General features: G+C 50.7%; 51 protein-coding genes, 1 tRNA gene, 2 pseudogenes and 1 riboswitch (1 of these 55 running past the window's edge). Of the genes and pseudogenes, 38 read left to right on the top strand and 16 right to left on the bottom strand.

Annotated elements, in window-relative coordinates; translation table 11 throughout:
• Window positions 1-2,220: marine proteobacterial sortase target protein (locus A918_RS0110660; RefSeq protein ID WP_022711051.1), on the bottom strand; the 2,220-nt coding region annotated here is incomplete at its 3' end.
• A 167-nt stretch (window positions 2,221-2,387) separates the two neighbouring features.
• On the opposite strand from A918_RS0110660, the gene A918_RS0110665 reads away from it, so the two are divergent.
• The 18 genes and pseudogenes from A918_RS0110665 to A918_RS0110755 all read left to right on the top strand — a co-directional run bounded on the left by A918_RS0110665 (window position 2,388) and on the right by A918_RS0110755 (window position 20,370).
• Window positions 2,388-3,155: a helix-turn-helix transcriptional regulator gene (locus A918_RS0110665; protein WP_022711052.1), complete on the top strand. Its 768-nt coding sequence runs from the start codon at window positions 2,388-2,390 to the stop codon at window positions 3,153-3,155.
• Window positions 3,156-3,456: 301 nt separating this feature from the next.
• Window positions 3,457-3,672, top strand: a riboswitch (cobalamin riboswitch).
• 99 nt (window positions 3,673-3,771) lie between these two features.
• The gene (locus tag A918_RS0110670) at window positions 3,772-4,743 is read left to right on the top strand and encodes a DUF1852 domain-containing protein (protein WP_022711053.1); all 972 of its coding nucleotides are present in this window, start codon (window positions 3,772-3,774) and stop codon (window positions 4,741-4,743) included.
• Between the two features lie 26 nt (window positions 4,744-4,769).
• Window positions 4,770-5,798, top strand: a complete 1,029-nt coding sequence (locus tag A918_RS0110675; RefSeq protein ID WP_028233664.1) for a methionine synthase — start codon at window positions 4,770-4,772, stop codon at window positions 5,796-5,798.
• Between the two features lie 322 nt (window positions 5,799-6,120).
• On the top strand, window positions 6,121-6,621 hold the full coding sequence (locus A918_RS20145) for a flavin reductase (RefSeq protein WP_022711055.1): 501 nt from the start codon (window positions 6,121-6,123) through the stop codon (window positions 6,619-6,621).
• A 222-nt stretch (window positions 6,622-6,843) separates the two neighbouring features.
• On the top strand, window positions 6,844-7,377 hold the full coding sequence (locus A918_RS20150; protein ID WP_245257316.1) for an RNA polymerase sigma factor: 534 nt from the start codon (window positions 6,844-6,846) through the stop codon (window positions 7,375-7,377).
• Window positions 7,378-7,491: 114 nt separating this feature from the next.
• Window positions 7,492-7,746 (top strand): DUF4880 domain-containing protein, encoded by a 255-nt coding sequence (locus tag A918_RS21335; protein WP_051139031.1) that lies wholly within the window; start codon window positions 7,492-7,494, stop codon window positions 7,744-7,746.
• A 57-nt stretch (window positions 7,747-7,803) separates the two neighbouring features.
• Window positions 7,804-8,406 (top strand): annotated as a pseudogene (locus tag A918_RS21165) (FecR family protein); the annotation flags it as partial.
• Window positions 8,407-8,513: 107 nt separating this feature from the next.
• On the top strand, window positions 8,514-12,011 hold the full coding sequence (locus tag A918_RS20160; RefSeq protein ID WP_022711058.1) for a TonB-dependent receptor domain-containing protein: 3,498 nt from the start codon (window positions 8,514-8,516) through the stop codon (window positions 12,009-12,011).
• Between the two features lie 460 nt (window positions 12,012-12,471).
• Window positions 12,472-12,969 (top strand): DUF1801 domain-containing protein, encoded by a 498-nt coding sequence (locus A918_RS0110710; protein WP_022711060.1) that lies wholly within the window; start codon window positions 12,472-12,474, stop codon window positions 12,967-12,969.
• Between the two features lie 392 nt (window positions 12,970-13,361).
• Window positions 13,362-14,555: a site-specific integrase gene (locus A918_RS0110715; RefSeq protein WP_022711061.1), complete on the top strand. Its 1,194-nt coding sequence runs from the start codon at window positions 13,362-13,364 to the stop codon at window positions 14,553-14,555.
• 2 nt (window positions 14,556-14,557) lie between these two features.
• The gene (locus A918_RS0110720; protein ID WP_022711062.1) at window positions 14,558-15,445 is read left to right on the top strand and encodes a hypothetical protein; all 888 of its coding nucleotides are present in this window, start codon (window positions 14,558-14,560) and stop codon (window positions 15,443-15,445) included.
• 160 nt (window positions 15,446-15,605) lie between these two features.
• The gene (locus tag A918_RS0110725; protein WP_022711063.1) at window positions 15,606-15,800 is read left to right on the top strand and encodes an AlpA family transcriptional regulator; all 195 of its coding nucleotides are present in this window, start codon (window positions 15,606-15,608) and stop codon (window positions 15,798-15,800) included.
• 94 nt (window positions 15,801-15,894) lie between these two features.
• Window positions 15,895-16,209: a hypothetical protein gene (locus A918_RS0110730; RefSeq protein WP_022711064.1), complete on the top strand. Its 315-nt coding sequence runs from the start codon at window positions 15,895-15,897 to the stop codon at window positions 16,207-16,209.
• Window positions 16,206-17,093: a toprim domain-containing protein gene (locus tag A918_RS0110735; protein ID WP_022711065.1), complete on the top strand. Its 888-nt coding sequence runs from the start codon at window positions 16,206-16,208 to the stop codon at window positions 17,091-17,093. The genes A918_RS0110730 and A918_RS0110735 overlap by 4 nt, the downstream gene beginning before the upstream one ends.
• Before the next feature lie 47 nt (window positions 17,094-17,140).
• On the top strand, window positions 17,141-18,598 hold the full coding sequence (locus tag A918_RS0110740) for a YfjI family protein (protein ID WP_245257318.1): 1,458 nt from the start codon (window positions 17,141-17,143) through the stop codon (window positions 18,596-18,598).
• A gap of 154 nt (window positions 18,599-18,752) precedes the next feature.
• A complete protein-coding gene (locus A918_RS22050) occupies window positions 18,753-19,067 on the top strand; it encodes a hypothetical protein (RefSeq protein WP_198013293.1) in 315 nt (104 codons plus the stop codon).
• Window positions 19,064-20,059, top strand: coding sequence for a hypothetical protein (locus A918_RS21810; protein ID WP_022711068.1), 996 nt, complete (start codon window positions 19,064-19,066; stop codon window positions 20,057-20,059). Before A918_RS22050 ends, A918_RS21810 begins: the two co-directional genes overlap by 4 nt.
• An 11-nt stretch (window positions 20,060-20,070) precedes the next feature.
• On the top strand, window positions 20,071-20,370 hold the full coding sequence (locus A918_RS0110755) for a hypothetical protein (protein ID WP_022711069.1): 300 nt from the start codon (window positions 20,071-20,073) through the stop codon (window positions 20,368-20,370).
• 370 nt (window positions 20,371-20,740) lie between these two features.
• Here the strand turns inward: A918_RS0110755 and A918_RS21815 are convergent, their stop codons facing one another.
• Entirely contained in the window at window positions 20,741-20,986 is a 246-nt protein-coding gene (locus tag A918_RS21815; protein ID WP_156831425.1) for a hypothetical protein, read from the bottom strand.
• A 217-nt stretch (window positions 20,987-21,203) separates the two neighbouring features.
• On the opposite strand from A918_RS21815, the gene A918_RS22055 reads away from it, so the two are divergent.
• From A918_RS22055 to A918_RS0110780, 4 genes are read left to right on the top strand one after another with little or no spacing between them, the layout of a single operon-like run.
• Window positions 21,204-21,362 carry a hypothetical protein gene (locus A918_RS22055; protein ID WP_022711071.1) on the top strand — a complete coding sequence of 53 codons (159 nt, stop codon included), beginning with the start codon at window positions 21,204-21,206 and terminating at the stop codon, window positions 21,360-21,362.
• Window positions 21,359-21,646, top strand: a complete 288-nt coding sequence (locus A918_RS0110770) for a hypothetical protein (protein ID WP_022711072.1) — start codon at window positions 21,359-21,361, stop codon at window positions 21,644-21,646. The genes A918_RS22055 and A918_RS0110770 overlap by 4 nt, the downstream gene beginning before the upstream one ends.
• Window positions 21,647-21,660: 14 nt before the next feature.
• A complete protein-coding gene (locus tag A918_RS0110775) occupies window positions 21,661-23,082 on the top strand; it encodes a hypothetical protein (RefSeq protein ID WP_022711073.1) in 1,422 nt (473 codons plus the stop codon).
• On the top strand, window positions 23,070-25,130 hold the full coding sequence (locus A918_RS0110780; RefSeq protein ID WP_022711074.1) for a hypothetical protein: 2,061 nt from the start codon (window positions 23,070-23,072) through the stop codon (window positions 25,128-25,130). Before A918_RS0110775 ends, A918_RS0110780 begins: the two co-directional genes overlap by 13 nt.
• On the opposite strand, the gene A918_RS22390 is transcribed toward A918_RS0110780, so the two are convergent.
• Window positions 25,124-25,258: a hypothetical protein gene (locus A918_RS22390; protein ID WP_256377855.1), complete on the bottom strand. Its 135-nt coding sequence runs from the start codon at window positions 25,256-25,258 to the stop codon at window positions 25,124-25,126. The genes A918_RS0110780 and A918_RS22390 overlap by 7 nt on opposite strands.
• Window positions 25,259-25,724: 466 nt before the next feature.
• On the opposite strand from A918_RS22390, the gene A918_RS0110790 reads away from it, so the two are divergent.
• Both A918_RS0110790 and A918_RS0110795 read left to right on the top strand, forming a co-directional pair.
• A complete protein-coding gene (locus tag A918_RS0110790; protein ID WP_022711076.1) occupies window positions 25,725-26,117 on the top strand; it encodes a hypothetical protein in 393 nt (130 codons plus the stop codon).
• Between the two features lies 1 nt (window position 26,118).
• On the top strand, window positions 26,119-27,282 hold the full coding sequence (locus tag A918_RS0110795; protein WP_022711077.1) for a hypothetical protein: 1,164 nt from the start codon (window positions 26,119-26,121) through the stop codon (window positions 27,280-27,282).
• Between the two features lie 201 nt (window positions 27,283-27,483).
• Here the strand turns inward: A918_RS0110795 and A918_RS0110800 are convergent, their stop codons facing one another.
• The 3 genes from A918_RS0110800 to A918_RS0110810 all read right to left on the bottom strand — a co-directional run bounded on the left by A918_RS0110800 (window position 27,484) and on the right by A918_RS0110810 (window position 29,019).
• On the bottom strand, window positions 27,484-27,999 hold the full coding sequence (locus tag A918_RS0110800) for a hypothetical protein (RefSeq protein WP_022711078.1): 516 nt from the start codon (window positions 27,997-27,999) through the stop codon (window positions 27,484-27,486).
• An 88-nt stretch (window positions 28,000-28,087) separates the two neighbouring features.
• Window positions 28,088-28,777: a hypothetical protein gene (locus tag A918_RS0110805; protein ID WP_022711079.1), complete on the bottom strand. Its 690-nt coding sequence runs from the start codon at window positions 28,775-28,777 to the stop codon at window positions 28,088-28,090.
• Window positions 28,774-29,019: a helix-turn-helix transcriptional regulator gene (locus A918_RS0110810; RefSeq protein ID WP_022711080.1), complete on the bottom strand. Its 246-nt coding sequence runs from the start codon at window positions 29,017-29,019 to the stop codon at window positions 28,774-28,776. The genes A918_RS0110805 and A918_RS0110810 overlap by 4 nt, the downstream gene beginning before the upstream one ends.
• 113 nt (window positions 29,020-29,132) lie before the next feature.
• Between A918_RS0110810 and A918_RS0110815 the strand changes: the two genes are divergently transcribed.
• From A918_RS0110815 to A918_RS20170, 4 genes are all read left to right on the top strand, one after another.
• Window positions 29,133-29,342, top strand: a complete 210-nt coding sequence (locus tag A918_RS0110815) for a hypothetical protein (RefSeq protein WP_022711081.1) — start codon at window positions 29,133-29,135, stop codon at window positions 29,340-29,342.
• On the top strand, window positions 29,339-29,584 hold the full coding sequence (locus A918_RS0110820; RefSeq protein ID WP_022711082.1) for a hypothetical protein: 246 nt from the start codon (window positions 29,339-29,341) through the stop codon (window positions 29,582-29,584). Before A918_RS0110815 ends, A918_RS0110820 begins: the two co-directional genes overlap by 4 nt.
• Window positions 29,581-29,784: a hypothetical protein gene (locus A918_RS0110825; RefSeq protein ID WP_022711083.1), complete on the top strand. Its 204-nt coding sequence runs from the start codon at window positions 29,581-29,583 to the stop codon at window positions 29,782-29,784. The genes A918_RS0110820 and A918_RS0110825 overlap by 4 nt, the downstream gene beginning before the upstream one ends.
• Window positions 29,785-29,874: 90 nt before the next feature.
• On the top strand, window positions 29,875-30,057 hold the full coding sequence (locus tag A918_RS20170) for a hypothetical protein (protein ID WP_022711084.1): 183 nt from the start codon (window positions 29,875-29,877) through the stop codon (window positions 30,055-30,057).
• A gap of 420 nt (window positions 30,058-30,477) precedes the next feature.
• Here the strand turns inward: A918_RS20170 and A918_RS0110835 are convergent.
• Both A918_RS0110835 and A918_RS0110840 read right to left on the bottom strand, forming a co-directional pair.
• Window positions 30,478-30,553: transfer RNA gene (locus A918_RS0110835), tRNA-Thr, on the bottom strand.
• A 221-nt stretch (window positions 30,554-30,774) separates the two neighbouring features.
• Window positions 30,775-31,740 carry a nitronate monooxygenase family protein gene (locus tag A918_RS0110840; RefSeq protein ID WP_022711085.1) on the bottom strand — a complete coding sequence of 322 codons (966 nt, stop codon included), beginning with the start codon at window positions 31,738-31,740 and terminating at the stop codon, window positions 30,775-30,777.
• Between the two features lie 397 nt (window positions 31,741-32,137).
• On the opposite strand from A918_RS0110840, the gene A918_RS0110845 reads away from it, so the two are divergent.
• Window positions 32,138-33,154, top strand: a complete 1,017-nt coding sequence (locus A918_RS0110845; RefSeq protein ID WP_022711086.1) for a hypothetical protein — start codon at window positions 32,138-32,140, stop codon at window positions 33,152-33,154.
• On the opposite strand, the gene A918_RS0110850 is transcribed toward A918_RS0110845, so the two are convergent.
• Both A918_RS0110850 and A918_RS0110855 read right to left on the bottom strand, forming a co-directional pair.
• Window positions 33,155-34,777 carry a cisplatin damage response ATP-dependent DNA ligase gene (locus tag A918_RS0110850; protein WP_022711087.1) on the bottom strand — a complete coding sequence of 541 codons (1,623 nt, stop codon included), beginning with the start codon at window positions 34,775-34,777 and terminating at the stop codon, window positions 33,155-33,157.
• Complete coding sequence (locus A918_RS0110855) at window positions 34,774-35,790, bottom strand: ligase-associated DNA damage response exonuclease (protein ID WP_028233667.1); 1,017 nt, start codon at window positions 35,788-35,790, stop codon at window positions 34,774-34,776. Before A918_RS0110855 ends, A918_RS0110850 begins: the two co-directional genes overlap by 4 nt.
• 192 nt (window positions 35,791-35,982) lie before the next feature.
• Between A918_RS0110855 and A918_RS0110860 the strand changes: the two genes are divergently transcribed.
• The 3 genes from A918_RS0110860 to pdeM all read left to right on the top strand — a co-directional run bounded on the left by A918_RS0110860 (window position 35,983) and on the right by pdeM (window position 40,292).
• Complete coding sequence (locus A918_RS0110860; protein ID WP_022711089.1) at window positions 35,983-36,951, top strand: methyltransferase; 969 nt, start codon at window positions 35,983-35,985, stop codon at window positions 36,949-36,951.
• Window positions 36,952-37,056: 105 nt separating this feature from the next.
• The gene (locus A918_RS0110865) at window positions 37,057-39,585 is read left to right on the top strand and encodes a ligase-associated DNA damage response DEXH box helicase (protein ID WP_022711090.1); all 2,529 of its coding nucleotides are present in this window, start codon (window positions 37,057-37,059) and stop codon (window positions 39,583-39,585) included.
• Window positions 39,582-40,292: a ligase-associated DNA damage response endonuclease PdeM gene (gene pdeM, locus A918_RS0110870; RefSeq protein ID WP_022711091.1), complete on the top strand. Its 711-nt coding sequence runs from the start codon at window positions 39,582-39,584 to the stop codon at window positions 40,290-40,292. Before A918_RS0110865 ends, pdeM begins: the two co-directional genes overlap by 4 nt.
• Window positions 40,293-40,397: 105 nt before the next feature.
• On the opposite strand, the gene A918_RS0110875 is transcribed toward pdeM, so the two are convergent.
• From A918_RS0110875 to A918_RS20180, 4 genes are all read right to left on the bottom strand, one after another.
• Window positions 40,398-41,252 (bottom strand): TIGR02186 family protein, encoded by an 855-nt coding sequence (locus A918_RS0110875; RefSeq protein ID WP_022711092.1) that lies wholly within the window; start codon window positions 41,250-41,252, stop codon window positions 40,398-40,400.
• A gap of 1 nt (window position 41,253) precedes the next feature.
• On the bottom strand, window positions 41,254-42,174 hold the full coding sequence (locus A918_RS0110880; RefSeq protein WP_022711093.1) for a sulfite exporter TauE/SafE family protein: 921 nt from the start codon (window positions 42,172-42,174) through the stop codon (window positions 41,254-41,256).
• Between the two features lie 485 nt (window positions 42,175-42,659).
• A complete protein-coding gene (locus A918_RS20175) occupies window positions 42,660-46,133 on the bottom strand; it encodes a peptidoglycan-binding protein (RefSeq protein ID WP_022711094.1) in 3,474 nt (1,157 codons plus the stop codon).
• 414 nt (window positions 46,134-46,547) lie between these two features.
• The gene (locus A918_RS20180; RefSeq protein ID WP_084664765.1) at window positions 46,548-47,228 is read right to left on the bottom strand and encodes an outer membrane protein; all 681 of its coding nucleotides are present in this window, start codon (window positions 47,226-47,228) and stop codon (window positions 46,548-46,550) included.
• Window positions 47,229-48,029: 801 nt separating this feature from the next.
• Between A918_RS20180 and A918_RS0110895 the strand changes: the two genes are divergently transcribed.
• The 5 genes and pseudogenes from A918_RS0110895 (at window position 48,030) to A918_RS20185 (ending at window position 54,851) form a co-directional block, all read left to right on the top strand.
• Window positions 48,030-49,823, top strand: a complete 1,794-nt coding sequence (locus A918_RS0110895; RefSeq protein ID WP_022711096.1) for an acyl-CoA dehydrogenase C-terminal domain-containing protein — start codon at window positions 48,030-48,032, stop codon at window positions 49,821-49,823.
• A 191-nt stretch (window positions 49,824-50,014) separates the two neighbouring features.
• Entirely contained in the window at window positions 50,015-51,223 is a 1,209-nt protein-coding gene (locus tag A918_RS0110900; RefSeq protein ID WP_022711097.1) for an acetyl-CoA C-acetyltransferase, read from the top strand.
• A 14-nt stretch (window positions 51,224-51,237) separates the two neighbouring features.
• On the top strand, window positions 51,238-53,454 hold the full coding sequence (locus tag A918_RS0110905) for an FAD-dependent oxidoreductase (protein ID WP_022711098.1): 2,217 nt from the start codon (window positions 51,238-51,240) through the stop codon (window positions 53,452-53,454).
• A gap of 174 nt (window positions 53,455-53,628) precedes the next feature.
• Window positions 53,629-53,868: pseudogene (locus tag A918_RS0110910) on the top strand (helix-turn-helix transcriptional regulator); the annotation flags it as partial.
• A 41-nt stretch (window positions 53,869-53,909) separates the two neighbouring features.
• Complete coding sequence (locus A918_RS20185) at window positions 53,910-54,851, top strand: thermonuclease family protein (protein WP_022711100.1); 942 nt, start codon at window positions 53,910-53,912, stop codon at window positions 54,849-54,851.
• 57 nt (window positions 54,852-54,908) lie between these two features.
• Here the strand turns inward: A918_RS20185 and A918_RS0110920 are convergent, their stop codons facing one another.
• On the bottom strand, window positions 54,909-56,558 hold the full coding sequence (locus A918_RS0110920; protein ID WP_022711101.1) for a lysine--tRNA ligase: 1,650 nt from the start codon (window positions 56,556-56,558) through the stop codon (window positions 54,909-54,911).
• 281 nt (window positions 56,559-56,839) lie between these two features.
• Here A918_RS0110920 and A918_RS0110925 point away from each other — a divergent pair, with 281 nt between their 5' ends.
• Window positions 56,840-57,247 carry a tellurite resistance TerB family protein gene (locus A918_RS0110925; protein WP_028233671.1) on the top strand — a complete coding sequence of 136 codons (408 nt, stop codon included), beginning with the start codon at window positions 56,840-56,842 and terminating at the stop codon, window positions 57,245-57,247.
• Window positions 57,248-57,289: 42 nt separating this feature from the next.
• Here the strand turns inward: A918_RS0110925 and A918_RS0110930 are convergent, their stop codons facing one another.
• A protein-coding gene (locus A918_RS0110930) for a transporter substrate-binding domain-containing protein (RefSeq protein WP_022711103.1) crosses the window boundary here: on the bottom strand, window positions 57,290-57,671 show its 3' portion. It continues 515 nt past the right edge of the window; 382 of the gene's 897 nt are visible here — the last part of the coding sequence; its start codon lies beyond the right edge, outside the window; its stop codon occupies window positions 57,290-57,292.

A 57,671-nucleotide genomic window follows, 5' to 3' on the forward strand; every position in this document is an offset into this window, starting at 1 on the left:
CCAGAAGATGAGAAACCCGATAAACATAATGCCTAATCCTTGAAGCATATTCAGCATTGCCGGAGTTGCGGTTTGCGGCAGTGACATGGCGGGTGCCGGAATATTCGGTGCGGCAGTACGGTTCTTGCCTCGAGCCAATATCTGCTCTTTGCCTGCATCGGCATGATCAAGCACGCTACGGTCTGCACGAGCACCGAACAGTGTCTCAAAGTCCCAACCGGCAGGAAGCTGCAAAGGAATGTCGGCGCGGGTGAGTGGGGTATTTGCTGGGCGGCTCGGTGTCTGATCGACGGCAACAAGACTTGTGAGACGTGTTACCAAATGATGCTCTAATGCGAGGCTGAGGATACGCGTATCGGCTGCCAGCTCAGTGATCTTGCCGAGCTTCATGTCCACTTCAGCATCGTCGATCTTGCGACGTGCCCAGATCTTGGAAATACCTTCCGCCGGACTGGCTGCATCAAGCGGCAGGGTCACTGTCCATGGACGGCTTCCGACTGTGCCTTCAACCGTCATTGTGCCGCTGACCTGTTTGGTACGTGCAGCGAGCACCAATGGTTCACCCTGATAAAGATCAGGAAGCAGACCCGGTGTCAGGCTGATGCCCTCCTGTGAGAAACTGGTTTTTACATTGGTGACAACCGGACTTTCGAGTTTATCAAACAGTTCGCGCATGCGCTGGTCGACTTCTTCCACCGCGCCGATATGTGTGAAGGTGCCACGGCCAAGTTCAGATGCTTTGTTCATCAGATAGGTGTTGGGTGCCGAGCCGATGCCAACCATAAAGAGACGGGAGCGGTCGCGGCGGGATGCGATGACATCAAGCATTTGTCGTTCATTGCTGATCTCGCCATCGGTCAGAAACACGATCTGGCGCAAGCCATCCTTTTGGTGGCTGTCATCAAGTGCCGCGTGCAAAGCAGGCAGCATTTCTGTGCCGCCAACCGCTTCAAGTGCAGAGACATAGTCGCGTGCATTGGTAATATTGAGCGCTGTGGCAGGAACAGAGTCATCGAAAAACTTGGTCAGCGTGTCATCAAAACGAATGACGTTGAAACGATCAGTAGGTTTCAGGCGGGAGAGGGCATAATCGAGACTGGCTTTGGCTTGCTTGATCGAAGTGCCACCCATCGAACCGGAATTGTCGATAACAAAGATGATTTCCCGTGTTTCATTCACAGGGCTTTTGATGCGCGGCGGGGTTATGTAGGCCAGCAGATAATTGTCATTGCCAACATGTTCACGAAACAAGCCGACAGTAGGCATTTCGGATTCAGCAGCCTGCCATTCGAGAACGAAATCACGATCGGCCGTGGCCTTGCCATCCAGAGTAATTGTTGAGGCCAGTTCGCCTTGCTGATCGATTTTGACAGGGTGATACAGGCTCTTAATATTGGCAGCGGGGAAACCGGCTTTGAGATTGATAGTGATTGTCACCGGATTAATGCGGTCTTCATTTGGCATAATCAGGGGTGTTTCAATGGCTCTGTTGTCTGAACCTTGCGCTGGTTTTGCTTTCTGCTGCCCCCAGCCGCCCTGCATATCTGCGGTTTCAACAATCGGGTCGCTGCTTTCAGGATTATAGCGCGGTGCAACAACAAGCGGCACACGCAGAGAAAAGCGATTATCGCTCAGGCGAACGGCCTGCTGATATTCGATCTGAATGACAAGTTTTTCATTCGGACCAAGATTGGCAACCGCATTGGTGAAGATGTTGGGGCGCTGTTGTTCGATAAGAGCAGCCTTCTTGCCTTCACTTTTCGCCTTCTTATAGATTTCGCGTGCTGCCTGTTTTTCCTTGATGTCGGCAACGATAACCCTGTCGCCGACAATCATCTTCAGGGAGTAGACAGCACTGTCTTCAGGCAGAGGAAAGACATAAAGCCCTTCAACCCAGCCATTGGTCGGATTTTCAAAAACCTGACTGAGACGGGCGCGGGCGGTGGGGCCGCTGACATCAATGTTGAAATCACTGGCAAGTCGTGGTGCTTCGATATATTGGCCGGCTTCACCGCTCTGAAGCAGCAGGCTACCGCTTTGCACCGCATTCGGTGTTACATAGGCTGGCTGTTCAGCACGGGCGGAAGCTACGTTGAGAAGCGAAAGGACAACGGCCAGGATTGGCAGTAACAGCATATTCACAAACCAGATGAATTTGCAGAACTGAGACAGGCTGATTGCCCTTGCGTTGTTGTGGGACTGTCTGATGGCAGGCGACATTATAAGCTCCTGTATCTGTCGGATAACTGGAGACAATTTGCGCCGGAGTGCTGTTTCCTCACCAGCGTAAGCTTTGCCAAGTTTTGTCCGTACTTTGCCGCAAGCCACCTTGCAGGCTCCGCCTATGTGTGGAATTGTGAAAGAAAGTACGGATTCAGGAAGTTCTCATGTCTCAGCACGATGCGGTTTTGTCCGATCAATTGAATCTCCGCGTTGCTGAACGTGTGCGTGAGGAGATCGCGCGTCGCAGGATTTCGCGCCAGCATCTGGCGGATGAGGCACGTATCAGTCTCTCGACACTTGAAAAAGCGCTCTCAGGGCATCGGCCTTTCACGCTTGCGACGATTATCCGGCTTGAGCAGGCGATGGGATTTGAACTGCGCGATCAGACGGAAACAGAAAAGCCAAAGCCAGCCGCTGCCAACGGACATGCGGCGGAAGAACTTGGTGCCTATTCACGCGCTGCCGTTTCCTGGCTTGAGGGAACATTCCTCACGCTTCGTCCTTCTTTTGGTAATAGCAGCGATATTTTTGCTTATTGCACGGATATCGTCTGGGATGCCGGAAGCACACATCTGAAATTTGAAGAACGTGAGCGCACCGACGCGTCATTTTCGCAGCACGGATGTGTCTCAGTTCCGCATCTTTCAGGTCATGTCTATCTTGTGACCAATACATACGGACAATACCGCATGGCGGTGCTTTCGCGTCCGAGTATCGCAGGTGAAATGTATGGTATTCTCACGACATTGCGTGCAGGGCAGGGCGCACAATTGACACCGGTATCCGTGCCTTTAGCACTCATCCCGATAAGGGTTTTTGAAGCGCCTGTTTTTGGGCGAATAACGGCCGCAGATCAGGTCTATGATCAATATGTGCGTTTCCTTAACAAGACGCTTGGCGATGGCTATGCAAGTTTTGTGATGCCGTCATAATTGAGGCGAAGGATAATCTATCCCTCTCATTCTGTACGACCAAATCAATCGCAGCAGAAATCGATATTACAGCAAGAGAACCTGAGTCATTGCATCGGGTGAATAGCGGCTGCGGCGGATCATAAGGCATAGCCAATCTGGTGCTGCTTATGTGCGCGCTGTCTGCTTTTCTTTTGATGTCGCTTTTGGCTTGCACTGATCCTGTCTTGAATTTTCTTCACTCGCGCAGGTGTGTCCACACTTTGAGACTTGGAGATATAAAAATATCTTTATATGCGCTTGACACTTCGTTGCGATTGCAGCTAGGTAGAGATGCCTAGGTTCTCCGGTCGTTGCCTGCAGCGTACCGGAGCTAAGAGGGAAGCCGGTGCTCCGTATTATGCGGAAAAGCCGGCGCTGCCCCCGCAACTGTAAGCGGCGAGCTGACGTCCAGCATGTCACTGGGATTTAACCCGGGAAGACGGACGGAAGCGATGACCCGTGAGCCAGGAGACCTGCCTTGGCGAAAGAACGTCCACGGGCGGGGTGTCCCAGTGTGCCGTAGCGGAGGCCGCATCGCGGCCTGCACTGCTATGTGTCCGCAGACCCATGCCCCCCAACTCCATTGGGGCAGAATATGTCGCAGAACTTCAATTTCGCTATCAAGAGCATTCCGTTTAACGAGGATTATCTTCCCTCGGAAAACACGCGCATCACCACCAATTTTGCCAATCTGGCCAGAGGCGATCGTCGTCGTGAGAACCTCTGCAACACCTTGCGGATGATCGACAACCGGTTCAATGCCTTGGCGCATTGGGATAACCCCCAAGGTGATCGCTATTCGGTCGAGCTGGACATTATTTCCGTCACGTTGGGGATTGCTGGCGATGAATTCCCGCTGATTGAAATCCTCAAGACAACCATTGTCGACCAGAAAACCAATGAGCGCATCGACGGTATCGTTGGAAACAACTTCTCGTCCTATGTGCGTGATTACGACTTCAGTATTGTTCTTCCCGAGCACAATCAGAACCAGCCTATATTCAGCATTCCGGCCAATTTCGGCGATCTGCATGGAAAACTTTTCAAATCTTTCCTGCGCTCAGAGACATATGCATCCCACTTCGGCAAGGCGCCCGTCATCTGCATCAGTGCTTCGACTAGCAAGACCTATCATCGCACTGACAATCATCATCCCATAATGGGCACCGAATACCGGCAGAATGAATCCTCGTCGACAGATCAGTATTTCGCAAAAATGGGGATGCAGGTTCGCTATTTCATGCCGGCAGGCAGCGTTGCGCCTTTGGCTTTCTATTTTATCGGCGACCTGCTTGGCGATTATTCCAATCTCGAGCTGATCAGCACCATCAGTACGATGGAGACGTTTCAGAGAATTTATCGGCCTGAAATCTACAATGCCAACGCTGCTGCAGGCGCGGTTTACCGGCCGAATTTGAAACACGGGGATTATTCGCTGACACGCATTGTTTACGATCGTGAAGAGCGCAGCCGGTTGGCTGTGGAGCAGGGCAAATTCACCGAGGAAAATTTCATCAAGCCATACCGGACCGTTCTCGACCAATGGTCCGCTTACGACGTCGCCTGACTGCAACGAAACAGAGGTCACCTATCTTGAAAACACTTCTCCCTACATCGACCGCAGGCAGCCTGCCTAAACCCTCTTGGCTCGCCCAGCCTGAAAAACTCTGGTCGCCCTGGAAACTGCAGAATGAGGAATTACTGGAAGGCAAGCAGGACGCCTTGCGGCTGTCACTGGCCGACCAGCAACATGCAGGTATTGATATCGTCAGCGATGGCGAACAGACACGTCAGCATTTCGTGACGACTTTCATCGAACATCTCGAAGGCGTGGATTTTGAGAAGCGCGAGACCGTGCGAATCCGCAACCGTTACGATGCGAGCGTACCGACTGTCGTCGGGGCTGTGTCACGCCAGAAACCGGTTTTCGTCGAGGACGCCAGATTTTTGCGTCAGCATACCACGCAGCCGATCAAATGGGCCCTGCCGGGTCCCATGACCATGATCGATACTCTCTATGATGCCCACTACAAGAGTCGCGAAAAGCTGGCTTGGGAATTCGCCAAAATCCTTAATGAGGAAGCCAGAGAGCTGGAGGCTGCTGGTGTCGACATCATCCAGTTCGACGAGCCTGCCTTCAATGTCTTCTTTGATGAGGTGAATGATTGGGGTGTCGCCACGCTGGAGCGCGCAATCGAAGGTCTCAAATGTGAGACTGCCGTGCATATTTGCTACGGCTACGGCATTAAAGCCAATACGGATTGGAAGAGCACGCTTGGGTCAGAGTGGCGGCAATACGAGGAATCATTCCCCAAGCTGCAGCAATCCAGCATCGGTATGATCTCTCTGGAATGTAAGAACTCCCACGTCCCGATGGATCTGATCGAGCTTATCCGCGGCAAGAAGGTGATGGTCGGCGCCATCGACGTGGCATCCAACACCATTGAGACGCCTGAGGAAGTTGCTCAAACGCTTCGAAAAGCGCTTCAATTTGTTGATGCTGACAAGCTTTATCCTTGCACCAATTGCGGCATGGCCCCACTCTCCCGGCCCATCGCTATGGGTAAGCTTCAGGCCTTGAGCGCGGGCGCAGAAATCGTCCGCAGAGAACTCACTGCCTAGAGCATAATTCCTTAAACCTGGATCAGTTTAAGGTAAAATTATGCTCTCATTTTAAAGTGTTAGAGCGAGTTTTGTGTGCCAAGTCTGGCACACGGCGCTTTAGCGCTGCAAGCAATGTCTTTTGTTCAGTGAACAAATACGCGGTTTCACGAAATCCGCACTCCGGAATTGGCCGTTAGAGCATTTCACTGTCAAGTTGGATCAATTTGACGCCCGTGATAATGCGACCAAATTAAGAATCTAGAGCGAGCGCTATGATCCAATCCGGACGTAAACCGCTCTAGCGGCCATCTCCCACACTTCAACCCGATACGGGGACCGAATGGATATATTTGATCAACCTCTGGAAATCGTGGACAGGGCGGCATTCCGCAATGGTATGTCGCGGCTCGGCTCAGCCGTAAGCGTCGTCACCACTGTTTTTGGCGGCAAGCGCTACGGTTTTACCGCCTCGGCAGTCTGCAGCGTCAGCGATACACCGGCAACGCTTCTTGTCTGCATCAATCGGACAAGCTCGTGTTTTCCGGCTTTTGACAACGCGCGCCATTTCTGCGTGAACACGTTGACGCCGGGTCAGGAGGAGATCTCGGATGTCTTTGGCGGCAAGACGCCAGTTGCGGACCGGTTTGTGTTTGGCGAATGGGAAAAAGGTCTCACGGGTGTGCCGGTACTGGCCGACGCATCGGTAAGTTTCGAGTGCGAGCTCACCAATGCCATTGAGCAGGCGACGCACCGCGTCTTCTTCGGGCGGGTCATCAATATTCGTGAGAACGACGAAAAGGCAACGCTATTTTACTGCAGGCGACGTTATTTCGGAGGCTAAAGAACCGTCTCGGCACTGTATCCGTCACTTGGCGCCCGCCGCGTCGAAGATGTATGAATGTCCGGTATGCCTAAGGCTGCGGTTAAGCCGAAATATCCGTGCTTTATAACTCCTGCTCGTGATTAAACTTTTCGAATAGCAGAAAACGGCTTCAATTTCCGAAAAAACATGATTATATAACTCAACAATTAATTGAAACCCATCTGCCTCAGAGAGTCTCGCTTGCAAACCATCGATCATAATAAGAAGGATGGGTCGTATTTCGTTGAGGTATTTTTCTCCGTACGAACAAGGCTGACAAAGGTCATTGACGGCTGCCTTAAAGACCGTGTGGAAACACAGGACCTTGTGCAGGACACTTTCGTCAGATTGTGGGAGCGAAAAGGCATTCTTGGCGATGTCCAAGATCTCAAAGGCTACTTTATACGCACCGGCCGGAATATTGCATTTGATTATCGCAGACGACTTCAACTCGCTCCCGTCATTGTCGATGTGCAAGAGCTTGAGTGGGTTCAGGATAATGCGCCATCTGCCGAACAGCATCTCATTTCTCGTGAAGAGCTCCTGCGATTGCAGAAGATTATCGCGAACATGCCGCCACGCGCACAGCAGGTCTTTATTTTGTATCGTATCGAGGGCATGACATATGCTCAGATTGGTGTGCAGCTTGGTATCTCACCTAAAACAGCATTCAATCACATGGTGACAGCGCTTAAAAATTTGCAGGCTGAAAAATCATCTTTTGATCGTTACTGACCGGCGTTTTTTGCTTCGTGTCGCTTGCCGGAAAACCGCTTCATATTTTCAGGATGCATCCACGTTAAGCGGGGTCTGCTCATCGCTCTGATATTTATCTGCCGGAAGTGAATTGTGTCTAAATCAGAAGAAGAGAATATTTCCAATCAAGCGGCACATTGGTTTGCATTGCTTCTGGAAGAACATGTTGAAGAGGCTGAACTGGCAGGTTTCAGAGTCTGGCTGGAGGCTGATAGCCGCCATGCGCAAGCATACTCCCGGCTTGAACAGTTATGGAGCGGTGCAGGCATGGTGCCGGATCTGTCACAAACGCAGCTTTCCCGGAGAAAACTGTTGAAGGGTGGCGCTACAGGCCTCGCATTGCTTTAAGCAGGCGGTGGGTATTATCAATTCAGTGTAAACCGGCCCGATTATTATAGTGCAACCGGTAAGGTGGAAGCCGCGGTTTTGCCTGACGGATCGAAGCTGCGATTGTCGTCAGCGAGTTCGGTTTCAGTTCATTTCACAGAGCAGAAGCGTCTGGTGAAACTTATCGCCGGCGAGGCGTTTTTCGACGTTGCTCCGGATAATACACGTCCCTTTACGGTCAGCGCGATGCATGTGAATACCACAGCGCTTGGCACTGCTTTTTCCGTACGTCACGAAGATGACGGCGTAAGTGTCGTCGTCTCTGAGCACTCGGTCAGAGTGGAGACTCCTTCGCAGTCCGTAGAGGTCGAAGAGCGTTATGCGGTGCGAAGTCGCGGGAATAATCTCAGCATTCCGGAACCAGCCGAGCTTGATACGAGGCTGTCGTGGCTTGATGGTCGTCTTGTCTTTATTTCCCGTCCGCTTGGCGAGGTTATTAAAGAGCTGGAACAATGGCAACGCGGAAAAATCATCGTCACCGATGCTGCATTGGCACAAAGACCGGTAACTCTGATCATCAATATTGAAAGAACGGATCAACTCACGCAAAAACTCGCCGAGGCACTGCCGGTCCGCGTCGAAAACTGGACGCCATTACTCACCCTTATTCGTCCGCTTTAAATTATTTTATTTTGTCCATTTTTTGACCGGGATTTTTCGACCAGCTCTTCGTCCTTATAGATAGAGGCGCCTTTTAATACGGCCGAAATCTTTTGAAGGAGACGTTTATGCTGGCAATAGTAGCACGAACTGAATCCGGTTCGAAAATCCAGCAGGTCTTCAAAACCACACTGCTTGCATCGGCATTATATCTTGCATTGGTACCATATGGGGCGACAGATGCTTTTGCTCAGGCGACAACACCTTACAGTTTCTCCATTCCGCCACAGCCATTGGCACAGGCGTTAGTCCGTTTTTCTGCGGTTACCGGCGTAGATGTTGCCTTTGACGGAGCGTTACCATCAAACATCCGTTCAAACACCTTACAGGGCACATATTCAGCGGCCAGCGGACTGGAACAACTTCTTGAAGGAACAAATCTGACCTATCGGTTCAGCGGCGCTTCAACCGCACTGATAATCAATCCGGCTCAAACGTCCGGTAATCGTCTCGGCGCTGTCGATGAAGGCACTGTTCTCCTTGATACAATTACAATTTCGGGCGGAACCGGTATAAGCGCTGCGGACGCACCATATCAAACGCCAGGATCAAGCGCCTATATATCCGCTGATGAGATCGAAGCACGGCGTGGCACATCACCGGGGGATATTTTTTCCGGCATTCCGGGCGTTCTGAACGGGGAATCACGCAACTCCGGCGGTGTTGATGTCAATATCCGCGGTATGCAGGGGCAAGGGCGCGTACCGGTCATCGTGGATGGCGCTTCGCAGGAAGTGTCTGTGTATCGCGGTTATAACGGATCGCAATCACGTTCTTATATTGATCCCGATTTCATTGGTGGCATGGCTATTGAAAAAGGGCCAAGCAACGGTGCAGATGCTACCGGCGCAACGGGTGGTGTGGTACGCATCAGCACAATCAAGGCGGAGGATATTCTTCTGCCCGGTGAGACTTTTGGTGCACGTCTCAAAGGAGGCTTTGTTTCCAATAGTTCGGCAGTTCCTGCTCTCGGCACGCCTGCGGGACAAGGCAGCAATAATGATACTGGTTTGGATCGCCCTGGCGCATTTGTCCCGACATCAGGTAATGGCAGCGTTGCCATTGCAAAAACATCCGAGAATTTCGATATAGTCGCAGCCTATGCCCGACGTAAAACCGGAAATTACCACGCGGGCACACATGGATATGATGCCGACCTCAGCAAATTCCGCCCTGGCGAAGAAGTGCTCAATACTTCGACAGACAATACATCCTGGATGTTAAAAGGGAATTTTCGCTGGGATGGCGGACATTCGCTGGAGCTTGGCTATACCAAATATCTCAGCGAATACGGCGAGATCATGCCAACCCAATTATCTCTGTTTGGCGGTGTGCCATATCAGGGCTTTCTTAATAAAATTGATCTGGACACTTATACAGGCCGCTATGGCTGGAAGCCTGATGATAGTGACCTCATTGATGTGCGGCTTGATACATTTCTCACAAAAATGGATTTGCGTATCAATTCATCTCTGTATTCTTCAGGCTACCCGATCGGGCTCGTCGATTATTATACAGGCCAGACACGCTGGGGTGCGACGCTTTCCAATACGTCTTTGTTCGCAACAAGCCTTGGTGATTTTTCATTGAACTATGGCACATCTTTCACCAGAGAGAATGTAGGCCTGCCGAGCGGCTACGAATTTGCATCAGCCGGTACAGCTGGCACGACGCCCGCACCAAGAATGGGTAACCGCGAGGAGTGGAGCGGTTTTGCCACAATGGACTGGCAGCCTCTTGATTGGCTGACACTTTCGCCAAGTCTGCGTTACTCCCGCTTTCATTCCTTTGATCACGCGCCAAAGCTCTCCAATACCGGTGATCTGATATTCGGTTCACCCTTGGAGACTGAAGCATCGGGTTGGTCGCCGCTTGGCACGATCAAAATTGAGCCGGTCGATAATCTGCAACTCTATGCCAAGGCTGGCAGCGTGCTGCGATCGCCGAGTATTTTTGAATCTCTCACCAGCCTGTCCTTTACAGTTCAGCCTGATGAAAATCCTATCCGTCCGGAGCGCAATCGCACTGTGGAACTGGGTGTTAATTACATGGCGGATGATGCTTTCCTTGCTGGCGATAAGCTCAGGCTACATGCCGCTTATTTCGATAACCATGTCAAGGATTACATCACCCGTGCAGAAGGCACCGGTGGGCTGAGACGCATCAATCTTGACTACGCTGATATGCGCGGTTTCGAAGTGTCCGGAGAATATGATACTGGCCAGTATTTCGGGGGACTTGCCTGGAACCATTATACCCATGTCATGTTCTGTGCACCAGAAGGGGTAATGTCTGCACGCCATTCAACCTGTGCGCCGGGAGGCATCTATAATAGTTTTGCTGTTCAGCAGGTGCCGCCAAAGGATACTGTGGCCATTCATTTAGGGGGGCGTTTTCTGGACGATAAACTGACCCTTGGCGGACGTATGACCTATGTCGGAAAGCGTATGGTGAAAGGTCTCGGTGATGGTACAGTTGAAACCGGTTTAACGAATATCCGCCCCGGCAGCTGGAACCCCTATGTGTTGCTTGATCTCTATGCAACCTATGAGCCGAACGAAAACGTACATATGCGTTTCTCGGTCGATAATGTTACTGACCGCTACTATATGGATGCGTTGAGTGCCTCGCTGATGCCAGCGCCTGGACGCACTTTCCGGTTTGACCTCACGATCAAGCCATCCCTTGAGGGAGCATATAGTGGCGACGGGTCGCTGTTCTCAGGTTTGACCACAACAAGCGAAACAGAAGCCGTTTCGACGGACTGGACAGGCTTCTTTGTCGGGGCAAATATTGGTATGGACTGGTCGAAACTCAGTGGCACAACAACAGCCCTGAATGGCACATTCAATGCCTATGCCGCTAATGAATCGGCTGCACTCGATTTCTCCGGTGCTTCCTTTGGCTTGCAGGCAGGTTATAATCACCAGTTTTCAAACGGCTTTGTTGCAGGTTTTGAAGCGGATATTTCAAAGCCAACCTTTTCAGGCAATCAAACAACCTATTCAACTGAATCCGCAGATTATAAGGACGGCACCATCCAGTCGGTTCAGGATTATCAGTATGATGTCGCGGCTTCTGCCAAGGCAAAATTTGGCTACGCCTTCAACAGGATGTTTGTTTACGGCACGGGCGGTATAGCACTGATGAATGAAGTGCAGACGCGGGATCAATATATTTCAACCGGTGCAACATCTTCTATGTTGGGTGGGACAGGAACGAAATTCAATTATTCTGAACAGGAAGAGGTAACCCGTCTCGGGTTCACACTCGGCGCTGGTATGGAATATGCTTTGAGTGATAAATGGTCGATAAAGGCTGATTATAACTACACAAGATTTAGTTCCAAAACATTCAATTTCGATGGTGCAGCTTCGGGTGTTGTTGCTCCTTATGATGAACGTATTCGATGCGGTCGGGTTAACAGGCCTGCAGCATGTCCGCCAGGTTTCAACGGATTTCATAATGTCAGCTCAAGTGGTACGGGCGCAAAAATCGACGGTCGTAAAGCCGAAAATAAACTGCAAAACCACAGCATCAAAGTGGGTTTGAACTATCGTTTTTAATCCCTCTACTTTCAGAGAGACTGATTACTGGGCTAGTTTAGAATATTGAAATATAAGGCAAGCTATTAATTTTATGGTGCCGCTTACGCGCCTGATCGAAGTTGCAGCTATGTCCAGTTCTGGTCATCGGCAAACAAGTTGCGAACTGCCAAAATTGAGGTCGAAATGGTCGTGGTGATGGGCTGCGCTCTACGGCAGCTATTTTCTATGATACAATTGACGTGCTCCCTGGTTTTGATCCACTGGGAGCTAGAATTTTGCGGTTTTAAGTCTCAGAGCGGCTGGAGCGCCGATAAGCTATTGATGGGCGAAATCGGCACGTTTATATATGCAACGCTTGGCTAATTATTAAAAAACTCCACTTGAGATTAAAGGTTTTATGAGAACTCAAGGAGCAGGGCTTTACACGGCTTTACATGGTTGCTGAAGTGCGTCTTCATGTGAAAAAAAAGGTGCTAGTATGCCAGATAATCCTGATATCAAATCGGCGAAACCTAAGAAAAGGCCTTTGATTGTAAGTGGTAATGCAACCAATGTGCTGCAGGAAAACCGTGATGAAGTGGTTCTTTTGTCGGGGGGAAATCCCCAAATCGCAAAAGGTTATGGTAATCAGCCAGTTCAGGATTACATTGCGGCGATGCCGGAGTGGAAAAGTACAATTGGCCAAAAGATTGATGATCTGATTGTCAAAGCCATTCCTAATGTTGAGAAGGCTGTAAAATGGAACTCGCCTCTCTACGGCATGCAAAGAGGTGATTGGTTTCTTGGTTTTCATTGTCTGACAAAATACGTAAAAATAGCATTCTTTCGTGGTTCTCAGTTGATGCCTGAGCCTCCCGGGAGTTCCAGGCAAAAAGATGTTCGCTATCTTGATGTACATGAGAATAGACCTTTGGACGAAGAACAATTCATCGAATGGGTTCTGCAAGCCAGTCAGTTGCCTGGAGAGAAAATGTAAGTATCATGCTCGAAAATAATGCAGGAATATATTCTTTGTTATCTGGACAATGATGCTGCAACTGCTCAGTGTTGCTGCTTCACCAATTCACGCTAAAAGACAGTTTATTTGTGTGCTCAGCAATCACGGGTAATCCCTGACTGCTTGAATAATTGCCATTTTTCAAAGTTGATTGTTGGCGTAATTTTATTAAGAGTGAATATACGCTAAGCTATTGATTTTATGGTGCCGCTTACGGGCAACTAATTGTAATATCAAGATAAATCAGATTGTATCACCTGTTATCAATTGCCGCATACTGCCGGATGGTTCTTGTTTCGTTCGGAATCATGGCCTATCATTAAATCTCATACAATCGCACCTTAAAAGGTGGATTGAGGGGTGGATTGAAAATGGCTCGTGGGTTGAACAAATTAAGCGCCCTTGCTGTGAAAAATGCCCCCGCTGGCAAATATGCTGACGGGGGCGGTCTATGGCTTCACAAGCGAGATGATGGTGGGGCTCAATGGGTGCTGCGTATCACTATTCATGGTAGGCGCAGAGAAATGGGGCTTGGCTCTGTTTCCGTTGTCTCCTTGAAGGAGGCTAGGGAAGCGGCTGACCGATATCGGGCGCTAGTACGCGATAACATTGATCCTATAAAAGATAGAGAGCGCCAAAAAAGAGAGGCAGCCCGTAATCTGCATTTTTTAAGCGATATCGCTCTTGATGCTTTTGAAAGTCGTAAAGCCGAACTTAAAGGAGACGGAAAGGCTGGGCGGTGGTTCAGCCCGCTGGAGCTTCATATCATGCCGAAGCTGGGCAAGATGCCTGTGGCTGAATTGGATCAAAAGGACATACGTGATGTTTTAGCTCCTATTTGGCATGATAAGGCTGAAACTGCACGTAAAGCGCTGAACCGTCTTAGCATCTGCTTAAAACACGCCGCAGCACTCGGTCTTGAAGTTGATCTGCAGGCTACAGAGAAAGCCCGTGCTCTTCTCGGAAAGCAACGGCATAAGGCTCAGAACATTCCTGCAATGCCTTGGCTAGAAGTTCCGTTTTTCTATTCAGGGCTATCTGACGGATCAGTTACGCACCTTGCTTTGCGCTTGCTTATTCTGACCGGTGTTCGTTCGTGGCCTCTCCGCCATATACGTGAGGAACAAATAGACGGTGATATTTGGACAATCCCCGCGGAGGATATGAAAGGCCGCAAAGATGCCACAAGTGATTTCCGCGTCCCTCTATCTCCCGAAGCAATGAGCGTTATTGAACAGGCACGCAATCATGCCCGTGACGGTTATTTATTCCCGAGTATTCGCAAGGGCGTAATTTCAGACATGACAATGGCAATGTTCATGTCACGGGCAGGATTAGAAGCCCGCCCGCACGGTTTTCGCTCAAGTCTACGGGACTGGATCGCAGAAACAACCGAAACGCCTCACGACATTGCAGAAACGGTTTTGGGGCATATCGTCGGCGGCTCTGTAGAGCGTGCCTATCGCAGAACAGATTTTATTGAACAACGGCGCAATCTGATGGTGCGCTGGTCACAACATGTCGCCGGCCAGAATGGACAGGTCGTAAAGATGGTGAAGGGATAAGAATGTTCGCTCCCATTGGTTATATCAGCGTTCATAAATTAATTTATGAGAAGCTGAATATTAGATGGCCTGATATATTTAAACGCGAAATAAATGAGCGCAAAGAGCTCTACGGCGGTGATCTATCACGGGTCATGAGGTCTATTGTTCTTTTCAGCCCTGTTGATTGTTGTGAAAATCGCATAATGAATAGCATAAGAGGAAATCTGTGTATCGCCTCTCCATTAGGAACTATTCTTGATTTTCATCCCCCGTCTGAAATCGCCTCTGGCTTTCTTTTTGAATCAATAAGTCCGCTATTGTATTGTTGCGAAGAATTTAATTTTGACGATGCTGAACCATTCCCAGAGGGATTAGGGTGTCCGGCTTATGTTAATTTTAATGCTATGCGTCAGCGGTTTATTGAAATAATTCAAAACAAAACTCCTTTAAAGATGCGCGAGTTTAGAGATTTTACCCGTAGCCTGCCTACAGGATTTACAAGTATCCCGACATGGTACAACCGCAACGGCTATTTTATATCCAGCACGGGTGCGCGCTTGGCAGAGAAAGCTCTCCCTGCGCGAATATCGTTATCATTGCCGCCAATAGACGCGTTAAATTCATTCGAGGGGTGGGCACTATGCGTTCGTGATGATTTTATGATTGATCAAGAAACGCAGGATTACATCAACGGTAAGTCGATACCGGACGAAGTGGAAGACGAGGTCAATAGGACTGGGCGACCATCACATTTGCGAAAAGCTATCGGTGATATTTATGCGTCTTCTCCCCATATATTCGAGAATAGGAGGAGTTGGGCGGGGATAATGCGATGGCTAGAAAAAGAGCATGGCCTTAAAGCATCAAAAGAAACCATCAAACGAGCAATTGAGGAAAAGCCCAAATAATACAGTGCAAAACTTCAACCAATCCCAACTAATTTAAGGCAAAAACCATAGCAAAACTCCATGCAAAAGTAATTTTGACTTTTGCATGTTCTGCATGTGTTCCAAAGCATTTCGAAAACAATAACAATCAGCCCATATCAACAAATATCGAGGCTGATTGATGAATATCACCGACACTCTTTTAACTGCTCGTGAAGGCGCCCAAGTCCTACAGGTGAGCATTCCGACCTTCTGGCGGCGCGTTGCTGATGGCACTGTGCCAAAACCTGTAAAAATCGGGGCGCTGTCTCGCTGGCCACGCTCTGAAATCATGGCTGTGATTGAGGCCGCTAAAGCTCAACGCTCTGCTGCATAAACAAACGACCCCGCCATTATGGACGGGGCCGAGGGTAATCTATCTCACGAGTAGACTATAGCCCCACCCGTCCTCTGTTGAAAGAGGATTTCCCATGTCTGATAAAAACAAGCCTTGGAAGGCCGCACGCTATACAGTTAGCCATGATGGTGCGGAGCCATTCAATGTCAGTGTTAAAGGCCGCGAGCGCTGGACGCTGGAATGTCTTATCGCTGCTGGAGCCAAAGGCTGTACGCCGATTGATAATCCTGCGCCGCGCTGGTCTGCTTATGTCTTTGATCTGCGCAAAATGGACATTCAGATTGAAACTGTGACTGAACCACATGGCGGCCAGTTCAAAGGCAACCATGCACGCTATGTCCTGCGCTCCAAGGTTTCGCGGGTAGAGACAGAAGCGAGTGCTGCATGAAAACCAGCGCCCGAACAATTACCAAGGCGCTGAACGGACATTGGCATGGCCGCTACGGCCTGTGCCTCTGCCCAGCACACGCCAACACTAGAAGCCCAGCCTTGAGCATTTCAGACGGCTATGACGGACGGCTATTGCTGCACTGTCATGCCGGTTGTGATTTCCTGTCCATTATGGATGCGCTCAAAGGTCTGGGGCTGATTGAAGGCTCCGGCCATTATGCTCCACCTTCCTATGAGGAAATGGAGGCTAACCGGCTCAAGGAAATGGAAAAGGCCAAAAAACAGGAGGCGCGGGCTTTATCGTGCTGGAATACGGCTAAACCCATTCACGGCACCTTGGCAGAAACCTATCTGCGCTCTCGGGGCATAACTTCCCCCGTTGGGGAGTGTTTGAGATTTCATGGTTCATGCTGGCACCCGACCGGTCAGCAGCTGCCGGCAATGGTGGCGCTGGTCGAAGGCGCTGAACGTCTGGCAATCCACCGGACATATTTACGCGCTGACGGCATGAGCAAGGCTTCCGTTGAACCTGCTAAGGCTATGCTCGGCTCTGTTGCTGGTGGTGCTGTGCGGCTCTCTGACGGCACTGACAAGCTGGTTGTGTGTGAAGGTATAGAAACGGGATTATCGCTTCTCTCCGGCCTTATGCGTGGCTCTGTTTCGGTCTGGGCGGCTTTATCGACCAGCGGCATGAAAGCTCTATCACTGCCTGACAAGCCTGCACTGTTAACCGTTGCAACCGATGGCGATGAAGCCGGACGGCAGGCCGGTCATGCGCTTGCTGAGCGTGCCTCTGCTTTTGGCTGGCAGGTTTCAATGCTTCCCGCGCCTGATGGCCGTGACTGGAACGATATTCTCATGATGAAAGGGGCTGCTGCATGAATGCGCCCGAACCTATTCCATTTAAGCCGGATTGGCCTGTGCCTGATATGCGTTATTTACGCTCAGAACTGCCAGAGCCGCCCAGCCTGCCTCTTGAGGATGTATTTTCGCCGCGCTGGTCTTCATGGATAAGGGCAGCAGCGGAAGCAAAGGCGGCACCACCGGATTATGTCATGGCTGGCGCTTTGTCTGTTTGTGGCGCTCTTATCGGTAACAGCCGCTGGCCGTCCCCGTGGCAGGGCTGGACAGAGCCTCCTGTTTTATGGGCTGTGGCTATCGGCAATCCGTCAATGAATAAATCCCCTGGACTGGACGCTGTTCTTACTCCACTGAAAAAGGTGGAGCGGGCTTTGCGCGAGCAGGTGCAAAGCGAGGTCACAGACTGGCGGGCAAGAGCCGAAGTTGCCAAACTTGCGGAAAGCGCATGGAAGGAATCTGTAAAAGCCGCAATCAAGAACCATGAAGACGTGCCAACGCGACCAGCGAGCGCCAACGCCGGTAAAGAGCCGATTATGCCGCGTCTGGCTGTCACAGATACCACCGTTGAGAAACTGGCGGTGATTGCATCTGTTCAACCTCGTGGAGCGCTGCTTGCTCGTGATGAACTTGCCGGATGGCTGCAAGGTATGTCGCGTTATTCTGGTGGTGGATCCGACCGGCCTTTCTGGTTAGAGGCCTATGGCGGTCGCAGCTACTCCGTTGAGCGTATGGGGCGTGACCCTGTTTATGTTGATCGGCTCTCCGTTGGTGTTCTTGGCGGGATTCAACCGGATCGGCTGCGCTCATTGCTCATGAAAACTGATGATGATGGCTTATTGGCGCGTTTCCTTCCGGTATGGCCTAACCCTGCGCCGGTCAAACGTCCTGATCTGTCCTATGATGAAAGCTTTATGGAGAATATCATTCACCGGCTTTTGTCACTGCATATGCATACCGATGAAAACGGCAATGTGCGGCCTTGGATAATTTCATTCTCTGAGGATAGCCGTGTCTTGCTGGATAGCTTTCGTGAAACAGCAAGAGGCTGGGAAAGCGGCGCTGAGGGGCTGTTACTTTCATTTATCGGGAAACTGGCAGGGCTTGCTGTCCGGTTATCTCTGGTGCTGGGACTGATGGAGTGGGCATCTGGCGAAGCTGAGGAGCCGCAGGAGATTGCAGTTCATCATTTCGGACGTGCAGCTCATTTGGTCGAAAGCTATCTGCTGCCAATGGCTCGGCGGGCTTATGCTGATGCATCTGCGCCTAAGGCAGAGCGTGCAGCGAGACGGCTTGTGAAGCTCATACAGGAAAAGGCATGGCGGCAATTTACTGCGCGTGAGGTTTTGCGTGCTGAGCGTACAGGGTTGACCAATTCTGACGACCTTAACCCAGCCCTTAATGCTTTGCAGGAGGCCGATATCGTCCGGCCTGTTTCAACTTCCAGCGGATCGCAGGGGGGGAGAGCGCAGCGGCTATTTACGGTTAATCCGGCGGTGTTTCGAGGCAATCATGACAAAGTGGCTTGAAGCAGCAAAGAAAGCCTTACCCCCTTCCGACGAAACCGACATAACCGACAAAACGTATAGTTGGGCGCGCAATGAAGGTGAAATACAACCTGAAATTGGTGTTTCGTCAGTTTTGTCGGTTTTGTCAGGAGGGGGTATAGCAAACTCCCAGCCGGTGAACGCCTCACTGCAGTCGGCACAGAAATCCATCCAGCAAAAACAATCATCGTCCGAAATGCAGACGATGTTTCGCCGTGAGTGGAAGCCAAACACCAAGGCCAAGCCGGACGATGCTGAAACCTATGCCGAGGAGTTACGCAAACACGGCGCTATGTCTTACGGTATGGCTATGCGGGTGCTTGGCTGGGGCGGTACACGGGCAAGTCAGGCAGAGGATGCTTTACGGCTCGCTGGTCGTATTGTGTTCAACAGCCAAGGCCGCGCTGTTTTATCCGATAATGAGAACCATCAAAGCGAGGTGGCACAATGAGCCTTAATACTGCGTCCAAATTGGACATTGAGAAATTCCGCAAGGTTCACGCCCTTATGACAGGTGGAGCCACAGAGGGCGAGCGCACAGCAGCTAAGACAAGTGCTGAAAAGATGGCGCGCCGTGCCAATATGACGTTGCAGCAGGCACTTTCAGCAATTCAAGAAACAAAGGCTCAGGCTTCAAAAGGCATCTTTGAAGGTTTTGATGATTGGATGGAGGAAAAGCATCCGGGCTTTAAAGCGCAGAAAGCACGGGAACAGACAGCACGTGATATTCGGGATAATGCGCGGCGGGCAGAGGTTCTATCCGATTATGGCTCAGAGGCTGCTTTGTTCTCCCGCAATGAGCAGGAGCGCTTACTAGATGCAGCCATCACACCTTGGGTTTCATCGTGGAGATATTGGACAGATCAGGACGGCACTGAATATCGTTATGCAGAAATGCTTGACGGCAAGAGCGCTCATTATTGGAGCGTAAAAGATATTACGCCTGCTATTCGAGAGGTCGTTACCACCGCGTATCCGTGGCCGTCCAATTTGGACGCTGCCTTAAAAGAGGTTCAGGCTTGGGACAGGCTGCGCTGGGATAGAGGTTTGTTTTCAGGCGGTGAATATAACCATTATGCAGAGGTTGAGTGCCGCATCTCCCTTCTTGAGCATGCCTTAGAGCAAGGGCAACCGGCAGCTTCATGGGATGACATACAAGCCCGCTTTAACTGGAAGCGCTATGAGTTTGAGCGCCAATGGATAGATCCTACTGAACGGGAAGATGCGTTCATGGATCGGCTTGAGGACGATATGAAAGCCCTACACCAGCTATACGGCAATCCCCCCGTCCAAACTGGACACATGACAACCAGCGCCCGCCGGAATGCGGTCTTGTCCATATTGGACATTCAGCCGGAGCTTTCAGACAGAGAGATAGCACGGCAAACTGGTGTCAGCCCTCAGACGGTCGGGAACCTACGCAAGAAACGAAAGGCAGTTTAAGGATGAAAGCTATGTCTAAAGTAGAGGGAAGTAGAGAAAAAACCGGTGGCCGAACTAAAGGCACGCCGAACAAAACCACATCATTGCTCAAGAATGCCATTATCAGCGCCGCAGAGGCGGCTGGTGAAAATATGAATGGTAAAAATGGACTGGTGGGGTACTGCACATTTCTAGCAACCAAAGAGCCTAAAGCCTTCTCGCAATTACTGGGAAAGGTTCTGCCAATGCAGGTCACAGGTGATCCAGATGCGCCATTGCAAACGGTTACTCGTATTGAGCTAGTCCCGTTAACAGGCAATGACGATAACTAGAGTTACTACGTCATTGCTTATCTTCGCTTTTCCAAGGTTACTAGAGGCAGCTTAAAGGCTGCCTTTTTTAGTTCTTGGATGCCATTATAGAACGCTTAATTCAGATTTTACTTGTGCAGGCGTCTCTGTGACAGCGTACTGTATAGGGGCTCCGTTTCCGAACTGGCCGCTCAATATGATAAGCGTTCCATTCTGGTACGCTTGAAATGATATAATTTTGTCAGCGTTCAAATAAATTGAACCGCCTGTATTGTCCGCTTTAGTAAACCAAACAATTTTCATATTTTTCTCCCTTTTCCCAGAGCAATACCCAATGTGACTCTCATACTAAAGGCAAGAGTGAATTAATTAGCTTTAGTATGATGAATTGTTACCACAAAAGCTGCACACAATTGAGAAAGCCAAGCGCATCGTCGATGACGTGCTGACTGCTGGTAATGGCCTGATGGGATAACTGATGAAGCTCGAGAGATACGCCCCCCCCTTCTGACAAAACTGACAAAACCGACAAAACTACCCAAACTGGTAAATGCTGATCTCCGTTTTGATAATCCATTATCCAATTTGGCGATAATGCTGTTATGCGCGGCGACTTGGGAAGTGCGTCATAAGCCATGATGAGTTTCGCAACCAATACGCGCACGCACGCGAGGCGAACACTGTATCTTTGTAATGCCAAATTGTCGCGCTTGCATGCAGTTTTAATCCGACATGATCTATTATGATCCGATATGATCTAGCCTGATTTTGTATTTAACCAATTGTAATTACTTCATTATTTTTGTTCTGCGGCGCTGGTCGTGGTATTCTTTGTTATAACAAAGGAGGCCGTTATGCGCTCAGACGTTGCAATGCCGGACTACATTCGTATTCGCGTTTTCCCAGATGAAAAACAGCATTTGAAAGAGGCCGCTCAAAAGCGCGGTATTTCTCTTTCTGAACTGATCCGCTCCAAGACCTTGCCAGCCAAAGACTGCGAGGTGGCAGCATGAACAGGCCACTTATACGCCCATATAAAGCGCCTAATGGTTCTTACATTCTGCACCCTGCCTTCGTTCGCGGGTTGATTGGGCAAATCTCCTTACAAAACTACAACAACGAAACACGGGAATTCGATTGGGAAACCACTCGTGAAGAAATCCAGTTGGCGCTGCAAGCCTTTGAGGAGCTGGCACTCACAGACGCTCAGCTAAGGGGCGAGAGCGCCGAAATCGCCAACGCCCAAGCCAACGGCATTTATGAATGCTTCGTTGCCAGCACAGTCGGCATTCAGTGAAAGTGAGAACTGATATGAACAATTTCGATTTGCGTTTTCTGGGAATGCCAAACGCCCAGAATATGCTCACCGCCCAGCCAAATATGATGCCGGTCAATATGTTGATGATTGGACAAACACCACAACCGGCCATTGATATGACGGCAACAGGGGCAATCCCTTCTAAGGAAACCATCCCGAAGGGCGGCATTATGGCGGCACTTGAAAACCAAACCAGCGCTCCGGTTGCATCTGGCGCAAATGATGCAGGTTATTATCCACCGGCACCAGATGCTAATCGCGCTCCCATCACGCAGCAGGATTATCAAGCCTCACTCAGTCATTTGCAGTCATCACGGGCCGTGCAGCAGCAGGCGCCGTCACCAGCGCAGTCAAGTAGTCAGTCCGGCGGCTTGGACATGGGGACGGCAGCGGCCTTTCTGCAAGGGCTTGGTCGGGGCAATGGTTTGCTCTCAGCTATTGGCGGCGGTATGGCTGCCGTTCAGGAGCAAAAACAAGGCAATCAAACCGTCAATCTTTTGATGGCGCGTGGTGTGCCAGAGGCAGAGGCGCAGATTGTTGCCCGCAACCCGCAGGCAGCCATTCAAGTTCTGCAAAATCTCCAAAAAGGGGCAGACCCGAAATCCATTCTGGAATTGCAGAAGCTCGGGTATGAAGTGGATGCCGCTCGATTGAGGGCGCAGGGCGGCGGTGGCGACCCTTTTACCCTTGGTGAAGGTCAGGTTCGTTACGATGGGCAAGGCAAGCCAATCGCCTTCGGTGGTCAGAAGAATGATGCTCCAAGTATCGTAGAATTATATGACGCTGATGTTGGGCAGCCTTACAAAGCTACATGGAACCCAGCCACTCAGACATTTGACCGGATTGGTGGCGTAAAGGCTCCAAGCGGCACACAGCTATCTGTTGGAGCAGATGGACAGATCACATTCCAGCAGGGCAGCGGGTTAAAACCGCTTACCGAAGGCCAATCAAAAGACGCAGTATTTGCTACTCGTGCAGAAGGCTCGCTTGGCACTTTAAACCAGTACGGCAATGCCTTGGCGGGCTTTCAGGATAGAATGGCTGGCGGCGTACCGGTCGTTGGTAACTACCTCAAGTCCGAGGGCTATCAGAAGGCAGAGCAAGCAGGGCAAGAGTTCTTGCAAGCCATTCTGCGTAAAGACACTGGCGCAGCCATCACAAAGGAAGAAACTGACCAATATGGAGCGGTTTATCTTCCGCGCCCGGGCGATGTTGCGGCAGTTCTTCAACAAAAGGCGGCTTCCCGCCAACGAGCGCTTGAAGCCCTCAAGGCCGGTATGCCACCTCAGGCAATCTTGCAAGCTGAGACAGCCCTGAAAAACACAGATGCTGCATACCCGTCGATTCCTGCCGGCGTGGATCAATCTATTTGGAATGTTATGACCCCAGAGGAGCGTGCGCTATGGTCGAAATGACACTTGAGCAAAAACGAGCAATAGCAACCGCCTCGGCACGCTTACGGCTCCAACAGCAAGGGGGGCAGCAATCCGCAGATCCGTATAATGGCAGCTTTGCCAATGACGGCACGACAGGCCCCACATACGCCCGTGGCGGGACTGCACTGCCCGAAGAGCAATCCTTGGGTGGCGCTGGTATGACATGGATGGAAAACGCCATTTCAGGCATTCCAATTGTTGGCCCATCTATCCAGAAGGGTTCTGACTATATCGGCAGCAATCTTTACGGGCTGGCGACAGGGCAAGACCCTTCGCAAATCCGTGAAGAAGTGAGCCAGCGCCGCGAAGGTCGTAATGAAACTTATCCAGCCTCGGCCTTCTCGGGGCAGCTTGCAGCCAATATTGCGCCAATGTCTGCAATTGGTCTCACAGCAGCAGGCGCTCAATCTCTCGGCATAACCGGCACAAACTGGCTAACCCGTGCCGGTAACTCTGCTGCATCAAGCGCTTTGATTTCAGGGGCAGATACGGCGGCGCGGGGTGGAGATATTTTCGATGCCGCTGCTAATGCCACAATTTCAGGCGGTATCGGTGCCGCTATCCCCGCGCTTGGGGCTGGTATTTCTAAAGGTCTTGAGACCTTTGGTAATCGCAATATATCGACCATCGGCGCAATGCTTAACCCAACCAAGGAAGCAGAGCGCCGCGTTGGCACTGCTTTCCTGCGTGATGCTCAGTCTGATCCAAAATCCATTATGAGCGCTGCGGACAGGCAGATTGCACAGGCGAATAATATCCCGATTGTGAATGCAGATATCGGCGGCGAAACTACCCGCGCTCTTGCCCGCTCTGTTGCCAACCAGTCACCGGAAGCCAGAGCCGTCATTGAGCGCACAGCCAGTGACCGCTTTGCTGGGCAAGGCCAAAGAGCAACAGAATTTATCAAGAAAATTGTCGGCGGTAATGCTGATGATGTTGGCTACAGACACGCATTGCAGGAGCAGGCCAGATACCACAATAAAACCGCCTATGATGCGGCATACAGCGCCCCACATGCTCAGCAGGTCTATACCAAAGGTTTGCAAGACCTTATGCAGTCGCCTTCACTGCGAAAGGCTGTTGCTGATGTTCCAACACGCAGCGCAGACAGAGGCGCGGTTCAAGGCTTCAAAGAGATTGGCAATCCGTTCACGATAAACAGCCAAGGTGCTTATGTGCTGCGCCAGAAAGCAGACGGAACGCTTGTAGCCCCTAATCTCCAATTCTGGGATCATGTTAAGCGCAATCTTGATAGCCAGATTGGCACGGCACAACGTGGCGGGGATGCTTCTCTGGTAGCTGACCTGAGTGCTATCAAGAACAGGCTGACTTCCGAACTGGATACGGCAGTCCCAGCCTATAGGCAGGCACGTCAAGGGGCTTCCGGTTTCTTCGGTGCTGAGGATGCATTAAACGCTGGCCGCAAGTTTGTTAACTCCCCGCGCAGTGTGCCGGAAGTACGGCAGGCTTTTAACGCCTTCAATGGAACTGAAAAACAGGCTTTTGCAACCGGCTATGCTTCTGAACTGATTGACAGGATCAAGGCGACCAACGACCGCTCGAATGTGATTAATCAGGTATTCAAATCTCAGTCGGCACGCGAAAGCATGGAAATGGTGCTTGGCACTCAGAAGATGAAGCAGATTGAGGCCTATGTCCGTGTTGAGGATTTGGCAGACCGCTTACGTGGCGCAATGGGCAATTCCACCACAGCCCGCCAATTGGCCGAGCTTGGGATTGGTGCTGGCGCTGGTGCCTATGGTGCTTATACCGGCGACTGGAGCAGCGCTTTAACGGTTGGGGCGTTGACCGCAGGCGTAACCCGTGGTGGCCGTTGGCTTAAGAATAGCGCGAATGACAAGGTGTTGCAGCAAATGGCAAACCTGCTGACAAATGAGCACCCACAGGCGCTTATTATCGCAGCACAACAAGCCGCAATTAAGCCGGCCTATATGAGAGCCTTGGAGAAGCTATCTGAAATGTTGGCCATACCTGCCCGTAGTGGGGCAGTAATGGCTGGTCAGTAAAAGAAAGAGCGCATCCATGCGGCTAGATCCCCCGCATAATTCGCTTTCAACCACCATCCAAGCGGCAGCAACAGAGCTGCCGCGATGATGTAACCGATAAGGGCGAATGGCTGAGGATTGTTTTGCATGAGCGAACCATAGCGCCAGATGCAAAAATGTCGATAGTGTTTTATTAGCAGCATATTGGGTTTTGATTGCTGAGAGATATTGAGGTGCTGCTACAAGTCTTTCAGCTTAAATTTTTTATTAGAATATATTTGCGTTAACTATCTAAGCGGCGGGGGAGAGAATCATTGATTGTATATAAAAGTTGATGATTTCTTTACTACGCAAATAAATCTTTCCAAAAAGGCTGGATATTACAATTTTTAAGTGCGGCAGATTGTCAATTAAGTGGCTAAATCTGATTGATAAATTATCCTATACTACTGAAAATAATCATTAAATCACGACATATTGTTAAAATTTGATAACCATATTTACTCAAAAATACTGTTTATTACGCGCTATATGTGAGAAGGAGATCATGACGTTTGTAAAAAGTGTGCGGTGGGCGGCTATGGACTGCTTGTCGTTATTGTGCGGGGGATCTAAATGCAATTTGACCAGAATATTCCAGCATCATGTCCACCATCTGACGTAGATGTGGCCGGCGTAGTCTACCGCGCCGTTGAAAAATTGCCTCTGGCTCCTCAACATTTTCATTCATGGGTAAAGTCGGGGCAAAAAAACGCAAAAGCTACCGATTGTCGTCACTGGGGAATTTCGGTCTGGGATTGTCTGGAAGCCGTAGAGCATGCTCGCAACATAAACCCACTCATGAGAGAGAGATTTATAGCTGAAGGTAAGCTACAGCCTGGTGACGGAGTTATCAAACATACCCCAACAAAATCCCAGCCGATGCATTGTACTCTTTGGTATGATATAAACGTGAATATGCCTCAGCGGTTTTCGATTGTACTAGAGCCGGAACTCGAGGTTTTTTGATATGTGGTCAGCAGATAAAAAGCCTGATGGCAATCTCAATAATATGGTTGTTCTCCCAGAGGACGTGCTGTTTGAGTACGACGAACCATTAATATTTCGAACTACTTTTGGGCTTATGAATGCCTTGGTAAGCAAAGTGAGCGAGCGAGATGGTGTTGGGATTTATCTTGCATGCGAAACAAATAATCGGACTGTGAAGGCACTAAAGGAAGGTAGTCTTTCTGTTTTTGGCGCGTTCGATAACCCATCCCTTTGGCTTCTTGCGATTGATGATGCAATGTCGGTTCAATCTTATTGGAATTGCAGTCGGTCAGAGGTTCCATCACGGTTTTTTGCTAAGCCTGGCGTTGCACTTTACCATTGGTACGGGTTGGTACCGGATACAATAGAACAAGCTACTGCCTTGCTGGCTTTGAAATTTCGGGGCCCGATGTTAACCGAAGATGGTATGCCTTTAGGGAAGCTGAGAAGTATAGTTGAACAGGCAAGCATTACAGTACGGAAGTTGCTAGCGCCAATTGAACTTATAAAAAGCAAGAGCTCAACCTTTGATGTCGAGGTTGCCCCGTTGAAATTTGCAAGCTTAGTTATTGCCGTTAAAGATCCAGTGTTTAACATGAAAGCAATTCATCGCACTAAATCCTTGCAACTAAAGACACGAGATGAATTCCAATCGGATGTAGAATTTAGAGGGATGGAATTTGCGAAGAAGGTACAAGAAGTTCATATTTTAACAAAAAATAATGGACTTGATGATAATTATGCACGGGAGAATTTTTCTATTCTCGACGTACTAGCAGATGTGCTTCCTAATGAAGATGAGGGGATTTCTTCGTTGGAATTCAATATTCGCACCAATGAAGGGATGCGAACAGTTATATTTGATAGTAAAGACGCAGACAAAATTAAGCATAGGTTAAATGTAATTCAGTTTCAAAGCATTGCTGAAATTGGGGTGATTGATGGCGTATTGAACCGTAGCAATACTATTCGCCTTATTTCGCAGCGAGGTACGGAAGTCACTTGCGAGTTTAACGAGGTTCAGTTCAAGCACTTAATATCGGATCCATTATTTAATATTGGTGTAATGATTCAATTGACAGGGCAATTAAAACGCAGGCCCCGTAGAGACAAAATGACTGTAGATTCTTACTCATTCATTTAATTCGCCAAATGTATGGTGAATATGCATGCATGTTGAGTTTTTGGTCTACAAAAGGTCGGTGTCATGTTTTGACTACCTCAATGATTATTCCCCCACTGAGAACAGTGACGTATCAGTGGGGCGCTGGTCTAAAATCCTCACTGCTAACAGTGAAGGAACAGTGAGAATATTAAGCTATAAATAGTGCTCACTTATTCCCAATTAAGAAAAGGCAGGCGCTTCTGGCATTTGGCAAGAACGACGGTCTCCAATAAATTGCGTGATAGCAGTGACTGAAAAAGTGAATAGTTCGCGGTTAGTCGGGGCTCGTTTTTCCAGTGCAAACAGAATCTTTGTATCAGTTTCACACATTTTAAGCTTGCCAATCAGCGGGGAAATCTCCTTATCTTCGAATGTGCGGATATCCATTCTGTGAGCAAAGTAGTTCCTAATTTTGATGATATTTTTTAAGTCGTTATAGAGCTTGTCACCATAGACACCTGTTAGTCTGCCAAGTTTTGCCTTTGTGTCGAAAGAAGCGGCAGCGCCGTAATCGAATAATTTCTCAGTGATATCTTCAACGTAATGAAGATGCATTTTTATGGTTCGAGTTAAATAATACTCTAGATACGATGCCGCTAGTATGGCTGTGATATGATCTGATGATGAATTGATTATTTCGTCCCAAGCCGCATTGGATTGCTCAGAACTTATTATCTTCTTGCTTGCTTTGGCCATAAAGCGCGCGCCCCCATTATTAAAATTATTAGTCGCTCCCGAACTGACCGAGACATACAAGAATCTTAAAATGCCTTCACGTAGTGTGTTATTCCAGTGCTAGCATCATTAGAGCCTTTGGGACACTAACCTCATCGCCGGAAAGGTTTTGCCACTCAGTGAGGTACTCATTAAATGAAAGCCCGACAGTGAGCTGATTGATTAAACGATTATCTCGCAGAATACTGTCAGCAGGCACGCTTTTCTTGATATATCTCGACATATAAAAGGCCTCTTTTGTTAGAGAGGTCGCTTGCGATAAAGCTGTTTTATTCTGTGAAAACCATTCGGGGGCAACCTCAACATCATTATGTTTTTCATCTAGAATTGAACAATAATCAATCGCACCAACTTGCAGGGGGCCAGTTATCTTCGACATTTCTTGCAAGGCTATTAAGGAATGACATTCGCAGAGCGCCTCTTCAATCCACATATGCCCGTCCGTTCGCGGGTGCCTCTTCCATGAACTTGTCGAAAGATGCCCCAGCTCATGAGATATTTGATAAGCATATTGCCAATAAAAAGCGTGCTTTGAATTTACAATTATTTTCTCATAGCCGCAGTTTGAGACATACATAGGCGCTTCTTTGGAGCAGTCACGCACAATGTGAATACACTGAGAACGTAAAGTAGGAAGCCCAATGTTTTTGAAGATTGTGGTTGTGACAGATGCTGTCACCAATTTTACCAAATCAAGTTCGTCTTCTTCAAAGCCTTCAAATACAAATTTTTCTATCATTTTTGCGAAGCCTTCAACGACACACCACCGCCCGACGCGACTTCCCCATGTTTGAGGAACTGCACGCCTGCATCCTCTAGGGCGCGTTTAATAGCTGCAAGGTTGTTGATTGCTGGTGTTCGTCGTCCTTTTTCAAAGTCACGTATCGTGCTCTCGCTCAGGTTTGAGGCAGTAGCTAGCTGTGTTTGTGACCAGTTAAGCAGACCTCTGGCAGCGCGTGATTGAGCTGATGACAACTCCATGCAATCTCTCCTATCAAATAAATATCGTTTATCATTCACGAATACCGTTGACAAATAATAAAATACACGAAATATAAGGATGGTAAACGAATATCGTTAATTGAGGGTTTATAATGCCAAACGCACCAGTTCCGGCAGCCGCCGAAGGTTTGCCCGCATATAAGACTGCATGTGAAATTCACGACAACATATTTCTGGCTCTGGATATTGCAGAGAACCAATGCCCGCCTCGAGAAGAAACCTGCGAGTTGATGCATGAAGCTTGCGAATTAATGCGCGATGCCCTGAGCCAGACGAAACAATTATTGGAGAAGCTATCATGAGAACTGAAACGCCAAAGGTAAAGACCAAAGCTGAGCAAGCTATTGATACAGGTTATCTGGTTTGCTCATTGCTGCATGTGTGTCGTTCTGCTGCTGATTTCGCAGGTGATAATGAAGGGTATCCCGCAGGGCAGCACATTCCGCAGTCTCTGGCTGTGGTTCTCAAGCATACAGAGAGTTTGGCTAGTGAGGTTTTGAATGCCCTTGAAAAGGGTATTCGCAATGGTGAGGTATCGGCATGAATACGTCTCCAAGCCTTCTGGGCGCTACCGACCTATTAAGCATCGCCAATGGATTGATAGAGGCCATATGGATGGCAGCGGCAGCATTACCAGATCAAGACCAAACTGATGCTATTCAGCTTGTTTGCAATACAGCGAAAAACAGAGTGTCCGAAGCTGTTGAGATTATCGACGCAGTACGGAAAGGCGGCCTGTCATGAGGCTTATTCGTTTATGGCTAGCAATTGCAATTCTCAGAGTGAGCAGAAAGTTTTCATTCTGGTTGCTGCCGGAAGCGAAAGGGATGCGCGATGAAGCAGATCAATAGCCCTGTCATTCATAGTTTCCGTAGGCGGTTGCTTGAAAAATGGATTGAGGATGCGATTGCGCTCTTAGATCAATTTGACGGTGATGCAGACTTTGAAGATTGCGATGATGATTATGTGGATGAACGAGAAGAACCGCGCCGTATCATGGGCGGGGCTGGTGCATAATATTCCTTCTGAAAACAGCGGCATAACAGCGTGAGTTTTGTCACTCCATAAAACCAGTGTCCGAAATATGCAACTTCCTGCATTGCAGGGTGTGTGACGACAGGTCTTACTTTTCGGAGGCAGTCATAGCCGGAGAGCTTCACCGATTTAAGTTCGGTCATAACGCGGGGGGAACAGGTAGAGTTTTCTGACACTATAAAAAGCCGCTCAAAATCAGTTTTGTCGGTTATGTCGGTTTTGTCAGGAGGGGGTAGAGTAAAGTTTTGGGTCTTAAGTGAGCGAGGGGATGTATCGCACTCCAAGCTATTTAGTCTCTGCAGCTACTAACCCTACCGCTGAATAAAAGGGGGATTGATGGGTGGATTGAAAAGTGTAGTTGAATTGTAAATTATTGATTTTAAATGATATTTTTATCAATTATGGTGCCGCTTACGTGACTCGAACACGTGACCCCATCATTACGAATGATGTGCTCTACCAACTGAGCTAAAGCGGCAGGGAGATGCTCCCGCACAGAATGCGTTGATTTTATGCAGTCTGTTCGGGCGCGTGATAGCGAAATCTCATTCTGATTGCAAGGCGCAAAAGCAAAAAGAAGCGGTTTCCGTTATGCCATTCTCGAAGTTTAAAACTCCCTGATAAAATGAACAAGATTGTTTATTTTGTCAGGGAGTAAATCTCAGCTATAGTACTGTTTTCTGAAGCGAATTGACGAACTTACTGAGCCTGGCAAAGCGCGGATTTTGCCTTTTTATATTGCTCAATCCAGCGTTCCACCAACTCTCCGGCGGGCAGCACTTCTTTGACTGCGCTGATCCCCTGACCGCAACCCCAGATATCTTTCCAGGCTTTGGCGCCGGTGGTGGCTTTGTGGAAGTCCATTTTGCTCGGATCAGCCTCCGGTAAGTGATCGGGATCCATTCCTGCGGCTTCAATGGACGGGCGCAAATAGTTTCCATGAATGCCGGTAAAATAATTGGAATAGACAATATCTTTCGCGCTGGATTGCACGATCATGTCCTTATAGGCATCAACAGCATTGGCTTCTTTGGTCGCAATAAAAGGCGAGCCGATATAAGAAAGATCTGCGCCCATTGCCTGTGCTGCGAGAATGGCACGGCCACTGGAAATGGCGCCGGACAGGGCAACAGGACCATCAAACCATTCGCGGATTTCAGCAATCAGCGCAAAAGGCGACAATGTTCCCGCATGGCCACCGGCACCGGCGGCGACAGCAATCAGTCCGTCCGCGCCTTTGCGGATGGCTGAATTGGCATGGCGGTTATTGATAACATCATGCAGAACAATCCCGCCATAGGAGTGAATTGCAGCATTAACCTCAGGCACTGCGCCGAGAGAGGAAATAACAACCGGAACCTTATATTTGACACATAATTCCAGATCCTGCTGCAAACGCAGATTGGAGCGGTGCACAATCTGGTTGACGGCAAAAGGGGCTGCGGGCCGGTCAGGATTTTCCTGATTATATTGCTGAAGTCCTTCGGTAATCTCTGCCAGCCACTCATCCAGCTGTGTGACGGTGCGTGCATTCAGCGCCGGAAATGCACCGACAATGCCGCTTTTGCACTGCGCCATAACCAGTGCAGGATTGGCGATGATGAAAAGCGGCGCACCGATTGCCGGTAAGCGCAGATTGGTTTTGAGAATATCCGGTAGAGCCATGTCGCAGTCCCGTAATTGACGTAAACGTAAACGGTATATTGCTGGTAAGGATTGCAGGATGTCAAAGGCAAAATATAAAAAACCGCATCATTTTGGTTCAGTGAAGCTTGGCGGTTGACTTATATGTAATATTTACTGTGAAATATGCAGAATGAACATGTTTATGCCATGCCGGCAATTTTACTAAAGATGCGCCGGTGCGGCATATTTCGGAAATAGAGGTTTTCTGCACAAATAGTCTTTGTGGAACAATATGTTAAGATCGTATATAATCTTTTTATATCCCCGTGATAGTTAGGATTTCATAGGACTTAAAAATAAGTTAATGCGTTGGTCTGCTTATTCGTGCATCAATAAGAGTAACAGCGCATCAAGCCGGTAGTAGGAAGGGACAATTTTGCAGGGCATCGAAAGTGCAATACGCAACGCTTTGACCAAAGCGGATTCGTCTGATCCGGCTATGCGCCAGCGGATTTATGAATCCGTCTGGAGCGCGCATGAACGCGCTATGGCCGCGAATGCCCAGCTTTCAGACCCGCAACGTGCTGAGCGGCGCGAGAAGCTGAAGGCCGCAATTTCCCATATCGAACAGGAAATGCGCGCGAATGCGAACCGTGTTTCTGATGAGGAAATGCTTGCTCCTGCGCCGCAATATGATGGTGGACTGGGTGTTCCTGATCTTGATCATAGTGATGTACGCTCTGAGGGTAAGGGCTCCCGTAAGCGTAAAAGCAAAGCGGAGGCCGAGCCTGATCTGGGTTATGAACAGGGGCTCAGCCAACCTGCAAAACCTAAAAAACGCAAAAAATCCCGTATTTTCTCTCTGGCGCTGCCATTGGCATTTTTGGTGACTGCCGGTTTGATTGGCTGGTCGCTCTATAATAGTTTTGTCACCATCGGGCCGGTAGGGAATGCACCGCTTTCGCAGTCCGGCAATGCCGGACCTGCGATGCAGGGTAATGAGGCTGACAGCAAAGACTGGGTGACAATTTTTACTCCTGCACAGCCTGATCGTATTTCTGTTCAGGGAAAAGCTACCGCTGAAATCGGCGGTTCCGGTAATGCCCGTTATGTCCGTATTAAATCGCCGACTGCAACAGATACGGCCAGTTTTGACATTGGTCAGGGTGTGCTGGATCAGCTTGAAGGCAAGCAGGCGACATTTGAAGTCATGGTGCGCAGTGACGACGGCGGAACCGTGCAAATGTCTGTCAGCTGCGATCTGGGCTCTCTGGGTGATTGCGGACGCAAGCGCTATGATGTGACCGACCAGCAAAGCAGTCTGCTGTTTGATCTTCCGGTTCCTGAAGTATCGTCGGCAAACAGTTCCGGCCGTCTTGTCCTGACCAGTGATATTAACGGCACCGGTAAAAGCGTCGATATTTATACAATCCGGGTTAAAACCGTAGAATAATCAATTATCCGGCAGTAGCTGCATCAGATTTTGTATAATGTCGGCCTCTGCAGGTGGTTTGTCCCAGCGCAGTCTGGAAATGCGCGGAAAGCGCATAGCCAGTCCTGATTTATGGCGTGTGGAGCGGTTAAGCCCTTCAAAGGCAACCTCTACAACAAGCCCGTGCTGCCGGTCTGCCCTGACAGCCCGTACAGGCCCGAAACGCTGAATTGTATTCTCCCGTACAAAACGGTCGAGCTGTTTCATTTCCTCATCGGAAAAGCCGGAATAGGCTTTGCCGACGGGGAGTAACTGTGCCTGTTCACTGGCATCAGACCAGACTGCAAATGTAAAATCCGAATAAAAGCTTGAACGCTTGCCGTGACCGCGCTGGGCGTAAATGAGAACTGCGTCGATAATATAGGGATCGCGTTTCCATTTGAACCACGGGCCTTTTGGTCGCCCTGCACTGTAAACGCTGTCCGTACGTTTGAGCATCAGTCCTTCAATCACGGCATGAGGCGGGTGGTTGCGCAGGTGCCGCAACTCGGCAAATGTCTGAAAGGTAAGCAGCGGCGAAAGATCAAAATAAGACGGATCAAGCTCTTTGATAAAGTCTTCCAGATGCTGCCTTCTTTGCGCAAAAGGCAGATTGCGCAAATCCGATCCGGTGAGGCGGTTGCCGCGATGCAGCAGATCATAGACACGGATGAAGGCAGGATAATCCTGCAATTGACGGGCAGTGACAGTTTTACGGTTCAGCCTTTGCTGCAAGGCATTGAAAGAGGCTGGCTCTGTTTTGCCGTCTGCATGGCGGATCAGCAATTCTCCGTCAATGGCGCCCTCAAAACGGATGGCTGAGACAATATCGGGAAAGGCATGGGTAATATCATCACCGCTGCGGGAATAAAGCTTTTTGACCCCGTTTTCACTGACGGCCTGTACGCGGATACCATCCCATTTCCATTCTGCCGCAAAATCCTCCGGTATGAGTTTCTCTGTTTCAGTCTCATCCAGCGGTGTTGCAAGCATGACGGGGCGAAACGGTGCCGGATTATCATTTTCCGGTTTGCTGCTGCTGCCGTCGAGCCAGCTGAACAGGCTGAGATAGGGCGGGGTCAGCCCGTGCCACAATTCCTCAATTTCGCTGAGTTCAACCTGACCGAAATCCGCAAGTGCCTGCTTTGCCAGCCTTGCGGAAACACCGATCCGTAAGCCGCCGGTGACGAGTTTCAAAAGAGCATATCGCTCAGAGACATCAAGCGCATCCAGCAAAGTCTCAACCAGTTGCGGCGCGGCATTGCGCGATGTTTGCTGGAGTGTTGTGATAACAGTGCCGAGGGACAAGTCATTGACCGGCTGCACATTATCGGCAGCAGGCCAGATCAGAGAAATCGTCTCCGCGAGATCGCCGACATAATCATAGGAATAGGCAAATAATTCGCTGTCGACGCGTGTCATGGTCAGTGCGCGCAACAGTGCGGGTTTTACACTGTTTAACTCAAGTGTGCCTGCCAGCGCGGCCAGTGCATAGCCACGGTCAGGATCAGGTTGCACGCGGAAATACTCGGACAGCAATAACAGCTTTTCATTGCGGCGCGGCGTGAGCACCAGCCTGTCGAGCAATGCGGCAAAGGCTTTCATATGTCTGCCTCATCTTCATAGCCGACGAGATGCAACGGTTTCGCCGGGATGGAGTTGAGAGTGCACCAGCGTACCAGAGCTTCCTCGCGTCCGTGTGTCACCCAAACCTGCGAAGGAGAGAGTTCCGTGATTGTATCGGTCAGCTCATCCCAGTCGCAATGGTCGGAAAGGATCAGTGGCAATTCAATTCCGGATTGTTTGGCTCTCTGGCGGATACGCATCCAGCCGGAGGCATAACAGCTGACAGGATCAGGAAACCGTCTTGACCAGCGGTCAGCCATTGCAGCGGGCGGGGCAATAATCAGGCTGCCCGCGAAATCTGCTTTTTGATGTGTTGTTTCTGAAGTGGCAGGACGCAGCTCTCCGAGGGCAATACCCTGAGATTGGTAATATTGGCAAAGCTTCTCCAAGGCGCCATGCAGATAGATGGGGGCATCATAACCGGCTTGACGCAGCAGGCTGATAACCCGTTGTGCCTTGCCAAGCGCATAGGCGCCGACAATATGGCTGCGCTCGGGCAAAAGCTGTAAGGATTGCAGCAGCTTGGCAATTTCATCGCTTGGTTGCGGATGCCGGAAAACCGGCAGACCGAAAGTGGCTTCGGTAATGAAGACATCGCAGGCCACGGGTTCAAACGGTGCGCAGGTTTTGTCCGCAACACGTTTATAATCGCCGGAGGCGATAATTCTGGTTCCTTGATATTCCACTGCAATTTGTGCGGAGCCCAATACATGACCCGCCGGATAAAAGGTGACTGTAACACCGTTGATATTGAGCGGTTTTCCGTAATCAGCGATCTGACTGGTGCGCGCATAATGCTCGCCAAACCGGATGCGCATAATATCCAGCGTCTGGCTTGTAGCCAGCACATGATTATTGCCTGCACGGGCATGATCGGCATGGCCATGGGTAATCAGCGCGCGGTCAACCGGACGTACCGGATCGATATGGAAATCACCGGCCGGACAATAGAGCCCCTCGGGGGCAGGGTGCAGCAGTTCTTCAGGACGCATGGAAATAACATAGACCGGATGCAGCTTTAAACAAGACCGTAGCCGGTGCGGATCAATGTGGCCGCTGTTTGCAATGAGCACTAAAATTGAACCCGCATTGGCTGTGTGAAATCCGTTCGGGTTTCAAAAAAATATCTTGTCAAATGCCCCGCATCACTGCATATCGCGTGCTCTGCAACAAATGCGGTAAGAATGGCGCGGGCATTTTTCTCTTCCGGTGATCTGATAGCGGATCGCCGTGCTCATTATGCGGTCATGATGTCTGAGGCGGGAGACCATTCCGCAGCAGCCGACCTGATGCGCCAATCGCTTGATTATCTGACATCTCAGTTCCGGCAATGGCCTGCGGGCCTGTTTATGCTCAGCGAAATGCATGAAAATGCGGGCGAAACAGATGAAGCTGTGGCTCTCTGGCGACAGCTGCTGAAGCTTGATCCTGAAGACCGTTTTGGCGCGGCGCTGAAACTGGCACAATGCGGCCTTGGTGAAACACCGGATGCGGCACCGCCTGCCTATATTGAGGCACTGTTTGATGCTTATGCACCGGATTTCGAGGGATCTCTGGTCGATAAGCTGCAATATTGCGGGCCGCAAAAACTGGCGGAGCTGATTACCAGACATTTTCCGGAGCGCAGCTACCAGCATGTGCTGGATCTGGGCTGCGGCACCGGTCTGATGGGAGAGGAAATCCATCAGCGCAGCGGTTTGCTGAGCGGTGCGGATCTCTCAGAAGCCATGCTGAAAAAGGCGGATGAGAAGCAGATTTATACAAGGCTGATTAAGGCAGATGTAAACCAGTGCCGCAAGGCGGATCTGGTCGATGAGGCCCTGCCGCAACCGGATATGATCCTTGCTGCCGATGTGTTTATCTATATCGGCCAGCTGGAGCGCGCTTTCGCTCTGGCAGCGGAATGTTTACGGAGAGGAGGGGTGTTTGCCTTCTCGGTGGAAACACATGACCGGCCTGAAGCGCAGAGTTCAGACGGTTCATGTGATGATATGATTTTGCAGCCGTCTTTACGTTTTACCCATTCTGCCCGCTATATCGAAAATTTATTACAAGTCAGTCGTTTTGAATTGCTGGATTATCAGCGCATTGCTCTGCGTCTTGATCGTGGAGAATATCTCGATGGCTATGTCTTTCTTGCCCAAAAATGCTGAGCCGGTACGGTTTCGGCTTTCTGTTGTCTGAACAGAGATCAATCCGTGACGCTTTAAGCACAAACGGGACTTCACACCTGTCGGGATGCACCCTACATTCACCCTGTGAAACCAATATCCGCTGCCGATAAATCTTCCGGTCATGATGTTCTGCCCGCTGTCTTTGTACAGTGGTTTGCGGATAAAGGCTGGCAGTTGCGCCAGCACCAGCGTGAATTGCTGGAGCGCAGTCTGGCGGGGCAGTCCACATTGCTGATTGCCCCTACAGGAGCCGGTAAAACGCTGGCCGGTTTTTTGCCTGCACTGACTGATCTGACATTGCGTGCACAGAGCGGTGCGCGTAATCAGCCGCGCCGTTCCGGTATTCACACGCTTTATATTTCGCCGCTCAAAGCGCTGGCTGTTGATGTTGAGCGCAATCTGGCGAAGCCGGTTGCGGAAATGGTGCTGCCGGTAACTATTGAAACCCGCACAGGGGATACGCCTGCCCATAAAAGGCAGCGGCAGAAACTGGCGCCGCCGGATATATTGCTCACCACACCTGAGCAACTGGCTCTGTTACTGGCGGGTAAAGATGCGGCAGATTTCTTTGCGGATTTGCGTTTTGTAATTTTTGATGAGTTGCATGCGCTGGTCACTTCAAAACGGGGGCAGTTGCTGGCACTGGGGCTGGCACGGCTGCGTAATCTTGCACCGCAGATGCAGACAATCGGCCTGTCGGCAACAGTGGCAGAGCCGGATGATCTGCGTCGCTGGCTGGTTACGCAGGGCGATACTCCTGCACTGGCCGGACTGGTTACTGTGCAGGGCGGAGCAAAGCCGGAGATCAGCATATTACAATCCGGTGAGCGGATACCATGGGCCGGTCACAGTGCCGGCTATGCACTCGGCGATGTCTATGAACTGATCCGGCAATTCCGCACGACATTGATTTTCGTGAATACCAGATCGCAGGCAGAGCGGATTTTTCAGGAGCTCTGGCGTATCAATGAGCTGACCTTACCGATTGGCCTGCATCACGGTTCGCTGGATGCCACACAGCGTCGTCGTGTGGAGGAGGCAATGTCCCGCAATGCTCTGCGCGCAGTTGTGGCAACCTCGACCCTTGATCTTGGGATTGACTGGGGTGATGTCGATCTGGTTATCCATATTGGTGCGCCGAAAGGTGCCAGCAGACTGGCACAGCGTATCGGGCGCTCCAATCACCGTATGGATGAGCCAAGCCGCGCAGTTCTGGTGCCTGCAAACCGTTTTGAAGTGCTGGAATGCAATGCGGCGCTGGTTGCCAATGTAGAAGGGGTGCAGGATACACCGCCTCTGGCCGACGGGGCTCTGGATGTGCTGGCGCAGCATATACTCGGCATGGCCTGTGCCGAACCGTTTCATGCGGATGTGCTCTACGCAGAAATATGTTCGGCAGCGCCCTATCAGCATTTATCCCGCCATCAGTTTGATCATGTGCTGGATTTTGTGGCAACCGGTGGCTATGCACTGCGTGTCTATGAGCGGTTTGCAAAAATCCGCCCGATGCCGGACGGGCGCTGGCGTGTCAGCAATGGTAAAGTTGCCCAGCAATATCGCCTCAATATCGGTACGATTGTTGAAGCGCCGGAACTGAATATCCGCATGATCCGTAAGGGGCGCAAACTTGCAGGAAGCGCCGCCAGCCCCATGCGCGGAGGGCGGATATTAGGGCGTATCGAAGAGTATTTTCTCGAAACGCTGACACAGGGCGATACGTTCTTTTTTGCAGGCCAGACCGTGCGTTTTGAAGGTATCCGCGACAATGAATGTCTGGTGTCGCAGGCCTCCGGCGAGGATGCGAAAGTGCCGGTTTATGCGGGCGGGAAATTTCCGCTCTCAACTTATCTGGCCTCGGAAGTCCGTGCGATGCTGGCGGATGACAAAAGCTGGCAGCAATTGCCGGAGCAGGTGCGTGACTGGCTGCAATTGCAGCGTGACCGCTCCGTGCTGCCGGCACATAATGAATTGCTGGTCGAGACTTTTCCACGCCAGAACCGGTTTTATATGGTGTGCTATCCGTTTGAAGGCAGGCTGGCGCATCAGACATTGGGGATGTTGCTGACGCGGCGGCTGGATCGGGCAGGTGCACGGCCGCTGGGATTTGTGGCAACGGATTATTCGCTGGGGCTGTGGGCGGCACGTGATCTGAATGCGATGATGGAAGACGGTGAATTATCGCTGGATACATTGTTCGATCAGGATATGCTCGGCGATGATCTGGAGGCATGGCTGGATGAAAGCTATCTGCTGAAACGTACTTTTCGCAATTGTGCGCTGATTTCCGGCATGATTGAACGGCGTCATCCGGGTAAGGAAAAGACCGGCAGACAGCTGACGATTTCCACCGATCTGATCTATGATGTGTTGCGCAGCCACGAACCGGATCATATTTTACTGCAAGCCACACGGGCAGAGGCCGCAACGGGGCTGCTGGACATTGCCCGTCTCGGAACAATGTTGCAGCGTGTGCGCGATCACATTGTTCATCGTAACCTGCCGCATATTTCGCCTTTGGCATTGCCTGTGATGCTGGAAATCGGCAAAGAACGGGTTGCAGGAACAGATGATGATTTGCTGGAAGATATGACCCGTGAGGCACTGGAAAATTGACAAGTGTGATTAAGCAGGCGCATCAGGGCGGCGCGGATATTCTCATCAATGATACGCTGTGCCATCTCGATCCGCGCGGGGTATTATACCTGCCGTCATACCGGACGCTGGTGGTGTCTGATCTGCATCTGGAAAAAGGGTCATTCTTTGCTAAGCGCGGCATGATGCTGCCGCCTTATGATACGCTGGCCACATTAGCGCTGCTCAAGACCATCATTGATGATTATCAGCCATCTTGTGTCATCAGCCTTGGAGACAGTTTTCACGATTGTCATGGTGCATCGCGGCTGGCAGATGAGGCATCCGGTTTGCTTCGCCAGATGATGAAAAGCCGCCAATGGCTATGGATTGAGGGTAATCATGATCCGGTACATCCGGCGGGGCTTGAAGGGGAGAGCATGGCGCAATTCAGGCTTGGCGGTCTGATCTTCAGGCACGAGCCGCTTGTGGGAGATAATCCCGGTGAGGTGGCTGGTCATTTGCACCCCGCAGCAAAGATTATACGGCAGGGGCGCAGTGTACGGCGTTCTTGTTTTGTCAATAATGGGCGCCGCCTGATCATGCCGGCATTTGGTGCCTATACGGGTAGCCTTAACGTGCTGGATAAGGCATTCCGCGGGCTGTTTGATGTGAGTGGTTTTGACGTGCATTTGCGCAGTGAAACGCGGATATTCACTGTACATCCGCGTTTTTTACGACCTGACTAATTAGAGCGGTTTACGTCCAGATTGGATCATAGCGCTCGCTCTAAATTCTTTATTTGGTCGCATTATCACTGCCGTCAAGTTGATTCAACTGGACTGTGAAATGCTCTAGTCTTTACGGAACAGCAATTGTCCGAGCCAGCCTGTGAGACCGGCGAGAAAAACGGCAAACAAACCATAGGCAAGGCTATATTGATGCGCCGCCTCAAAAATCTGCTGTTCGAGACCGGCTTTGACAATATTGAGATGGGTATTGGCTTCCCCAATGAATACGCCATGGCGGAACAGCAAAGCGCGGGCTTTGTGCCGCCCGACCGGCACATTGGTTGAAAGCGCCAGTGTTGCGCGGAACAAAGTCTGCGAAACAAATTCGACCGAGCCGACTTTCTGGCTATAAAGTCCCTGACGGGATTTCAGGTCGCGCAGCTCCTGCCCGAAGCGCATAGCATTCGGATCTGTCAGCGTGCCATATTCAGGGTTCAGCGCGAAATAATTGACGCCGAGCGAAAGCTGGCGATAGGTTTTCTCGTCGGTAATATCCTGCAGCGGTCGCGTGGATGCCAGAGAATAGGAAAGCGGCACAGATGTGAATGTTTCTGAATCCGCATTAACCCAGACGCCGAGATAACGTGACTTTTCACGCACGACGAGATTACGCTGCGGGCCTTCCAATACCACGATAATATCGTAGCGGCCCTGTCTGCGGATCAGCGGATCGGCATTATCCAGCGCGCCGAAAATTGTCAGATTGGTGCCGCTGAAATTGGATGCAATGGCAATCGTTTCTGTCGAAAGGCCGATTTCGATTGTTTCCGGCAATTGCTGCGGGTCTTGCAGATTGGTGACCGCAGCCATTTCCTGTCCGCGCTCTTTTATCCGTGTCGCGGCATTGCCGCTCTGGAGCGGTACCAGTGCGGAAAGCAAAACAGTTGCGAGTAAGCTTTTGCGGATGATCTGTTTCATCTTACTCATCCGCAAAGCCGATGGAGAAAAGATTATCCGGCTGAATGAACAGGCCGAAAGCCAGTCGCAGCGCAACGGCAAGAACCAGCAATGCCAGCAGCATACGCAATTGCTCGCCGCGCAATTTGCGTCCTGCTCTTGCGCCATATTGCGCTCCGATCACGCCGCCGACCATCAGCAAAAAGGCCAGTACAATATCAACCGTATGGTTATTGGTTGCCTGCATCACCGTTGTAAATGCGGTCACAAAAGTGATCTGAAACAGCGATGTACCAACAACCACATTGGTCGGAACGCGCAGCAGATAAATCAGCGCCGGAACCATGATAAAACCGCCGCCGACACCCATAACGGATGAGAGCAGGCCGATACAAAAGCCGATGGCCAGTACCGGAATAATACTGACATAGATCATCGAGGCTCGGAACCGCGCCTTGAACGGCATACGGTGAATCCAGTTATGTTGCCCCGAGCGGCGGACATCCGGTGCTTTGCCGTCTTTGTTGCGGCGCAGGGTGCGCCAGCTTTCAACGGCCATCAGACCACCGACAGAGCCGAGAAAGACCACATAAAGCAGGGAGATAATCAGATCGAGCTGACCGAGATCACGCAACAGCGAAAATATGTAAATACCCACCAGAGAGCCGACAAGACCGCCGATCACCAGCAATATGCCAAGCTTGAAATCCAGTGTCCGGCGCTTGAAATGCGTAAGCGCGCCGGAAACGGAGGAGGCGATAACCTGATTAGCGCCGGTGGCAACAGCAATAGCGGGCGGAATGTTATAGAAGATCAGCAGAGGAGTAATCAGAAATCCGCCGCCAACGCCGAACAGACCTGACAAAAAGCCGACAGCCGCCCCCATGCCGAGAAGAACCAGCATGTTGACTGAAATTTCTGCTATTGGCAGATAAATACCCACGACCCACTACCATTACTATGACACTGCCGGAGATTGAAATCTGTATCCCTTTATCCGGTGTACAGCTAAGCTCCCCGCAGAGTTCTCCCGAAAATAATACCCGGCCTATCGTCAGACTTTGCAGCTTTTCGATGGCGGCGGGCGGTTATTCTTCGTGACCTGACAGAATTCTGAGTTTAACCGCCATTTGCGGCGTTAAACCTGAAAATACATATGCTGATGTCGTTTTTTGCGTGCTTTTTGTATGCAACACACTCATCGTCGCAAAAAACTGTTAATTTTCTGCGCCTTTGGCAGCGCCAAGTCAAACCATCACTGTGCATAAGATGATGCGAAACCGTCAGCCTGAATAGTCACCGGAGATTGTGTGTGGCAGGTGTTGCAGTTAGGCCGCAATTTTATACGCAACGGCCATAAAAATACCCCTCTGCCAGCACGGCAAAGGGGTATGATTTCTTGTTATTGCTGATTGTTGCCGGTGCAAATCAGCTGTTCTTGGCGAGCAGTGCTTCAACCAGTTTCTGATCCACTTCGCCGGTTGGCTTCATGCCATTGGCTTTCTGAAAAGCAGAAATCGCTTCTCTGGTCTTGTTGCCCATAACGCCGTCTGCCGTGCCTGCATCATAACCATTTTTTTGCAGGATCAGCTGAATATTACGCACGGCTTTTTTCATATCGACGGAAGCTGTGGTGACAGCTTTGTCATCAGCCCAGGCATCCGGAATGCTGACCGAATTGGCATCCTCAATCATGTCCTTCGGCTTCCAGAGCTTTGTCAGGTTGATTGCCCGCTCCAGTTGTTCAGGCTTGAGGGATTTTGCAATCTGATCGCGCTTGTCAGCCGCATCCGTATCACCGGCATTGGCAGCCAATGCGAACCATTTATAGCTTTCTTCCAGATTTTGTGTGCGACCCAAACCTTTGGCGGTCAGAATGCCCAGATTATACTGGCTGTCTTTTACGCCGAGTTCTGCAGCGCGGAAGAACCATTTGGCAGCATTGTCATGGTCTGCCTTGCCGTCCGGCCCCATGGCATAGAGCACGGCAAGATTATGCATAGCACTGGCATTACCCTGTGCAGCGGACTGTTCATAGAGTTGTGTTGCCTTGATCGCATCGCGCGGCATGCCAAGGCCTTTTTCGTTGAAATTGGCAAGGCGGTACTGGGCAGGTGCAAAACCGCGCTCAGCAGACAGAGCATACCATTTGGCAGCTTCCGCAAAATCGCTGGCAACACCGCGGCCGTCTGTATAGCGCATGCCGATTTCATAAAGAGCACGGGCATCGCCGCTTTCAGCAGCATTGCGCAGGGCAATCGGGCCGGCCTCTTTCGGCACTACAGGGACTGCTGTCAGCTTCGCCGTTGCAGCAGCTTCGCTCTTTTGCGGCAGGCTTTGTGTTGTCGTCTGATCCGGTGTTGTTGTCTCAGCCTGAGCCGTGTGAACCGGCGTGCTGCTTGCAGGCAGTTCCGGCATTGGCTGCATGTCCGGTGCGGCTGCTACCGGCGGATTAATAACAACAGGCTTGATAACAGCCTGTGTGCTGCCGGTCATTGGTCTGGCGGAGAGCGGCTCTGTCGGAAATTCGCGTGAACCAAGCGGCTGCACTTCTGTGCCGTCATAAACCGGACCATGGTTCAGGCTGGTAATCTGAAGCGTGGATGCAGTCTGTTCTTCCGGTTGCGCTGGATTATCAAGCGTGGTGATTGTCGGCAAAGCAGGTTTCTTGTCTTCAATCACAGCCGGAGCGGTATTAACCGGTGCAGGCTGCACACTGGCCAAATCCGGTGACTGCGGAACAACGCTGTCCTGCTTTTCAGTCAGATAGCTGTTGCCAAGCTGCAAGCCGGTTACAGCAATGATGATGGCGCTGATAGCCAGCAGAAGCGGCTTGCGCAGGGAGCGCTTTGGCTTGTCTGGAGCAGTCGTGCGGTCTTCATCGGATGTGATATCGCCGCCCAGAGTACCGTCGCTCAGGTGCTGATCGCGCAGGCGTCCGGTTTCATCCGCTGCAGCCTGTGCTGCACGGCGTGCCGCACTGATAAGGTCGGATTTGCCGGAGGAGGGATTATGATCCGGCCCGCGGCCACGCTGTTCATCACGCACGCGGCGGATAATGGCGTTAAGATCCGGCATTGCCGCAAGGGTCTGGTCGGTGCTTTCTTCTTCGGATTTGACCGGAATACGGTTTGCCGCAGGCGGCGTATCCAGTGTCAGTAAATCCGCGTCTTCAATCTCAAAAGCATCGGTTGTTGCCGAAGTCGGGCTGTTTGGCTTGGAGCGGCGCACAGCCTGAGCCAGACCGCTCAGTAGTGATTTGCGTGCTGTACCGGTTGTTTCAGCTTCTGTATCTGCAGCCATTTTCTCCGGTGCAGGATTGGCCGCGGATTTAACAGCGGCACGCGCAGCTTCAATAGCCGCCGCAGCCGGTGAAGGCACGGCGGAAAATGCTGCATTGCGTGAAGAATTGCCTGCTGTTTGTTCCGGATCATTGCCCCATTCAGGAATAGAAAGCTGGCTGGTAAAACGTGTTGCATTATTCTGTTCGCGCGACTGGCCTGCAGAGCGCGAAGGCTGGGCAAAAGGCGGTTTCTGCAGATTGTCTTTTTCAATCTGTCCAAGACGCTCGGCAATTTTCAATAATGTATCATGAACCTTGTTAAAGGTGCGGCTGTTACGCTCATCCGTATCACGGGTCAGCTGTTCCAGCGCCTTAAGATCATCGGCAAGCTGGCGGGCAAAATCTGTATCGCGGGAAGGGCCTTTGTCCACAACCTGACGAATAGCTTCTTCTGCGGCTTCACGGGCAGCGCTCAGAACTGTGTCGCGGTTAATGTCGATGGCGCGTTCAATCACATCGAGACGCGGCTTGATCTCTGCGAGTTCAGGCAGCAGGCTTTCCGGCTTGCTGAGCTGTTCTGTGATAAAACCAAGCTGCTTTTCGAGATTGCGCATCAGCTGCTGATCGGCTGCCGGTGCTGCAGGCACAGCCTGCAATACAGCGGTTTGTTCCGAGACTTGACGGGTAATGAGATCGAGGCGGTTTTCCAGTGCCTGAATAAACCGGTCATCATTCAGAGCGGCTTTATGAGCGCTGTTACGATATTGCTCGTCCAGATGGCTGGTCAGATCGGCAAAACGGCGGTCGAGTTCTTCAAAAACTGCGTTTTCCTGCTCCGGCTGCTGGCGATGATAGCTGGTCGCAAGAATTGCGCGGCTGATTTCATCCAGACGTTCGTCCAGCTGACGCAGGGAGTGGCTCTGATTGTCCGGCAGCTGTTCAATGGTATGGCGCAAATCATCAAGGCGTGACGTGATCGCATCCAGAGCCGGATCAATATGTGCCGACTGGCTTGCATGGAATTTTTCAGTCTGCTGCTGTTCAAAATTGTCAAAGCGCTCATCCAGCGCATCCCAGCGATGGCTCATACGGCGCAGGGATTCTTCCCGTGCCAGAGTCTCAACAGTCCGCTTCAGTTCTTCAAAATCACGACGCATAATTGCATCGGTATTCGGGCTGTTATTGGCGGACAGATTGCTGGTGCCTGCGATAAAGCGGTCGGCAGCGGAAAGGCGTGCCGGATTGTGCTGCACACCTGTATCAGACAGATGCAGTTTTTCGCTGATTGCTGCTGCCTGTCTCAGTTCTGTACGGGCGCGCAAACGCTGTAATTCGTCGGCAATGGCAGCCAGAGCTTCCTTGTGCGGATTGTCCGCAGAAGCCGGTGCAGATGCTGCCCGTGGTGCAACTGCCGGATCATTACGCAGAAATTCAAGAGCATCAGGTGATGCCGTTTCATCGGCAGCCTGCGTGTGACGGGAAAAGTCTTCCGCCTCCCGCCGCTCGACAAGATGATTTTCAAGGGCGGACAAAGTGCGGTTCAATTCCTCAAGCGATGCAAGCGGACGGCGCTCACGGCGCATATTCAGATTATCGAGAGGAGACCGCTGATTTGTCATCGCCGTTTACACTTTTCAAACTGTGCGCCTTAAAGGAGCTGGTCAGATTGTCCGTTTGTTTTCGCCTGCAGGACTTGCTGGCGGATCAAAGCAAGGTCTTTGTTGAGGTGGTTGCAAGGCACCACACGAAACACAGACTTTGCCTCAGACACAGTTTTGTCGAAACGTGGTAAATAAGCGGTTAATTTTGGTGATAATTCTTAACTTTATCTTTGTCTGAGAATGAGTGCGTCCTGATTAATCTATAGGAACGCTGGTGTTCAGGAAATCCGCAAGGGCGCCAGACAGGCTTTGAAACGATTATGTTTTTAAGAATGTGCTGATTTATGTGATGCAATTTTCATTAAACAGAAAAGCCCCGCCTCATAGAGGCAGGGCTTTAAGTTCCGCTTGTGATCGTTAACGATCAGCAGATTAGAACTTGTAGTTTACGCCGATACGTACTTCGCTCAGGTCTGTTTTAAAGCGACGTTCGTTGAACTGGTTTTTGTATGGGTCTGAAAGTGTTACGCTCTTCTTACCATAGTTGGAATACAGGTATTCAGCTTTCAGTGTCCAGTTGTCGGTTACAGCATATTCAACGCCGGCACCTACAACATAACCTACGCGGGTCTTCGAAGCGTTATCTTCGAATTTGCCGCCGTTTACTTTGCCACCACAACCGTTTGTTGCTGCTACGCGGGCAACATCACAACCAAGGGAGTGTTTGGTTTCTGCGAAAGCAATACCACCGGTTACATATGGCAGGAAGCGGTCAGCGGCATAACCGAGACGAGCGCGAACTGTACCATGTGTACCGATTTTATCTTCACCGTAGTAAGAGTTGTACTGGTTGGTGTCGCGACCATCCCAGGACTTCTTGATTTTGCCGAAAGAAATATCAGCTTCCGCACCGAGAACGACATTATTGTCGAACTGCCAATTGTAACCAGCCTGCAGACCACCGAAACCACCTTTTGGCTTTACTTTGTCAGCCTGCGGGTTGTTGATGTCGTGCATAGATGCCCAGCCGTAACCGGCATGCGCACCAAGGTAACCACCGGTCCAGCTGAATGCGGAATATTCAACCGGCGCTGGTTCTGGAGCAGAAACGATAGCGTCTGCGGCGAAAGCCTGACCATACTGGTAAAAAAATTAATGAACACCCTAAAATTATAGTTTAAGAATTGCTAACCAATATTTGCCAAGTTGCTGAAATATCTTGTTTTTCCATAATACTGAACGCGTGAATACACTTAAAATGCATTAACTGATTGAAAATCAAAATGTTAAATTATTTTAGAATGAAGTAATTTTGTGTTGATTTAGTATATTTTAGATTTTCTTGATATATTGTTTCTTGGTTTTTACACTTACTTATGTTGCAAAAATGTATCTGTTTTTCTGTGTGAATTCTAAATTTATTTTCTGCAAAATTGCGATTTTCATTCAAAAAGCCCGGTTTTGAAGAATCGAACAGCAGTTTTTGGGTGTTTAAATAGTATTTCCTCTTCAGAGGTCTCTGTTTGGTGCAGCCGGTGGCAAAATCCTGAATTTAAATTTTCAAAAATGGATTTTTGACGTTTACGCAAACGTCAAAATTTATTAGGCTGATATCCGAAGGTGCCGTAAAGTTTTTTGCTGTCTCATAAAAATGACGGTTTTCACGCAAGAGTGCATACTGTCAGACTGATCCCGTGATAGGCTGCTAAAGACGCCATGGGAAAGCGAGCAGATGCTGCCGGAGAGGAGTCCGGTCGTATCAGGGCAGAAAGAGAACGGCACCACAGGACGCGGATTATTCTGTGTTCTGAATGTTTGAATGACAACGCGCGGGAGAGGTGGCGTCTTCATGAGCACCTCCGCCTGCATTCCGGCAGAGCAATCATCTGCCGACGTCAAACTTGGAGGAAGTGCATGCCAGTCTATCGCGCGCCGGTTCGGGATACACAGTTTATTCTGAATGATGTTTTGGGCGTCCAGTCCCGTAATGATCTGTCGTCATATGCGGAAATGAGCGCAGACACGATCGAAGCTATTTTGCAGGAAGGCGCGAAGCTCGCCGAGCAGACATTGTTCCCTGTCAATTATAGCGGGGATCGTGAGGGCTGCGAGCGTCTGCCCGATGCTTCTGTTAAAGTACCGCAGGGTTTCAAAGAGGCCTATGATCAATATTGTGCCGGTGGCTGGGTTGGTCTTGCCGCGCCGGAGGAATTCGGCGGTCAGGGGCTACCATATCTGCTCCATGCGGCTGTTGGTGAGTATATGTCATCGGCCAATATGGCGCTGATGATGTATCCGGGGCTGACACAGGGCGCGATTGCTGCCATCATCACCCACGGTACGGATGACCAGAAACAAGCCTATCTGCCAAAGATGATTGAAGGCCGCTGGTCAGGCACTATGAACCTCACCGAACCGCATTGCGGTACGGATTTAGGCTTGCTGCGCACCAAAGCTGTGCCGCAGGCGGATGGTTCCTACAAGATTACCGGCTCGAAGATTTTCATTTCTGCCGGTGAACACGGCATGACTGACAATATTATCCATCTGGTGCTGGCACGAATTGAAGGCGCACCAGAGGGTAACAAAGGCATTTCGCTTTTCATCGTGCCGAAATTCAATCTTGATGCCAATGGCGAAGCGGGCACGCGCAATGGTGTGGCTTGCGGCTCTATTGAAGAAAAGATGGGTATTCACGGCAACTCAACCTGCGTGATGAATTATGATGACGCGACAGGCTTCCTGATCGGTGGTGAAAACAAAGGCCTGCGTGCCATGTTCACCATGATGAATGAAGCGCGTCTCGGTGTGGCGCTGCAGGGGCTGTCGATTGCCGAAACCGCCTATCAGAATGCAGCAGACTATGCGCGTGATCGTTTGCAGGGGCGGGCGCTGACCGGTGCGAAATATCCGGACAAAAAAGCTGATCCGATCATCGTACATCCGGATATCCGCCGCACATTGATGACCATCCGCGCTTTTAACGAAGCTGGTCGTGCCTTGTTGCTTTCAACCTCGCTGCAATCCGATATCGCCCATCACTCTGCTGATGAAGCTGCGCGCCAGCTGGCCGACGATCATGTCGGGCTGCTGACACCGGTGCTGAAAGGTGTGCTGACCGATAAAGGTTTTGACCATGCGGTTATGGCGCAGCAGGTCTTTGGCGGTCACGGCTATATTGAAGAAAACGGCATGAGCCAATATGTGCGCGATGCCCGCATCACCATGATCTATGAGGGTGCCAATGGTATTCAGGCATTGGATCTGGTGGGACGCAAACTGCCTGCCAATGGCGGCCGTGCATTGATGGCCTATTTCAAAGAAATTGGCGATTTTTGTGAAGAAAACCGCGCAGATGAAGCCCTGTCCTTCTACACAAAACATCTGAAAAAGGGCCTGAATGATCTGCAGGGCGCATCCATGTGGCTGATGCAGAATGCAATGGCCAATCCGGATAATGCCGGTGCCGCCTCAACAGATTATATGCATCTCTTTGGTCTGGTCGCTTTCGGTTATATGTGGGCGAAAATGGTGAAAGCCGCACAGGCAAAGCTGAATGCCGGTGCTGGTGACAAAGCCTATTATGAGGCTAAACTTGTCACAGCCCGTTTCTATATGGAGCGTATCATGCCGGAAACACAATTGCGCTTAGCACGCATTCAGACTGGTGCCGATACGATGATGACACTGCCGGAAGATGCTTTTTAAGCCACCGTTAAAAGGTTTGAGTAGCTGTATCAAAAAGCGGCAGGCCGAAGCGAAAATGGTGGTTTCGAGAACCGGAGCTTAAGTCGTACTTTTAGGTACATGAGCACCGGAAGCGCAGAAATCGCCATTTGTGAGCCAAGGCATGGTGACTTTTGGATCAGTTACTAAAAAAGTTGGGAGTTAATTGAACTATGGCTGATGCTTTTATTTATGATCATGTGCGCACTCCACGCGGCCGCGGCAAGAAAGACGGGAGTCTTCACGAAGTGCCTGCGGTGCGTCTTGGTGCCAAAGTGCTGGAAGCTCTGCGTGATCGCAACGGCATTGATACTGCAAAAGTAGACGATATTATTTTCGGCTGTGTCGATCCGGTGGGGGAAGCCGGTGCGGTTATTCCGCGATCAAGCGCTTTTGAAGCAGGATATGATTTTAAAGCACCGGGTATGCAGATTTCGCGTTTCTGCGCCTCCGGTCTTGATGCGGTTAACCTCGCTGCCGCTAAAATTGCAGGTGGCACAGACGAACTGGTGATTGCCGGCGGCGTGGAAAGCATGTCACGCGTCGGCATGGGTATGTCCGGCGGTGCATGGTATATGGACCCGTCGGTCGGTTTTCCGGGCTGGTTTATGCCACAGGGTGTATCGGCTGATCTGATTGCCACGAAATACGGCTTCTCCCGTGAGGATGTGGATTCTTACGCAGTGGAAAGCCAGCGCCGTGCAGGCGAGAGCTGGAATAAGGGTTATTTCAAAAACTCCGTCATTCCGGTGAAAGATGTCAACGGTCTGACTATTCTTGATCATGACGAACATATGCGCCCGACCACTGATCTGGCGGCTTTGTCCGGCCTCAATCCGTCTTTTGTGATGCCGGGGGAAATGGGCGGCTTTAATGCTGTCGGTATTCAGGCGCATCCGGAAGTCGAAACCATCAATCACGTTCACCATGCCGGTAACTCATCAGGTATTGTTGATGGTGCGGCGGGTGTGCTGGTCGGTTCCAAACGTGCGGGCAAGATGCTGGATATCAAACCGCGCGCCCGTATCCGCGCTTTCACCAATATCGGTTCCGATCCGGCATTGATGCTGACAGGTCCTGTGGATGTGACAGAGAAACTGCTGGATCGCGCCAAAATGAAGCTCTCGGATATTGATCTGTTCGAGCTGAATGAGGCTTTTGCGGCTGTGGTGCTGCGCTATATGCAGGCTTTCAAGATTCCTCACAACAAAATCAATGTGAATGGCGGCGCGATTGCCATGGGGCACCCTCTGGGTGCAACCGGTGCAATCATTCTCGGCACTGTGCTCGATGAGCTGGAACGGCGTGATCTTAATACAGCACTGGTTACCCTGTGTATCGGTGCAGGTATGGGCACGGCAACCATCATTGAGCGTGTGTGAGGGAGGGTAGTCCAATGACAAATTACAAGAATTTCAAAATTGAAACCGGCGCTGACGGTATTGCTGTTGTCACATGGAATATGCCTGACAAAAGCATGAATGTGCTGACAGTTGAGGTGATGACAGAGCTTGACCAGATTATCGATCAGGTTGTGGCAGATGCGGCGATTAAAGGCGCGGTGATTACGTCCGGCAAGGATACATTCTCCGGCGGTGCCGATCTCACCATGATGCAGGAAATGCTGGCGCGTTTCAAAAAAGAGCAGAAGCAGGATGCTGACAAAGCTGTCCAGAATCTGTTTGACAATGTCGGACGTATGACCGGCCTGTATCGTAAGCTGGAAACCTGCGGCAAACCTTGGGTATCTGCGATCAACGGCACATGTATGGGCGGTGCGCTGGAACTGTCGCTGGCTTGTCATGGCCGTGTGGTTTCCGATGCGGAAGGCGTGAAACTTGCACTGCCGGAAGTTAAAGTCGGCCTGTTCCCGGGTGCCGGTGGTACGCAGCGTGTGCCGCGTCTGGTCAATCAGCAAGACGCTCTGCAGATGATGACTACCGGCTCGAGCCTGACTGCTGCCCGCGCCAAAGGTATGGGACTTGTGCATGAAGTGGCTCCGGCGAAGAAGCTGGTGGAAGCCGCTAAAAAGATGATCCGCAACGGGTTGAAGCCTGTTCAGCCTTGGGATGAGAAGGGCTTTAAACTGCCGGGTGGTGCGATTTACTCCGCAGCCGGTGCCAATCTCTGGCCTGCGGCAACGGCTATTCTGCGCCGCGAAACTTCCGGTAATTATCCGGCGGCACTGACCATTCTCAAATGCGTTTATGAAGGTCTGCTGGTCCCGTTTGATACCGGCCTGAAGATTGAACAGCGCTATTTCACGCATATTCTGCAGACCACTGAAGCGCAGTCGATGATCCGCTCACTGTTCGTATCCCTGCAGGAACTGAACAAGGGTGCACGCCGTCCGGAAGGTATCAAGCCGACCAAATTCAAGAAAATCGGTGTTATCGGCGCTGGTTTCATGGGCGCAGGTATTGCTTATGTCACTGCCAAAGCCGGTATTCCGGTGGTGCTGATCGACCGTAATCTGGAAGCAGCGGAAAAAGGCAAAGCGCATTCTGCCGATCTGATTGCTAAGGAAATGCAGAAAGGCCGGATGACAGCAGAAGATAAAGACAAGCTGCTGGCATTGATTACACCATCTGCCGATTATGCGGCGCTTGATGGTGCCGATCTGGTGATTGAAGCTGTGTTCGAAGATCGCGGCGTCAAGCAGGCGGCAACCGAACAGGCGGAAGCGGTACTGGGGCAGAATGCAATTTTTGCATCCAATACCTCGACCCTGCCGATTACCGGTCTTGCCAAAGTCTCGCAGCGTCCGAAAAATTTCATCGGCCTGCACTTCTTCTCCCCTGTTGATAAGATGATGCTGGTTGAAGTGATTATGGGCAAAAAGACGGGCGAAAAGGCGCTGGCAACGGCACTGGATTATGTGCGTGCCATCAAGAAAACGCCGATTGTCGTTAATGATACACGCGGTTTCTACGTCAATCGTTGCGTGCTGCGTTATATGTCTGAAGCCTATAATATGCTGGTGGAAGGCGTGCCGCCTGCGATGATCGAGAATGCCGCCAAAATGGCCGGTATGCCGGTCGGGCCACTGGCACTCAATGATGAGACAGCGATCGATCTGTCGCAGAAAATTCTCAAGGCAACGCTGGCTGATCTGGGTGACAAGGCCGTTGATCCGCGCCATGTCGAACTGGTCAATACGCTGGTGGATAAATATGACCGCCTTGGCCGCAAGAACGGCAAGGGCTTCTATGATTATCCGGCACGGCCTGCCAAGAAACATTTGTGGCCGGAACTGAGCACACTCTATCCGCAGCAGGATGCGGACAAGGTGGATGTGGAAGTGCTGAAAGAGCGTTTTCTTGTCACTATCGCTCTGGAAGCTGCCCGTGTGATGGAAGAAGGTATTGTGACCGATCCGCGTGAAGCCGATGTCGGCTCCATTCTCGCCTTCGGTTTCGCACCTTATACCGGCGGTACTCTGTCTTACATCGACGGTATGGGCGCAAAAGCTTTCGTCAAACTGGCGAAGAAGTTGCAGAAGGATTACGGAGCGCAGTTCAAGGCACCAAAACTCCTGACCGATATGGCCGAGAGCGGTGAGACTTTCTATCAGCGTTTCAATCCCTATAAGGCCGCAGATAAAGCTGCTTAAAGCATTTCCAGCAAAAGTGGGAACCGGTTTTGCGTCCGGAAATGCTCTAACACGTAGTTTTGATCACTCATGATAAAAATGGCGCGGATATCTCTGCGCCATTTTCGTTTTTGTTGATGTTCTGATGTATGAGCTGGGTTATACTTGCGAGGATTTTATTCCTTCGGATGGCTTATGTTTACTCATGCAGAACTCTGGTCAGCCATTGATAGTGTGGCAAAGCGGGCGCAATTGACACCATCCGGTCTGGCACGGCGTGCCGGGCTTGACCCGACGACGTTTAATAAGTCCAAACGCTTTGCGGCAGATGGCAGGCCGCGCTGGCCGTCAACGGAATCTCTGGCTAAGATTTTGGAAGTCACTGCAATGGATGTGATGACATTTGCACAATTGCTGGCAGGCGAAAAATCTATTAATTCGCAGCAGAAGAAGCATGACAATGAACAGGAGTGAGTATGCGTAAACCGGCGACCCTTCGGACAATCCTGCCGCCGATCCTTGCTTTCAGTGTTGGTGCTACTTTATTTGCTGCCTATGTTGCCCCGTTTTACGGCGCGCTTGATCGTGAAACAGGCAGCGGTGAAACCGGTATCGTCATAGAAAATTTCGATCTGCCGGAAGATATGCCGCCGGAGCGTTTGCCGTCCGGTACTCTTGCCGGATCTTCAGAAGGCGAAGAAAACAATACACAGCCGGATAATCCTTTGCCTGATGTTTCCGGTGAAATGCAGACTAAGCCTCTGGAACGCGTAGAGCCGCGCCCGCCTTTGAGCGATCTGGGGCTGGCTACACCGGTGCAGGAAAAAACACCTGAGGCAACACAATCTGAGAAACTGACTGAAGAACAGGCGGCCGCAGACGGTTTGTTCTATCGTCCTGTGGCATTGGCTGCAGGCAGACTGGCTGTGGGCAATCGCACGATCGAGCTGAACGGCATTGATATTGTCGAGCCGGATGCATCCTGTTCCGATGTGAATGGTGACGTCTGGCAATGTGGTATGCAGGCACGCACAGCATTTCGCTCATGGCTGCGTGGTCGTGCTGTCAGTTGTAATATGGATGGTGTTGAGCAAAATCAGGAGCTGATCCGCACAAGCTGTACATTGGCGGGTACGGATGTTGCACTCTGGCTGGTGGAAAATGGCTGGGCGCGCGCTACTTTCGGTGGCCAATATGCAGGCAGCCAGACACAGGCTGAGAAAATGCTGCTTGGTGTTTTTGGCCGCAAGCCGGTAACGGATATGCCGCAAAACTCAGGAGATAATCCGGCTGGTATTACGCCTGCACCATCATTGCCTGCGGAGAATCCAGTGCCTGATATGACTGCACCTGAAGTCACCACGCCGGCACAATCGGTTGCGCCGGATTTACCGTTTCCACCTGCACCCCAGCAGTAGAGCATAAAAAAAGCCGCGTTTCTGAGAAGCGCGGCTTTTTTCTTTTTATTTAAAGTCTCAGGCGCGCTTGAGTGCTTCTGCAATCAGACCGCGTGTTTCATCGATGCCGTAAAGCGCCACGAATGAACCAAAACGCGGGCCGCGTTCCTGTCCGATCAGCACTTCATAGAGCATCTGGAAGAACGAGACGGACACACCAGGTCCGCCGTCAGGGCTCTTCTTATTGTGATCCTGATAGCGCTCGATAACACGCGCCACATCCAGAATGGCATTCTGGATTGTCGTGCCGTCTGCACCGTTGTCCAGCGCGGCCAATGCTGCATCCAGATCACGCAGAGCTTGGCTTTCAACTTCATCCGGTGCACGGAATTTCTTGCTCGGCTTCACGAAATCATTGAAGTAGCGGATGGCATATTCCACCAGAGCGTTAAGCTCCGGATGGGTGGCCGGAGATGCACCCGGTGCATAGCGGGATATAAAGCCCCACAATGTGCTGGCATTTTCCGCATTGGATGCACTGACAAGGTTCAGCAACATGGCAAACGGCACCGGCAGATCAACCTTCGGCGGGTTGCCGTAATGCTGATGCCAGACCGGATTGTTCAGGCGGGCTGCCCAATCCTGTTTTTCATAGGCTGCCAGATAGGTGAAATATTCATCCACGGCTTTCGGAATCACGTCGAAATACAGTTTCTTCGCTGTTCTCGGCTTCTGGAACATATAGAGGCCGAGGCTTTCGGTCGGTGCATAGGTCAGCCATTCATCAATGCTGATACCATTGCCTTTGGATTTGGAAATCTTCTGGCCGAGATCATCGAGGAACAATTCATAGACGAAATGCTCCGGCGCACGACCGCCAAGAATTTCACAAATCTTGTCATAGATCGCCTGATTGGTCTGGTGATCTTTGCCGAACATTTCAAAGTCAACGCCGATAGCGGCCCAGCGCATGCCGAAATCCGGCTTCCACTGCAGTTTCACATTGCCGCCGGTGACAGGCAGTGTTGTTTCCACGCCATTTTCATCGTCAAAGGTGATGGTGCCTGCTTTGGCGTCAACCTTTTTCATCGGTACGTAAAGCACGCGACCTGTAGTTGGCGAAATTGGCAAAAATGGGCTGTAAGTGGCACGACGTTCTTCACCCAGTGTCGGCAGCATCACGGCCATGATGTCGTCGTAGTGCTCGGCAGCGCGCAGCAGCACTTCATCAAAGCGGCCGGATTTGTAATATTCCGTGGCACTGGCGAATTCATAATCGAAACCAAAAGTGTCGAGGAAGCGGCACAGCATGGTGTTGTTGTGATCCGCAAAGCTCTTATAGTTGCCGCCAAACGGATTTGGCACAGCCGACAGTGGCAGTTGCAACGCTGGTTCAAGCGCGGCACGATCCGGCACATTTTCCGGAATCTTGCGCATGCCGTCCAGATCATCCGAGAAGCAGATGAGCTTGGTTTTGACTTTATCTTCGGTCAGAACGCGGAATGCATGGCGCACCATGGATGTGCGTGCAACTTCGCCGAAAGTACCGATATGCGGCAGACCGGACGGGCCATAGCCGGTTTCGAAAATCACGACTTCGGGAAAGCCGGTTTTCTCGTACCGTTTTATGATTTTCCGAGCCTCTTCAAAGGGCCACGCTTTCGCCTGTGCTGCTGCCGCAATCAGGTCGGGCGCAAGGTCGATGTGGTTTGAGCGGTCGGTTGTCATAATATCTTTCCTGATAGGAGGTGTTGGTTTGAAATATCCGCACTTTTTACGGGTACGGACAGACAGGTCTATGGTGAGATGCGGGTTTCGTCAATGATGTGCTGCGCTTTCTTTACAAGCGCTGGGGGATATGCTGCGCTTTCTTTGCATGCGCAGGTGTGTAATGCAAAAATGATGGGGGTTGTGTGCATTATCCTCAGGCTGAAATGCAGTTGAACACTTGTTAAGCCCTGTGGAATAGTTTCAAAGTCATAAAAAAGCCGATGCAGGAGTTCTTGGAAATGAAAATCACGCCGCAAGATGCGCTGATCTATATTATGGTAACAGTTTCAGCTGCGGATACGCGGATGACAGATGCGGAATTGTCCTCCATCGGAAATCTTGTGCATCGCCTGCCGGTTTTTACCGGCTTTGATGATGAAAGAGTGCCGGAAATTGCCGAGCGCTGCTATGAATTGCTGACCAAAGATGATGGTCTGGATCGTATTCTGGATATTGCCCATCAGGCCCTGCCGGAAAAACTCTATGAAACAGCCTATGCGCTGGCTGTTGAAGTTGCCGCAGCCGACCTGCATGTTGAACAGGAAGAGCTGGCATTCCTGCAGCTGATGCGTGATCTATGGAATCTTGACGAGCTGAGCGTTGCTGCAATTGAGCGCAGTGCGCGCGTGCGTTTCCGCAAATTGTAATTTGATGATGAGCGCATCTTTTTTGAGATGCGCTCATTTTCCTTAATAGAAGTCGACCGGAAAATAGCGCAGATACAGGTCGTCCAGCACGCCTTTGCGCTCCAGTGTATTGAGTGCATTATTGAAGGCGAGACGCAGATCCGCATCTTGCTTGCGCAAAGCAATCGTCATTCCCTGTCCGAGAAACTCCGGTGCCGGATAGGTGCCGCCAATAAAGCGGCAGCAGGAGCCGTTCGGGGCGGCATCCTTGCCTGATGTCGCGTTTGGGTTCATCCAGAGCGATAGGCTCATCGCATCACCGAAAAGCAGCTGGATTTTGCCATCTCTGAGATCCTTATAAAGAGGCTCGCTGTTGCTATAAGGACTGGTTTTTGCTTTCGGGAAATAGGTTTTCAACAAGGCTTCATGGGCGGAACCGGCGAGA

Origin of the sequence: Pseudochrobactrum sp. AO18b (assembly GCF_000409565.1) — a bacterium.
Lineage (GTDB): Bacteria > Pseudomonadota > Alphaproteobacteria > Rhizobiales > Rhizobiaceae > Pseudochrobactrum > Pseudochrobactrum saccharolyticum.

Excerpts from the sequence above, each read along its gene's own strand:
- A918_RS0110855 (WP_028233667.1), bottom strand. The coding sequence starts at position 35,790 with ATGCGTCCTGAAGAACTGCTGCACCCTGCCCCCGAGGGGCTCTATTGT.
- A918_RS0110875 (WP_022711092.1), bottom strand. The coding sequence starts at position 41,252 with ATGAAACAGATCATCCGCAAAAGCTTACTCGCAACTGTTTTGCTTTCC.
- A918_RS0110735 (WP_022711065.1), top strand. The coding sequence starts at position 16,206 with ATGAAAACCAGCGCCCGAACAATTACCAAGGCGCTGAACGGACATTGG.
- A918_RS22390 (WP_256377855.1), bottom strand. The coding sequence starts at position 25,258 with ATGCAAAACAATCCTCAGCCATTCGCCCTTATCGGTTACATCATCGCG.
- A918_RS0110825 (WP_022711083.1), top strand. The coding sequence starts at position 29,581 with ATGAATACGTCTCCAAGCCTTCTGGGCGCTACCGACCTATTAAGCATC.
- A918_RS0110920 (WP_022711101.1), bottom strand. The coding sequence starts at position 56,558 with ATGACAACCGACCGCTCAAACCACATCGACCTTGCGCCCGACCTGATT.
- A918_RS0110860 (WP_022711089.1), top strand. The coding sequence starts at position 35,983 with ATGGCGCGGGCATTTTTCTCTTCCGGTGATCTGATAGCGGATCGCCGT.
- A918_RS21815 (WP_156831425.1), bottom strand. The coding sequence starts at position 20,986 with ATGGCTTATGACGCACTTCCCAAGTCGCCGCGCATAACAGCATTATCG.
- A918_RS0110730 (WP_022711064.1), top strand. The coding sequence starts at position 15,895 with ATGTCTGATAAAAACAAGCCTTGGAAGGCCGCACGCTATACAGTTAGC.
- A918_RS0110775 (WP_022711073.1), top strand. The coding sequence starts at position 21,661 with ATGAACAATTTCGATTTGCGTTTTCTGGGAATGCCAAACGCCCAGAAT.
- A918_RS0110795 (WP_022711077.1), top strand. The coding sequence starts at position 26,119 with ATGTGGTCAGCAGATAAAAAGCCTGATGGCAATCTCAATAATATGGTT.
- A918_RS22055 (WP_022711071.1), top strand. The coding sequence starts at position 21,204 with ATGCGCTCAGACGTTGCAATGCCGGACTACATTCGTATTCGCGTTTTC.
- A918_RS20160 (WP_022711058.1), top strand. The coding sequence starts at position 8,514 with ATGCTGGCAATAGTAGCACGAACTGAATCCGGTTCGAAAATCCAGCAG.
- A918_RS20145 (WP_022711055.1), top strand. The coding sequence starts at position 6,121 with ATGGATATATTTGATCAACCTCTGGAAATCGTGGACAGGGCGGCATTC.
- A918_RS0110900 (WP_022711097.1), top strand. The coding sequence starts at position 50,015 with ATGGCTGATGCTTTTATTTATGATCATGTGCGCACTCCACGCGGCCGC.
- A918_RS0110710 (WP_022711060.1), top strand. The coding sequence starts at position 12,472 with ATGCCAGATAATCCTGATATCAAATCGGCGAAACCTAAGAAAAGGCCT.
- A918_RS0110810 (WP_022711080.1), bottom strand. The coding sequence starts at position 29,019 with ATGGAGTTGTCATCAGCTCAATCACGCGCTGCCAGAGGTCTGCTTAAC.
- A918_RS0110755 (WP_022711069.1), top strand. The coding sequence starts at position 20,071 with ATGTCTAAAGTAGAGGGAAGTAGAGAAAAAACCGGTGGCCGAACTAAA.
- A918_RS0110805 (WP_022711079.1), bottom strand. The coding sequence starts at position 28,777 with ATGATAGAAAAATTTGTATTTGAAGGCTTTGAAGAAGACGAACTTGAT.
- A918_RS20175 (WP_022711094.1), bottom strand. The coding sequence starts at position 46,133 with ATGACAAATCAGCGGTCTCCTCTCGATAATCTGAATATGCGCCGTGAG.
- A918_RS20170 (WP_022711084.1), top strand. The coding sequence starts at position 29,875 with ATGAAGCAGATCAATAGCCCTGTCATTCATAGTTTCCGTAGGCGGTTG.
- A918_RS0110720 (WP_022711062.1), top strand. The coding sequence starts at position 14,558 with ATGTTCGCTCCCATTGGTTATATCAGCGTTCATAAATTAATTTATGAG.
- A918_RS0110840 (WP_022711085.1), bottom strand. The coding sequence starts at position 31,740 with ATGGCTCTACCGGATATTCTCAAAACCAATCTGCGCTTACCGGCAATC.
- A918_RS0110790 (WP_022711076.1), top strand. The coding sequence starts at position 25,725 with ATGCAATTTGACCAGAATATTCCAGCATCATGTCCACCATCTGACGTA.
- A918_RS0110925 (WP_028233671.1), top strand. The coding sequence starts at position 56,840 with ATGAAAATCACGCCGCAAGATGCGCTGATCTATATTATGGTAACAGTT.
- A918_RS0110715 (WP_022711061.1), top strand. The coding sequence starts at position 13,362 with ATGGCTCGTGGGTTGAACAAATTAAGCGCCCTTGCTGTGAAAAATGCC.
- A918_RS0110665 (WP_022711052.1), top strand. The coding sequence starts at position 2,388 with ATGTCTCAGCACGATGCGGTTTTGTCCGATCAATTGAATCTCCGCGTT.
- A918_RS0110780 (WP_022711074.1), top strand. The coding sequence starts at position 23,070 with ATGGTCGAAATGACACTTGAGCAAAAACGAGCAATAGCAACCGCCTCG.
- A918_RS0110800 (WP_022711078.1), bottom strand. The coding sequence starts at position 27,999 with ATGGCCAAAGCAAGCAAGAAGATAATAAGTTCTGAGCAATCCAATGCG.
- A918_RS0110770 (WP_022711072.1), top strand. The coding sequence starts at position 21,359 with ATGAACAGGCCACTTATACGCCCATATAAAGCGCCTAATGGTTCTTAC.
- A918_RS21810 (WP_022711068.1), top strand. The coding sequence starts at position 19,064 with ATGAGCCTTAATACTGCGTCCAAATTGGACATTGAGAAATTCCGCAAG.
- A918_RS0110820 (WP_022711082.1), top strand. The coding sequence starts at position 29,339 with ATGAGAACTGAAACGCCAAAGGTAAAGACCAAAGCTGAGCAAGCTATT.
- A918_RS0110895 (WP_022711096.1), top strand. The coding sequence starts at position 48,030 with ATGCCAGTCTATCGCGCGCCGGTTCGGGATACACAGTTTATTCTGAAT.
- A918_RS0110905 (WP_022711098.1), top strand. The coding sequence starts at position 51,238 with ATGACAAATTACAAGAATTTCAAAATTGAAACCGGCGCTGACGGTATT.
- A918_RS0110740 (WP_245257318.1), top strand. The coding sequence starts at position 17,141 with ATGCGTTATTTACGCTCAGAACTGCCAGAGCCGCCCAGCCTGCCTCTT.
- A918_RS0110815 (WP_022711081.1), top strand. The coding sequence starts at position 29,133 with ATGCCAAACGCACCAGTTCCGGCAGCCGCCGAAGGTTTGCCCGCATAT.
- A918_RS0110725 (WP_022711063.1), top strand. The coding sequence starts at position 15,606 with ATGAATATCACCGACACTCTTTTAACTGCTCGTGAAGGCGCCCAAGTC.
- A918_RS0110670 (WP_022711053.1), top strand. The coding sequence starts at position 3,772 with ATGTCGCAGAACTTCAATTTCGCTATCAAGAGCATTCCGTTTAACGAG.
- A918_RS0110850 (WP_022711087.1), bottom strand. The coding sequence starts at position 34,777 with ATGAAAGCCTTTGCCGCATTGCTCGACAGGCTGGTGCTCACGCCGCGC.
- A918_RS20185 (WP_022711100.1), top strand. The coding sequence starts at position 53,910 with ATGCGTAAACCGGCGACCCTTCGGACAATCCTGCCGCCGATCCTTGCT.